General features: G+C 33.3%; 47 protein-coding genes, 2 tRNA genes and 3 pseudogenes (2 of these 52 only partly in view). 16 read left to right on the forward strand and 36 right to left on the reverse strand.

Annotation, left to right across the window (positions count from 1 at the left end; translation table 11 throughout):
* The 5 genes from IEV84_RS06055 to IEV84_RS06075 form a co-directional block, all read right to left on the reverse strand.
* Window positions 1–96, reverse strand: partial view of a DUF3800 domain-containing protein gene (locus IEV84_RS06055; RefSeq protein ID WP_188493399.1) — the 5' portion only. It extends 615 nt beyond the left edge of the window; 96 of the gene's 711 nt are visible here — the first part of the coding sequence; the start codon lies at window positions 94–96; the stop codon falls past the left edge of the window.
* 160 nt (window positions 97–256) lie between these two features.
* Window positions 257–886, reverse strand: coding sequence for a hypothetical protein (locus tag IEV84_RS06060; protein WP_188493400.1), 630 nt, complete (start codon window positions 884–886; stop codon window positions 257–259).
* Between the two features lie 65 nt (window positions 887–951).
* On the reverse strand, window positions 952–1,617 hold the full coding sequence (locus IEV84_RS06065; RefSeq protein ID WP_188493401.1) for an AAA family ATPase: 666 nt from the start codon (window positions 1,615–1,617) through the stop codon (window positions 952–954).
* Window positions 1,547–2,458, reverse strand: a complete 912-nt coding sequence (locus IEV84_RS06070; RefSeq protein WP_188493402.1) for a transcriptional regulator — start codon at window positions 2,456–2,458, stop codon at window positions 1,547–1,549. The genes IEV84_RS06065 and IEV84_RS06070 overlap by 71 nt, the downstream gene beginning before the upstream one ends.
* 147 nt (window positions 2,459–2,605) lie before the next feature.
* The gene (locus tag IEV84_RS06075; protein ID WP_188493403.1) at window positions 2,606–2,911 is read right to left on the reverse strand and encodes a helix-turn-helix domain-containing protein; all 306 of its coding nucleotides are present in this window, start codon (window positions 2,909–2,911) and stop codon (window positions 2,606–2,608) included.
* A gap of 424 nt (window positions 2,912–3,335) precedes the next feature.
* Here IEV84_RS06075 and IEV84_RS06080 point away from each other — a divergent pair, with 424 nt between their 5' ends.
* A complete protein-coding gene (locus IEV84_RS06080) occupies window positions 3,336–3,503 on the forward strand; it encodes a hypothetical protein (protein ID WP_188493404.1) in 168 nt (55 codons plus the stop codon).
* Here IEV84_RS06080 and IEV84_RS06085 read toward each other — a convergent pair.
* From IEV84_RS06085 to IEV84_RS06130, 11 genes and pseudogenes are all read right to left on the reverse strand, one after another.
* Window positions 3,480–4,967 carry a hypothetical protein gene (locus tag IEV84_RS06085; protein ID WP_188493405.1) on the reverse strand — a complete coding sequence of 496 codons (1,488 nt, stop codon included), beginning with the start codon at window positions 4,965–4,967 and terminating at the stop codon, window positions 3,480–3,482. The two genes, IEV84_RS06080 and IEV84_RS06085, sit on opposite strands and share 24 nt — an antisense overlap.
* A gap of 270 nt (window positions 4,968–5,237) precedes the next feature.
* Window positions 5,238–7,712 carry a TonB-dependent receptor domain-containing protein gene (locus IEV84_RS06090; protein WP_188493406.1) on the reverse strand — a complete coding sequence of 825 codons (2,475 nt, stop codon included), beginning with the start codon at window positions 7,710–7,712 and terminating at the stop codon, window positions 5,238–5,240.
* Window positions 7,713–7,818: 106 nt separating this feature from the next.
* Window positions 7,819–8,934: an imelysin family protein gene (locus tag IEV84_RS06095; RefSeq protein WP_188493407.1), complete on the reverse strand. Its 1,116-nt coding sequence runs from the start codon at window positions 8,932–8,934 to the stop codon at window positions 7,819–7,821.
* 160 nt (window positions 8,935–9,094) lie between these two features.
* Window positions 9,095–10,324, reverse strand: coding sequence for a DUF4856 domain-containing protein (locus IEV84_RS06100; protein ID WP_188493408.1), 1,230 nt, complete (start codon window positions 10,322–10,324; stop codon window positions 9,095–9,097).
* A gap of 162 nt (window positions 10,325–10,486) precedes the next feature.
* Window positions 10,487–11,449 carry a sterol desaturase family protein gene (locus IEV84_RS06105; RefSeq protein ID WP_188493409.1) on the reverse strand — a complete coding sequence of 321 codons (963 nt, stop codon included), beginning with the start codon at window positions 11,447–11,449 and terminating at the stop codon, window positions 10,487–10,489.
* A 433-nt stretch (window positions 11,450–11,882) separates the two neighbouring features.
* Window positions 11,883–13,904: a heavy metal translocating P-type ATPase gene (locus tag IEV84_RS06110; RefSeq protein ID WP_188493410.1), complete on the reverse strand. Its 2,022-nt coding sequence runs from the start codon at window positions 13,902–13,904 to the stop codon at window positions 11,883–11,885.
* A 12-nt stretch (window positions 13,905–13,916) separates the two neighbouring features.
* A pseudogene (locus tag IEV84_RS16485) lies at window positions 13,917–14,117 on the reverse strand (GDCCVxC domain-containing (seleno)protein); the annotation flags it as partial.
* 69 nt (window positions 14,118–14,186) lie between these two features.
* Window positions 14,187–14,525, reverse strand: a pseudogene (locus IEV84_RS16490) (MerC domain-containing protein); the annotation flags it as partial.
* Window positions 14,526–14,541: 16 nt separating this feature from the next.
* Complete coding sequence (locus IEV84_RS06120) at window positions 14,542–15,807, reverse strand: efflux RND transporter periplasmic adaptor subunit (protein ID WP_188493412.1); 1,266 nt, start codon at window positions 15,805–15,807, stop codon at window positions 14,542–14,544.
* 12 nt (window positions 15,808–15,819) lie between these two features.
* Entirely contained in the window at window positions 15,820–20,136 is a 4,317-nt protein-coding gene (locus IEV84_RS06125) for a CusA/CzcA family heavy metal efflux RND transporter (RefSeq protein ID WP_188493413.1), read from the reverse strand.
* 96 nt (window positions 20,137–20,232) lie between these two features.
* Complete coding sequence (locus tag IEV84_RS06130) at window positions 20,233–20,559, reverse strand: DUF6660 family protein (protein WP_306451714.1); 327 nt, start codon at window positions 20,557–20,559, stop codon at window positions 20,233–20,235.
* A 296-nt stretch (window positions 20,560–20,855) separates the two neighbouring features.
* On the opposite strand from IEV84_RS06130, the gene IEV84_RS06135 reads away from it, so the two are divergent.
* Genes IEV84_RS06135 through IEV84_RS06145 form a run of 3 tightly spaced genes read left to right on the forward strand, consistent with a single transcriptional unit; the run spans window position 20,856 to window position 23,718 of the window.
* Window positions 20,856–22,055, forward strand: a complete 1,200-nt coding sequence (locus tag IEV84_RS06135) for a di-heme oxidoredictase family protein (protein WP_188493415.1) — start codon at window positions 20,856–20,858, stop codon at window positions 22,053–22,055.
* A 2-nt stretch (window positions 22,056–22,057) separates the two neighbouring features.
* Window positions 22,058–22,498 (forward strand): QcrA and Rieske domain-containing protein, encoded by a 441-nt coding sequence (locus IEV84_RS06140; RefSeq protein WP_188493416.1) that lies wholly within the window; start codon window positions 22,058–22,060, stop codon window positions 22,496–22,498.
* Window positions 22,495–23,718 (forward strand): hypothetical protein, encoded by a 1,224-nt coding sequence (locus IEV84_RS06145; RefSeq protein WP_188493417.1) that lies wholly within the window; start codon window positions 22,495–22,497, stop codon window positions 23,716–23,718. Before IEV84_RS06140 ends, IEV84_RS06145 begins: the two co-directional genes overlap by 4 nt.
* 43 nt (window positions 23,719–23,761) lie before the next feature.
* Here IEV84_RS06145 and IEV84_RS06150 read toward each other — a convergent pair whose 3' ends face one another.
* Window positions 23,762–25,009 carry a site-specific integrase gene (locus tag IEV84_RS06150; protein WP_188493418.1) on the reverse strand — a complete coding sequence of 416 codons (1,248 nt, stop codon included), beginning with the start codon at window positions 25,007–25,009 and terminating at the stop codon, window positions 23,762–23,764.
* A 272-nt stretch (window positions 25,010–25,281) separates the two neighbouring features.
* Window positions 25,282–25,356: transfer RNA gene (locus IEV84_RS06155), tRNA-Val, on the reverse strand.
* Window positions 25,357–25,566: 210 nt separating this feature from the next.
* Here IEV84_RS06155 and IEV84_RS06160 point away from each other — a divergent pair.
* Window positions 25,567–27,354, forward strand: a complete 1,788-nt coding sequence (locus IEV84_RS06160; RefSeq protein WP_188493419.1) for an ABC transporter ATP-binding protein — start codon at window positions 25,567–25,569, stop codon at window positions 27,352–27,354.
* A gap of 69 nt (window positions 27,355–27,423) precedes the next feature.
* Here the strand turns inward: IEV84_RS06160 and ettA are convergent, their stop codons facing one another.
* From ettA to holA, 4 genes and pseudogenes are all read right to left on the reverse strand, one after another.
* Window positions 27,424–29,118 carry an energy-dependent translational throttle protein EttA gene (gene ettA, locus IEV84_RS06165; RefSeq protein WP_188493420.1) on the reverse strand — a complete coding sequence of 565 codons (1,695 nt, stop codon included), beginning with the start codon at window positions 29,116–29,118 and terminating at the stop codon, window positions 27,424–27,426.
* A gap of 67 nt (window positions 29,119–29,185) precedes the next feature.
* Window positions 29,186–29,578: pseudogene (locus tag IEV84_RS06170) on the reverse strand (four helix bundle protein).
* 34 nt (window positions 29,579–29,612) lie between these two features.
* Window positions 29,613–29,795 carry a CAL67264 family membrane protein gene (locus IEV84_RS06175; RefSeq protein WP_026713689.1) on the reverse strand — a complete coding sequence of 61 codons (183 nt, stop codon included), beginning with the start codon at window positions 29,793–29,795 and terminating at the stop codon, window positions 29,613–29,615.
* Between the two features lie 58 nt (window positions 29,796–29,853).
* Window positions 29,854–30,858 (reverse strand): DNA polymerase III subunit delta, encoded by a 1,005-nt coding sequence (gene holA, locus IEV84_RS06180; protein ID WP_188493421.1) that lies wholly within the window; start codon window positions 30,856–30,858, stop codon window positions 29,854–29,856.
* Window positions 30,859–30,938: 80 nt separating this feature from the next.
* Here holA and IEV84_RS06185 point away from each other — a divergent pair, with 80 nt between their 5' ends.
* The 3 genes from IEV84_RS06185 to IEV84_RS06195 all read left to right on the forward strand — a co-directional run bounded on the left by IEV84_RS06185 (window position 30,939) and on the right by IEV84_RS06195 (window position 33,295).
* Window positions 30,939–31,382: a type I restriction enzyme HsdR N-terminal domain-containing protein gene (locus IEV84_RS06185; RefSeq protein ID WP_188493422.1), complete on the forward strand. Its 444-nt coding sequence runs from the start codon at window positions 30,939–30,941 to the stop codon at window positions 31,380–31,382.
* Window positions 31,383–31,400: 18 nt separating this feature from the next.
* Window positions 31,401–32,390: a glycosyltransferase family 2 protein gene (locus IEV84_RS06190; RefSeq protein ID WP_188493423.1), complete on the forward strand. Its 990-nt coding sequence runs from the start codon at window positions 31,401–31,403 to the stop codon at window positions 32,388–32,390.
* 74 nt (window positions 32,391–32,464) lie between these two features.
* Entirely contained in the window at window positions 32,465–33,295 is an 831-nt protein-coding gene (locus IEV84_RS06195) for an OmpA/MotB family protein (protein ID WP_188493424.1), read from the forward strand.
* Window positions 33,296–33,406: 111 nt separating this feature from the next.
* Here the strand turns inward: IEV84_RS06195 and IEV84_RS06200 are convergent, their stop codons facing one another.
* Together IEV84_RS06200 and IEV84_RS06205 are read right to left on the reverse strand one after the other, a co-directional pair.
* On the reverse strand, window positions 33,407–34,027 hold the full coding sequence (locus IEV84_RS06200) for an L-threonylcarbamoyladenylate synthase (protein ID WP_188493425.1): 621 nt from the start codon (window positions 34,025–34,027) through the stop codon (window positions 33,407–33,409).
* Window positions 34,028–34,127: 100 nt separating this feature from the next.
* A complete protein-coding gene (locus IEV84_RS06205) occupies window positions 34,128–36,461 on the reverse strand; it encodes an ATP-dependent helicase (protein ID WP_188493426.1) in 2,334 nt (777 codons plus the stop codon).
* 198 nt (window positions 36,462–36,659) lie between these two features.
* Between IEV84_RS06205 and IEV84_RS06210 the strand changes: the two genes are divergently transcribed.
* Entirely contained in the window at window positions 36,660–37,181 is a 522-nt protein-coding gene (locus IEV84_RS06210; protein WP_188493427.1) for a DUF7935 family protein, read from the forward strand.
* A gap of 7 nt (window positions 37,182–37,188) precedes the next feature.
* On the opposite strand, the gene IEV84_RS06215 is transcribed toward IEV84_RS06210, so the two are convergent.
* Both IEV84_RS06215 and IEV84_RS06220 read right to left on the reverse strand, forming a co-directional pair.
* Window positions 37,189–38,115, reverse strand: a complete 927-nt coding sequence (locus IEV84_RS06215; RefSeq protein WP_188493428.1) for a patatin-like phospholipase family protein — start codon at window positions 38,113–38,115, stop codon at window positions 37,189–37,191.
* On the reverse strand, window positions 38,112–40,181 hold the full coding sequence (locus IEV84_RS06220) for a M1 family metallopeptidase (RefSeq protein ID WP_188493429.1): 2,070 nt from the start codon (window positions 40,179–40,181) through the stop codon (window positions 38,112–38,114). The genes IEV84_RS06215 and IEV84_RS06220 overlap by 4 nt, the downstream gene beginning before the upstream one ends.
* A 93-nt stretch (window positions 40,182–40,274) precedes the next feature.
* On the opposite strand from IEV84_RS06220, the gene IEV84_RS06225 reads away from it, so the two are divergent.
* Both IEV84_RS06225 and acs read left to right on the forward strand, forming a co-directional pair.
* A complete protein-coding gene (locus IEV84_RS06225; protein ID WP_444542650.1) occupies window positions 40,275–41,012 on the forward strand; it encodes a Dph6-related ATP pyrophosphatase in 738 nt (245 codons plus the stop codon).
* 355 nt (window positions 41,013–41,367) lie between these two features.
* Window positions 41,368–43,275, forward strand: coding sequence for an acetate--CoA ligase (gene acs / locus IEV84_RS06230; RefSeq protein WP_188493431.1), 1,908 nt, complete (start codon window positions 41,368–41,370; stop codon window positions 43,273–43,275).
* Window positions 43,276–43,476: 201 nt separating this feature from the next.
* Here the strand turns inward: acs and IEV84_RS06235 are convergent, their stop codons facing one another.
* The 8 genes from IEV84_RS06235 to IEV84_RS06270 form a co-directional block, all read right to left on the reverse strand.
* Entirely contained in the window at window positions 43,477–43,830 is a 354-nt protein-coding gene (locus tag IEV84_RS06235) for a lysozyme inhibitor LprI family protein (protein WP_188493432.1), read from the reverse strand.
* Between the two features lie 107 nt (window positions 43,831–43,937).
* Window positions 43,938–45,209: a hypothetical protein gene (locus IEV84_RS06240; protein WP_188493433.1), complete on the reverse strand. Its 1,272-nt coding sequence runs from the start codon at window positions 45,207–45,209 to the stop codon at window positions 43,938–43,940.
* A gap of 330 nt (window positions 45,210–45,539) precedes the next feature.
* Window positions 45,540–47,012 carry a ketol-acid reductoisomerase gene (gene ilvC, locus IEV84_RS06245; protein ID WP_188493434.1) on the reverse strand — a complete coding sequence of 491 codons (1,473 nt, stop codon included), beginning with the start codon at window positions 47,010–47,012 and terminating at the stop codon, window positions 45,540–45,542.
* Between the two features lie 15 nt (window positions 47,013–47,027).
* On the reverse strand, window positions 47,028–47,555 hold the full coding sequence (gene ilvN / locus IEV84_RS06250) for an acetolactate synthase small subunit (RefSeq protein WP_188493435.1): 528 nt from the start codon (window positions 47,553–47,555) through the stop codon (window positions 47,028–47,030).
* A gap of 4 nt (window positions 47,556–47,559) precedes the next feature.
* Window positions 47,560–49,248: a biosynthetic-type acetolactate synthase large subunit gene (gene ilvB / locus IEV84_RS06255; protein ID WP_188493436.1), complete on the reverse strand. Its 1,689-nt coding sequence runs from the start codon at window positions 49,246–49,248 to the stop codon at window positions 47,560–47,562.
* 82 nt (window positions 49,249–49,330) lie between these two features.
* Window positions 49,331–51,004: a dihydroxy-acid dehydratase gene (gene ilvD, locus IEV84_RS06260; protein ID WP_188493437.1), complete on the reverse strand. Its 1,674-nt coding sequence runs from the start codon at window positions 51,002–51,004 to the stop codon at window positions 49,331–49,333.
* Between the two features lie 274 nt (window positions 51,005–51,278).
* Complete coding sequence (leuB, locus tag IEV84_RS06265; RefSeq protein WP_188493438.1) at window positions 51,279–52,397, reverse strand: 3-isopropylmalate dehydrogenase; 1,119 nt, start codon at window positions 52,395–52,397, stop codon at window positions 51,279–51,281.
* A gap of 60 nt (window positions 52,398–52,457) precedes the next feature.
* Complete coding sequence (locus IEV84_RS06270) at window positions 52,458–53,633, reverse strand: 2-isopropylmalate synthase (RefSeq protein WP_188493439.1); 1,176 nt, start codon at window positions 53,631–53,633, stop codon at window positions 52,458–52,460.
* A 155-nt stretch (window positions 53,634–53,788) separates the two neighbouring features.
* On the opposite strand from IEV84_RS06270, the gene IEV84_RS06275 reads away from it, so the two are divergent.
* Window positions 53,789–55,333 carry a hypothetical protein gene (locus IEV84_RS06275; RefSeq protein WP_188493440.1) on the forward strand — a complete coding sequence of 515 codons (1,545 nt, stop codon included), beginning with the start codon at window positions 53,789–53,791 and terminating at the stop codon, window positions 55,331–55,333.
* A 39-nt stretch (window positions 55,334–55,372) separates the two neighbouring features.
* Here IEV84_RS06275 and IEV84_RS06280 read toward each other — a convergent pair whose 3' ends face one another.
* Complete coding sequence (locus tag IEV84_RS06280) at window positions 55,373–55,600, reverse strand: hypothetical protein (protein WP_188493441.1); 228 nt, start codon at window positions 55,598–55,600, stop codon at window positions 55,373–55,375.
* A 220-nt stretch (window positions 55,601–55,820) separates the two neighbouring features.
* Between IEV84_RS06280 and IEV84_RS06285 the strand changes: the two genes are divergently transcribed.
* Complete coding sequence (locus tag IEV84_RS06285) at window positions 55,821–56,588, forward strand: DUF4369 domain-containing protein (protein WP_188493442.1); 768 nt, start codon at window positions 55,821–55,823, stop codon at window positions 56,586–56,588.
* On the opposite strand, the gene IEV84_RS06290 is transcribed toward IEV84_RS06285, so the two are convergent.
* Window positions 56,513–56,725 (reverse strand): hypothetical protein, encoded by a 213-nt coding sequence (locus tag IEV84_RS06290; RefSeq protein WP_188493443.1) that lies wholly within the window; start codon window positions 56,723–56,725, stop codon window positions 56,513–56,515. The two genes, IEV84_RS06285 and IEV84_RS06290, sit on opposite strands and share 76 nt — an antisense overlap.
* Here IEV84_RS06290 and IEV84_RS06295 point away from each other — a divergent pair.
* The 3 genes from IEV84_RS06295 to IEV84_RS06305 all read left to right on the forward strand — a co-directional run.
* Entirely contained in the window at window positions 56,628–56,993 is a 366-nt protein-coding gene (locus tag IEV84_RS06295; RefSeq protein ID WP_188493584.1) for a TlpA family protein disulfide reductase, read from the forward strand. The genes IEV84_RS06290 and IEV84_RS06295 overlap by 98 nt on opposite strands.
* A gap of 188 nt (window positions 56,994–57,181) precedes the next feature.
* A tRNA-Tyr gene (locus tag IEV84_RS06300) sits at window positions 57,182–57,265 on the forward strand.
* A gap of 139 nt (window positions 57,266–57,404) precedes the next feature.
* Window positions 57,405–57,671, forward strand: partial view of an isopenicillin N synthase family dioxygenase gene (locus IEV84_RS06305; protein WP_188493444.1) — the 5' end (the start) only. The gene runs 684 nt beyond the window's last position; 267 of the gene's 951 nt are visible here — the first part of the coding sequence; its start codon is at window positions 57,405–57,407; its stop codon lies beyond the right edge, outside the window.

The raw sequence follows: 57,671 nt of genomic DNA on the forward strand, positions 1-57,671 counted from the left end.
CATTGGTACTTTGATGTAGCCAATGCACATAACCGGAATTTTATCATTTTCTAAATGACAACTTTCGTCGATATAAAAATCATATTTATTATTCATAGATTGTGAAAATTAATAGCAAATTCAACAAATTAACACTTTCAAAAGGTTGAATTATATAAAGCGGAAATTTACAGAATAAATTATTAATGAAGATATTGTTTTCAATTAACTTATTCTTCAAATCAAGAATGTCTATTATCAATTTTTAGCAATCAAATTATTTTTGTTCTTTGAAAATATTTATATAATCAGCTAAATTATACAAGTTTAATAATTCAATATCATTCATCTTGCAAGTTAATTGTCCAATCTCAATAAAAGTAATGTCATTGGCAAATGATTTTTCTCCAATTAAATGTTCAATATGCATATAAACTACTTCTCGAAGTTTTGGATTGTCTTTATGGATTATGTAGTTTTTGAGATATACTTTAATGCCTAAATCGGTTGGTTTTTCTATATTTTGGATTGGTTGAAAATACATCTCGCTCATTTTTAAGTTGATACCATTGTATTCAAATGGTTTATCTGTACCGTTTTGGTATTTAATAATGTTTTGTTCTGGCTGGAGGAAAGCAGTTATTCTCCAACGCTCTACAACTGGAGCGTGATGAACCAGCAGTTCTACATCTTTGAAAAGATAAGGATTTCCATTGGCCGTAATGATTAGTTCAGCTACATCGTTTTTATTTTTTATGATTAGATTGAGATCTTTATTGTAAAGATGTAGCACTGAAATTAATTTATCGAAATGTATTTTTAGCTCGTCTTTTGGAATTTCGTTTAGTAGTAGAAAAACGAAATTATTTTGTTTGAAGTGGTTCCAGAAATTATTTATTTGATTCATTTTTTTTATTTTTCCTTTGCTTAATTTCTGACTAGATAAGAGAATTTAAGCACGTTTTCGGTTAGTTAGCGTTTATCAAGGATCGTTTTATCAAATGCAATAAGATTAATCATTTCACGTAATCGTGAACGTACTCTATTCCCATAAACATTCTCTATTTCACTTGCAGAAAGATTAGTCGTGATATGCGTTTGGATTTTTTTAGCAGTAAAAATATCATACCGGCTTAATAGAATTTCTGCCATTACGTTGCATTCGTTTCCGTAATATTTCAAATTGTTTTCTGTTCCTAAATCGTCGAAACATATAGTTTTTGGTTCTGATTCATATAGTTTTCCCTTACTGTATTTGTGAATGATTTGGTAGCCGTCCTGGATAAATTCAAAACTGATGTCCCGACACGGTTTAACAAAGAATTTATGCTCTGTTGCCGTTAAGTGTTTCATTAAATTCATTAATGAGGTTTTACCACAGCCGACTGGGCCAGAAAGTAAAATTCCTTTGTTGAGGTTGATATTGTATTGAAAACAAGTTGCTTCATCTTTGAGGAAATAAGCAATGAGTTTATAAATTATGGGATAATCGCTTTCAAGGATTTTGAAATGATTTCCGTATAATTCAACTCCTTTTTTCTCTAACCAAACGATTATTTCAGTGTAGCTATAATGGCTCTGAATAGTCTTTGTCTGTTCCTGTGTTGAGGTGTTTTGCTCTGTTGGATTGTGGTTCATTTGAAATGAATTTAGGTGCGTTTAATATCCAATTTTGTGCTGCGGCTTGCCAATCGACCATCGGAGTTTTTCCACCGACTAACCATCCATTACTGGAGAAGTAATTGAAAAATTTAATAGCTTCAAGTTCCGGGAAGTTCTGATTGAGAAAATAAGCTTTGACATTTTCAATTTTTGGATTGAGTTCCCTCGTCTCTCGACTAAGCTCGAGATGACGCGCTCGGGATGACAAATTGGAATTTTCAATTTCATCTTTTTCTTTTTTGGCGGAACTTTTTTCTTTTTTTTCAGTACTAACAATTTTTAAAAAGCCATCATCATTTTCATTTTTTTTTGCTTGCTCGTCCAAGTTTACAATCTTTAAATCGTTTGAAATGTTTGGTATGTTTGTATTGTTTATATAAGATACTAGAGCTTGTTCATTACTAGTCTTATCACTTGTACCGCTACTAGTATAAAGCTTGTTTAATACTTGTTCATTAACTAGTTCAAAAACAGGTTCGTTTTTTGGTATAGTTATTTTTTCATTTTTAGGAATTGGTTTTAAATCATCAGAAAAATTGAATAGGTAAACATGGCTCCCTTTGAATGGATTATAAGATGGCTCATAATTTATATAACCTAGAGAATGTAAATTTTTAAGGCATTTATGATAGGTCGCTTTAGAACTGATTTTGCTTATCCGCATTACCTCATCACGCGATATACTTATTGGATTTTTGAATCGATTGCAATTCCAGAACTGGAATAAGGACATATACAAACTGACGTGTGTTGGATTGAGCGCTTTGTCGGTTGCCACTTTCTCGAAGAAACCAGTGAGATGCTTTATATAATTCATAGTTTTTATTTTGTGCGTTTCACTTGCAAAATATTAGCACACGGATGACGCTGATTAAACAGATTAGCACGGATTTTTAAATTAACTGACAGCACTGACGGTCCTTCTCTTGCTATCAAATACCTGAAAAAAGAATGATTTTTTAATTTATCTCACTAACCATTTTGGATTGAATAAAGTTACTGATGCTTCGACTTTATTTGATTCTAATAGTTTTTCTAAATCGGCACTTGAATAATATAGGATGCCGCCAATTTTAGTGTAAGTAATAGTTCCGTTTATTCTAAGGTTTTGTAAAGTTCCCGGAGAAATGTTTAACAGCTCTCTGACTTCATTAGATTTAAGCCATTGTTTTGCTTGTTGAGGTTGGGACTGAAAAATTTCTTTTAAATCAGAAAGAAGAAGTGTACGGAATTCGTTTAAATCTTCGCGAGTAATTACTTCGATAGCCATAATGTTGTGGTTTTAAATATTTAGGACAAAGAGAAATAATAAAGTAATACCAAAACAGTTACAGGGGTTACGTAACCGCTAACAAACTCCAACAAAATAGGGCAATCACATTAAAAAAGTTTTTATTTATGTGTTTCAGGTTACTATTTTAATACAATTATTACTAAATTTGCCCATTGAATACAAAATAGCATTTTTACCGCTATAAAATATATTTGCGAAAGTTATTTCGAGCCAAAGAAAACGACCAAAATTTCAAAATCAGCTCTACAAATAAACTGTTCGCCCTCGCTATGCGTGGGCTCGGTTTATCGGAGCTGTAGGTGCTTGGTCGTACCTCTTTGGCTGGTGATCGATGTCCCACGCTGTTGTTTGTACCAATACCAAAATGGGCTTTTTTCGTATGTCTTAAAAAGATAGTATTATGAAAAATGAAACTGTAATTAGCCCCGAATTGCAATTATTTATGGAATTCCATAAAATTTCAAATCTCAAATCGTTACTACTAATTGAAGATGAAATATTACTAGGAATGGTTGGTTTCGGCTGGCGAATGATGCGTGAAGTTTTAGAACTTCGTGAGCCCAAGTAACTCGATTATTTTTTCTCGAATTGCATTTTTAGTAGTATTTTCTACATTATAATATTTCACTTTTATACTATCAACAGAAATTTTTTCGGTGTTACTTGTTTTGAAATTTTCAGAAATAAATCTAAAAACATCTGTTTGATTTTTGTGTTTTATGATTCCTGTTTCCATCAATAATCCAAAAAAACAACTTAATTGCGCAACCGATAAACCTGTTAAAAGTTTTATCTTCTCTTCATTATTTGAGATATTTGTAATTTGATTGGCTTCGAGTTTAATTTTCTTGGTTAAATAATCAATTTCCTCTTCAATCCAACTGGTAATTTGTTCTTTTAATGAAGGTAAGTTAGTTTTATATTTTATGTAGTTTCTACTTTGCTTTTGATTGTAATTTTTGAGAAACTGGTATAGAACATCTATTTTTTGGATATTGTTTTCTTGCATTTCTAATTCTTGCAAAATTTCAAAAGTTAAGTATTTAAAAAACTGTAATGAATTGAAGTTTAAATCGAAAAGGAACTCTTTAATTGTTTCTTCAGACATATCTGCAAAATTAATTTGTTTGTAAAATGCCATTATAAATTCGGAACAATAATTGAATTCATAATAAGTCAATTTTTCCTGAATATTTATTGTAGCAATTTTTAATAACGGTTCGTTTACTAATTTCAATAATTGGTCGTTGATGTTACTTCTTAATAATTGAGATTTGACTTTTTTGAGTTTCTTCGTGATTTCAAATTCTTTTATAAAAGTTGATCTATATGGGATTTTAATATTTACATTGAGATAATTACGGTATTCTTTTTCAATAAAGCGAAGTAATTTTTCAAGATAGATATAGGTGATTTTAAGACAATCAATTTTATCATAGTTCTTGGAAAATTGATAAAGATCTGATGAATTTACGGGATTTATTTCCTTTACTAATCGATGGGCTAAATTCTCAAGCGCATATTGCTTTCGATGAATGTATTGTTCAATCCGTTCTCTTGATTTTAATTTAAAAACACGTTCTTTATTTATTTTCTTGATTTTCTGGTTTTCATTTTTGAGTGAATGATAACAATACAGAAAGAAGCGTTTTTCTTGTGATAAATCTTCGATTTCGCATTCTTGCAAAATATATAAAGTATTCTCATTTTTGGAACAGCAACGTAAACAGATTTGATTTTCCGGAATGTTTAACTTATCTAGTATTTTTGGAATAAATGGTTTAAATTCTTTAGCAACATCAACCTCATTGAAATTTAGCTTTGAAGCTTTTGGATGTAGATTGTGTATTGGTTTTTTGATAATGTATTTTGTATTGCTATCCTCTTTGATAAAATCTACCTGGTAAATAAAGAAGCTTTTAGAAGCAAAATTTTCTAGAAAAGGTATTAAATCGTTACTGAAAATAATCTTTGGATTTTTGATTTCTTTAAGTATTCTATCGTAATTTTCTAAAATGTATTTTGGCTTCATAAAAATTAAATTATTTAGTCACTTTATGTTTTTTTTATATTCATTATCAAATTTTTATAGTGATATTTAGTGCTTTTAATATTTAGTATTCCCCCAACATTTTGGTTACATTTTCAATGGAAACGTCATTATTTATAAGTATTATAGTAATTGTAAAAGTACGTAGAGTTAGGAAGTGAAACTATATAATCCATGAATTATTAAGAGGATTATAAATTTTCGTAAAAAAATGTGAGTTACTTAAATTTAACAACTATTTAAGCCGAGAACCTAGAAAACAAACTCAAGTGTAGTATAAAAAGTTCTAGTATCAGACGGGATGATTCCTGGTCCCGGATATCCAGTGGCTCTTCTTGTAAAATAACTATTGTTTGTGAAATTAGTAATTCCAGCTTCAAGCTTCCAGTTTTTCCATTTATAAGAAGTAGAAAAGTCAGCTACATAATAGGCTGGAATTTGGCCAAAAATCCCATAGGTGTTATCATTTGCATCAGTTTTACTATTGTTTGCCTCTGTAAATTGAGAAGAAACATAAGTAAATTGCAAACTCGAAATAAAATTTTTATATCCAATTCCTGTTCCTGTTTTTATGTTGTAAAGCGGAACAAACTCCACTTTGTTACCTTCAATATTTGGTGCATCCGACTTTAAATATTCAGAATCTGTAATGGCAATATTGGAGAATACATTCCAAACAAAGTTGTCATTTTGTTTGAAAAATGTTTTATTTAAACTCCAATCGAACATCGTTTCAAAACCATATGTTACCGCTGTTCCTATATTATCCCGGAATCTTACAATTGCTGCCGAGCCATTAGGATTTCTAGTTTCATATTCACCAATTTTATCATCATAATACAATCCGTAAATACTAGCATCAAAAGTTACGTTGTCGTCTATTTGCCCACGAATTCCAATATCTGATGTGTAGCCTTTTTCGTCCGTAATGTTTTCATCTATAACCTGACTTGGGCTTACGGTTCGGATATCATTAAAAGTTACCGAGCGATAATTTTGTGAAACATTCCCATAAAATTCAATTCTGTTTTGTGGCTTATAACTTAATCCAATTCCTAGTAAAACAAAGTTTCTGTCTTTTATATTATTCTCAAATTTAGTTTCGTCTAAAATCACATTTCCGGCTAAATCCAGATTTATTTTTCGATAAGAACCTTCTGCCTGTGTTTTAATTTTTTCAAATCTGAACCCCGGGGTTATCGAAAAATTAGATGTTATTTTAAATATATTTTCTCCAAAAACAGCTACATTTAGGTTTGGATATGTATAATTAGATTGATTTTGATAAAAAGGGAATTCGGCATCAGCAATATTAAAATTAGCATCACTACCCGAACTTCCCGGACCTTGGATTCCTGAATTTTTAGATTGATAATATTTGGCTCCAATTAAAAAAGCACTAGTATGGTCTTTTATTTTGTATCGTTTTAAAAATCGTGCTTCAGAACCCCAATTGACAAATTTGCCTATTAGTAAATCTCTTTCCGTTCCTAATATATCAGGATTTGAAACTCTATTTGAGCGATATCCAACTGCTTTTCTGCTCGCGTCTAACCCAAATAATTGCAATGAAAAATCGGTATTAGTATCAAATTTATGTTTTAATCGCAAAGCAAATAGATTCCAATTTACTGCAAACCAATTTCGGGTTCTATTGCTTTGTGTTGGGTTTTGGTTAAACATGACATCAGTCAATCCGCCAGCTTGCTGAGCTAAATAATTAAAATAAGTATAGTCAAAATGCAATGAAGTTTTATCGTTAAACTGATAATTTAGATTCCCAAAATAGTTTTTGCTTTCAAATTCAGAATTCGGTCTAAAACCATTTCCTTGTTTGTGATTATAAAAAGTGTAATAACTGAATTTGTCTTTTGTTCCACTTAATGAAGTGAAATTGGTAAATAAACCATAAGACCCAATGGTATTTCTTGTTGCAAACTCAAATGGTTTTTTGCTAGGTGTTTTTAATTTAAAATTGACCAATCCTCCAAATTGGGTTCCGTATTGCAATGATGCTGCACCGCGAACTACCTGAATTTCTTCAAGTGCTTCTGTAGGTGTTGCATAATAGCTTTCGGGATAACCTAAAACATCGGCACTTATGTCATAACTGTTTTGACGGGTATTAAAATTTGAGGTTCTATTTGGATCCAGTCCACGTCCGCCAATGCTTAATTGCAAACCACCATCGGAACTTTCGTTGATGGTTAATCCTGTCACTTGAGCAAATATCTGACGAGTATTATTAGTTGCCTTGTTTGCCGTTAGTTTGTTTAATGTAATTACTTCAGTTTTCTTTCCGGCATAAATAGCAGTCTCTTCAATGTCTTTCAACTTATTGAGCGCAGATATCTTTTCTTTTTGTTTACGGATAACCACTTCCGAAAGGTTTGTGATTTTATTTAAAATAATAACAATGTTTTCGTCAGATGTAGAAACCGTTTTTTCTAAAGCAGCGTAACTTTCTTTGTGAAAAACAAGTTCATGATTGCCCGGTTTCTCTAATCTTATTGAAAACTCCCCTTTAGCATTAGAAAGATATTTAAGCCCGGAAATCTTATCGTATATTTCAACGAAAGCTACATTTTTTCCGTTTTGAGATATGATTATTCCTGAAATTTTTGTTTGAGCAGTGGTTGTCAATCCCAACAGTAATGAGAAATAAATAAATAGTATATATGATAAATTCGAAAATTGATTCTTTTGTTTACTTTTTGAGATCTTCATTTTGCACTCTATTTGGAAAAGGATTTTTTAAAATACTAAATATCCCAACTCTGAATATAGGTTCAAATGTTGGGATATTTATGTTTTTTATAGAAATAAATTGGTATTAATCGCCATCGCTATCTACATAATCAATTGTGATATTTAATGCTTGCATCATATCTAGTTTAGTGTAGATTACATTTTGCTGTATAGCATCATAAACGGCAATCATTTTTGAATTATCAGTGTTTATTTGTTGTGAAAAACTGTTGTTAAGTCCATTGTTTACAGTATAAATAGCAGCAAACTGATTGTTTATTATTTCACTTAAATTTTGATTGTTTTTTGTTGCATTCAAAAAGTTTAAATAAGATTTTAGTCCCGCAGCAGTTGTTGAGCTATTGAAATGTTTTCCGTTAAAAAAATCTTGCGATGCTTTAATTGATATATTCAACAACTCTTTAGAAATGTCATTTTTATAATATCCTTCTACTTTTTCCGGATATTTAACGCCACCGGAAAAAATCCCTGCAGGAATTCCTATTTTACCCGTACGAATGTCTTTTTCCAGATTTTTGACAAACAGATTTGTTGTTTTGTTTACAGAACTGCTTACCGAAGTACCGTTGTTGGCTACATAACTATTTCTGAAACCTGAATTCCAATCTGACACAACGGCATCAATATTTGTTTTTAGTTTGACTGCAACATCTGTTAAATACTGCTTGTAATTGGTAGCGTTTGCATTTGTAGTATAAAAACCAACAATTGATGCATCATTTGTACTCAAACCATTTAGCAAATAATCCAATGCTGGAAAACCTTGTTTATCAAGTTGAGACAACAATGCCAGATTGTAACTCCCAGATGAAATATTTGATTCAATACCGACTGTATTTGTTGGATAGGTATTGGTAGCCACATTGAGGTTGATTTCCTCTGCTTTACCCATATTATATATTGCAACATATTGGTAAGCCTTGTAGGCTTCAAGCCAAGAAGTTCTAACGGTTTGAAGATTTGCTTCAGTTGGAGTAGCAACAAAAGTAGCTGTATTAGTTACCAATGTCTGTACCTTTGCTTGATAATTTACATAACTTGGAATAATGATATTATCAGCCCAGTTGGTCAAAAGTGCTTTTCTATCATATTTATCGCCTCCCGTATCATCACTTCCACCATTAGATGAACAAGCAAAAATTAAAGCAATAAAACTTAAAATCAATAGGGTCTTTTTCATACGTAGATAATATTTGTTTTTTTTTAATAATATGTAATTCGCAATCTTGGTTGGTGATTGCATAGCAATCCAGTTATGCTCATTTCATTTCTTAAAAATTTTCGCAAAAATACAAAAAGCAAGAGAAGTTAATTTCTCTTGCTTTGTTTTTTTTATTGAATTAATTTACTGTTGCTGCTTGGACAACGGTAAAACCAAATTTTGTTGCAATTTGTGTTGATATGGTATCTAGTTTTGCTCCCAAAGAATCTATAGCCCACAAACCATTTGTTCCACTCACCATAGAAGCCAACATGGTATCTACTTCTGCTTTTGTAAAATAAGGACTATTTGTACCAGGTTTATTTGTATATCTTAACGACATAATAAAACCGTATGCTTCGGATAAAGCGTGAAATGCTTTTGCACCATTGTCAGTTGCTAATTTTCCTTTTCCTTCTTGAAGATAAAACACCGCTCTTACTGCTGGTACCAATGCCAATTTTGCTTTTATAACATCAATTTGTACATCACGAACTTTATAGTCATTGGCAACAATTGCTGCTCTACCTTTACGGAAAGCCAAATCAATATCAACTTTAAGTGTATTAAAATCAGTATCGGCATTAACTTGATTGATATAACTGCTCCAAAATTTGAAAACATTTGGTGTAACAGTTAAATTATCACCACCATAAATATAGCCATAAGCTTCGTCCCATGTATGCTCCATTGCTGTATAGGATTTACCGGCTACTAAAATTTTAGCAGTATTGTCAGCTCTATTGGTGCTTTCATCCAGTTTATTCAAACTTAAATAATTATTTACAACTTGATCTAAAAAACAAGCTCCCATCATTCCTTTTAACAATACTTGTTGAGGCTCTAATCCGTTAGCGGCAAATAACCGTTTACTTGTACCATCCAAATAAACACCTGCTACACCCGCAGCAGCTGTTGCTCCTTGACTGGCAGCTTCACCATTGTCAAATTGGGTTTCAAATAATTCACGAACACTTACTTGTTCAGCAGTGGTTCCACCTCCAAAATATAAGGAAAAATAATCTTTTGAAGCCGCCGTTTTATCTTTTAATTGTTTTCCAGAACTATTTAAACCTGCCCCAGTAAAACGGTTGTTCGTGTTGGCATACATTTCAGATAAAACTACATCATCAGCAACTGTTCCGTTTGTTGCAGCTGTCTTATAGTAGTTTCCCATTTCTTCAAGCATTAATAAACGGCTGGATTGTCCTGAATAATCTACAGAAGTTACCGCGTTTCTTTCGAATGTATAAGTTGTCGGAACGGTATAATTGAAAGTTTCTTCAGCTGGAGTGTCGTCATTTGAACAAGAAGCAAGACCTAATAATAAAATTGATAATGTGGAAAGAGATAATTTTTTAAACTCCATATTTGATTAATTTAGATTGAATTAAAATATTTTTTCGCAAATATAAGAACGTATTTTAAATTTTCAATAATTATTTAGAATAAATAAATATAAATTTTTAACAAATTAATATTCAGTATTTTATATATATATACTTTCCTTGTAAAACATAAAAACAACATTTTAGTGTAAAAATTTATTTGTAATTATCTTGTAAATACTTACAAAAGGCAGCAACAAATTATTGGAAAATGATTCGTATTTTTTTTGTTGATCAATTTCTTTACTAATTCCGAAGGTTATTTTGTCCACTTGTTTCGAGCGTAGTAAGGTACCAAACATCCAATCCCAAATGGACAGTTTTGATCCCATATTACGATCAAAATGCTCCGGATGATTACTGTGATGAATCTGATGTTGGTAAGGGCTCATGAATATATACTCAATAAAATTAAAATATTTGAGTTTTACGCTTGAATGACGCAAATTGGCTCCCAAAAACATAAATAAAAAGGACAGAATATTGATGCCCAAATAAGTAATCGCATGAACCTGATGTGCCGACAAATAATCAAAGAGTCCCATAACCAATCCAAAAACGAGAGTTTCCTTGATATTTACCAGAATCAGTTCTACGGGATGAATGCGATATTGGGTTACAGGATTGAGCGTGGTCGCCGCATGGTGAATCTTGTGAAATTCCCACAGAAATTCAAAACGGTGCATGAGATAATGGATAACATAAGTCGTGAAATCTCCCAATAATGTTATGGTAAGAGTATAAAAAAATAAGGTTTGTGTTATGCTTAAAGTTATCGTTTCGTAACCAAAAGTTCTAGCTAAAAAATCATCGGTATAAAAAGCTAAATAAAATCCAAAAGCCAGATAAGGGCCAATTAGTACCACTTTAATGATACTGTTAAAAAACAACATTAAATAATCAACTTTAGCTGATTTACTTAACCAGGTTTTTTTGTTGAAAATATAATTGAGGAAAGAGCCCTTTTGGTTGGTTTTGAAATATACAAAATAGGCAATCACTCCAGATGAAACCAGATAGAAAAAATAAAGGCGGTTATCCGCTTCTGAAAAATTACTCAAGGTAACTTTGATTACTTCTTTCAATGTTTGAAAAACCTCTATCATTATTGTTCTTATTTTCAATTTAATTCAATGAAAAGAATGAAATCTATTCGTTTGATTTATTGGGCTAATTTACTATAATCAAATAACACCTTCTTTTTATCACATACATAAAATGAGTTAAGCAAAATGAATTTAATTTTTTACAAATGTACAAATCAGTAATTAAAAACACATGTCAATTTAAAGTTATTCTAAATAAAGAAGAATGAAAAATATTTTTCAAAGTACCATTACCAGAAAGACATTCTGTTATTTTTTCAATTTTATGGTCAATATAAAATTGCCTTATCGTTTTGCTTTCTGTTTCAGAAAATACATTACTTAAATAATTATATTCTTTATTAATTGATTAGTAATATTTTTTTGACTCTGATTTGACTATCCTCCTACATCGACTATATACCATGTTTTAATATAGAATTTATTTTAAATATTAAAACTTCATTCGCTGTATTCTAATTGCATTCAAAATAGCTAACATTGCAACACCTACATCTGCAAAAACAGCTTCCCACATTGTGGCTAAACCTCCCGCGCCAAGACTAAGTACAATTGCTTTTACAGCAAATGCCAAACCAATGTTTTGATAAACAATTTTCTTAGTCTGTTTTCCAATGTTAATAGCTGTAAATATTTTATGAGGTTGATCGTTTTGAATAACAATGTCAGCAGTTTCAATTGTTGCATCACTTCCTAAACCGCCCATTGCTATACCGGCATCGGCCAGAGCAACTACTGGAGCATCGTTTACACCATCGCCCACAAACGCAATTTTCAGGTTTTGTAATTTCAATTCCTCTACTTTTTCGACTTTGTTTTCAGGTAATAAATCACCATAGGCCTGATCGATATTTAACTCTTTGGCAACAGCATCGACAACGGCTTGTTTATCGCCCGAAAGCATTACTGTTTTTACATTTATTCTATGCAAACTTTCAATAGTTTGTTTAGCATCTTCTTTGATTTCGTCTGCAATTAGAAAATATCCTGCATATTTTTGATTGATAGCAATAACAATAATCGTGAAAGGTGTATTATCGATTTCGACATCATAACTGATATTGAATTTCTTCATCAATTTTATATTTCCAGCTAAGATTTCGTTTCCGTCCACTTTCCCTTTTAATCCATGTCCTGCTATTTCTTCAACATCGGTTACAACCACATTTTTTTCTGAACCTTTGGCATATTCTATAATAGCTGCCCCTACAGGGTGTGTTGATTTGGTTTCTAATGCTGCTGTGAATTTCACTAAATCGGCTTCGGTAATATCTACTACTTCAACTTTTTGAACTTTGAAAACGCCTTTGGTTAGTGTTCCCGTTTTATCCATAACAACGACTTGAATAGCTGCCATTATATCGAGAAAACTAGAACCTTTAAATAATATTCCGTTATTACTCGCTGCTCCAATTCCTCCAAAATATCCCAACGGAATGGAAATTACTAATGCACAAGGACAAGAAATAACCAAGAAAATTAAAGCTCTGTATAACCAATCGCTGAAAACGTAGTTTTCGATAAATAGCATTGGAATTAAACAAATAGCGATTGCTAAAAACACAACTATAGGTGTGTATATTTTAGCAAATTTTCGAATAAACAGTTCCGTTGGTGCTTTTTTAGCGGTAGCTTCCTGTACCATTTCGAGAATTTTAGATAATTTACTATCGGTATAGGCAGTTGTTACTTCGACTAAAACAACTTTATTCAGATTTATCATTCCGGCAAGAACGATGTCATCATTTTGTTTTGTATCTGGCTTGCTTTCTCCTGTAAGGGCTGCGGTGTTGAACGAAGCTGTATCAGAGAGTAACTTTCCGTCTAATGCCAGTTTTTCTCCTGGTTTTAATTGAATAATTTCTCCAATGGTTATTTCGGAAGCTTTTTTAGAAATAGTATTTCCTTTTCCAATTACTGTTGCTGTATCTGGTCTTTGATCCAATAATAATTTGATATTCTTTTTTGCTCTTTGAACTGCGAGTGTTTGAAATATTTCGCCAATAGCATAAAACAGCATAACAGCAACACCTTCAGGATATTCGCCAATAGCAAATGCTCCAATAGTTGCAATAGTCATCAATAAAAACTCTGAAAAAAATTCATCGTTACGAATGCTTTCAAAAGCTTCTTTAATTACAGGAAAACCTACGGGTAGGTATGCCACAATATACCAACTAATTCGCACCCAGGCTGTAAACCAAGTTTGTGGAAAATAATTGTCAAAACCAATGGCAACAACTAATAAAACAAAACTTATGATTGCCGGCAAGAAAATTTGGAAATAAGATTGATTTGTTTCTGAATGATTGTGACCATCACCGTCAGCATGATTTTCCGGCTCATTATGAGAAGAACAACATCCTGTTTGTTTATTTGTGTTGTTATTTATTTTTTCTTCCAAGTTGCAACAAAGCTGTTTACCGTTTGCATCGTATTTGTGTTGATGTTTCATTTTATATATATGTTAACAACAATTATCTCCCGCTTGTATTGGCGGACATTTTACGGAACCATAGCTACAATAAACACAGCAATCACCCTCTAATGGTTTGAGTATTGTTTTACATTTTTCGCATTCGTAAAAGAATTGACAAGCATCGGTTGGCATTAATTCCTCTTTTTTGTGTCCGCAGTTGGGACAAGTTAAAGTTGATTTTAATTCAACCGTTTTTCCTTCATAGGTTGTACAAGTTTTGCAGTTTCCATGAAGTTTATTATGGTAATAATTTACGATTGTAGCAATAAGAAGTCCAAACATTCCGGTATAGATTAAATAAGTTGAATTTTCTATTTTGCTAAAATAATAAGCAAAGAATATTACTATTCCACTCGGAATAGCAATTAGCAAAGGATACAAACAAAGATGTTTTCGGAAAGAAATGAAAAGTCCTCCGATTGAAATTAAAACCATCGCTTGAAAAATCCACATTGTCCAACCTCCTAATAGTTCGATACTTCCAAGTCCTAGTGCTGATGCCACAAAAGCAAATAATGGAAAACAACAAGGGGAAAATAGTGCCATAATGAAAAGGCCTATTGTTCCCAATTTGTCGATGTTTGATTTTAGTTTCATATTTTTTGACTCGTTATTAATGATCGTGCTCTCCGCCACCTTTCATAGCTGCCAATAAATAAAAAGCACCTTTGATTACAATTTTTGCATTAGCAGGTAATTCATTAACCAATTTGACTTCGGTATATCCTAAATCTGTAGTTCCTGGGACAACCTCGATGGCTTTGAAGTGAACTTCATTATGACCTTCTTCTTCACCTTCAACGTGTTCAGAATGAGCTTCATCTTTTTTGGGATTATGTGCTTCTTCTTTTGCTTTTGGTGCTTCTTCTTGATGTTCTTCTTGAATATAAATGTAATATTTATCTCCATTTCTAACGATAGCATCTTTTGGCAACGCTTGAACCGTTTGATTTGTGATATTGATATTGGCAGAAACATACATCCCTGAAATTAAATCCTTGGAATCAGCCGGATTTATTTTGGCGTGAACTGCGACAGTTTTACTTTCGTTTGAAAATGATTTATTGATACCAAATATTTTTCCTTTGATGGATTTATTACCTTGGTTTGTTAAGATAAAATCTATAGTTTGTCCCACAGAAATAGAACCTAAATCTTTTTCATACACATTCAAATCCAAATGCATTTGGCTATTATCAACCACTTCAAAAAGGGTTGTTCCTGTTTCAGCATATGCTCCTTTGGCAATACTTATTTTTCCAACATAGCCCGATATTGGTGAAACTATTGGCACTAAACTTGATCCAGATGTGTTCATATTCAAGGCTTGCAATTTGTTTTTTGCTGCTTTTGCTCTTGCTCTTTCTACAGCTAATTTTGCCTTTACTTCCTGAAGCACTTTTCTAGGATTTACATTTTCATCACTCAATGTTTTCTGACGATTGTATTCTAATTGCAAGTATTCGATATTAGCAATAGCCGAATTATAATCTTCCTGCATTTCAACTACTTCCAAATTCTGAATAGTAGCCAGTACTTTTCCTTTGTTGACAAATGTACCTTCCAGAACCAAAATATCTTTAACCGTTCCGCCAATTAAGGTAGATATATTTGCCATATTTTGTGGTGGAACTGTAGTGTAGCCATTGGCTTTTATCACTAAATTAAGATTCCTGTTTTCTAAAGAACCTGTTTGAATACCAACTGTTTTAAATTGTGCAGCAGTTAATACCACTTCGGTTTCGGATTTCTCCTCTTCGTGAGCTTCTTCCGTTTTCTTTTCTCCACAAGAATTTAGAGTTAAGAGAATAGAAAACAGAAAAAAGAGATTGAATAAATAGCCTAGTTTGTTATTTTGTTTTAAAAATATATTTTTCATTATTGAGAAATTTTAGTTGTTAGAAATGGATGGAAATTGCAATTGAATAGCACTTTGATTGTAAGCATTAGTAGCTTCGGCATTTTGCTTTTTGATGTCAATAGCCTGATTGAGGAAACTGATGTATGACCAATAACTCATATCACCATTAGCATAACTCTTTTGAGCTGTAGCAATGATTTGTTCTGCATATTGCAAACCTTCCTTTTGATAATAGTCTAATGCCTTTTGTTGCTTATCAAAATCATTTTTCAATTCCTGCATTTTCAATTTCAAAGCCAGTTTGTTTTTATCTAATTCTAATTGTGATTGTGAAATACTTATGGCGGATGCTTTAGCTTTAGCCGAATTTACACCACCAAATAAAGGAATTTGTAAACCAGCGGTAAATCCTTGAAAATAAGATTTGGTATCAATCGTTTGCCCAAAATAGCCCAATCCTAACTTTGGTGTTCGCAATGTTTTAAATGTATTTGCTTCTTTCTGATACACCGAAATTTGTTGTGTGTAATAATCACTCACTAAATTTTCTGCTTTTGACTGGCTTTCATTCGATTGCATTGAAAACTGCATTGGTGTTGTATTATCGGGAACAATATTTTCTTCGGTTTGAATAAAAAACTGCAATTGCTTTTGATAAATAGCTAAATCAAATTCGAGTTGGGCTTGTTGTGTTTCAATTTCTTTCGATTTTGCTTTGGCACTAATTACTTCAATTTTTCCGCTTTCTCCAGTTTCAAAACGAAGCTCCGCATTTTTGAGGAATTTTGAATAAACGGCTAACAAGTCTGTATTTAGTTTTTGAATAGAAACTCCGTATAAATATTGATAGTAGGCAATTGTTACTGCTTTTTCAATTTCATATTCGGATAATGCTTTTCTCTTTTCTGCTAGTTTTACCAATTCTTCCTGTAATTGTCGGTTGGCTTTTGTAATTCTTCCAATCGGAAAATATTGTTGTATGGAAACATTATGGTCGTAATCGACACTATTGAATTGTCCTCCTTGGTATTGCACTTGCAAAGGATCTACTTGCAAAGCTGTTTTTTTAAGAACAGTCTGTTTTTCAATTTCCTTGTCGGCAATTTTCAAATCGATGTTATTTATTTTTGCCATTTCGATTGCTTTTTGTAGTGAAATAGGTTGACTATTTTGAGCAAAAGAAAAGCTGCTTATCAACAAAATAATTAGGGTAATTATTGGTGTTTTCATTTTTTTTCTTCCTTTAATTCCTTTTTCAAATAACAAATAAAGTATTGGTAGAACAATCAGGGTTAATAATGTGGCTGATAATAATCCGCCAATTACAACGGTTGCTAATGGTTTTTGAACTTCAGCTCCGCCGCTTGTGGATAGTGCCATCGGCATAAAGCCTAAAGAAGCTACAGCAGCTGTCATTAAAACTGGGCGTAAACGTGTTTTTGTACCAATTAAAACTCTTTGTAAAGGATCAGTTATTCCTTCTGTTTTAAGCTGATTGAAATAGGAAATTAATACAATTCCGTTCAATACTGCAATTCCAAATAGGGCTATAAATCCAATTCCTGCCGAAATACTAAAAGGCATTCCCCGCATCCACAGTGCAAAAACACCACCAATGGCAGATAGTGGAATAGCTGTAAATATTAATCCCGCTTGTTTGAAACTATTGAAAGTAAAAAATAACAAAACCATTATTAATCCTAATGCAATAGGCAAAGCCACAGAAAGTCTTTTAGTGGCTTCAATCAGGTTTTCAAATTGTCCGCCATAAGTAACATAATACCCAGCAGGAAGTTTGAAATCCTTGTCTAATTTTTGTTGAATTTCCTCGACAACGCTTTTTATGTCTCGACCACGAACGTTTAACCCAACGGTAATTCTACGTTTACCATCCTCACGGCTAACTTGTACAGGTCCTTGTTCATAAGCAACTGTTGCTACTTGTGAGAGCGGCACTTGTTGACCGTTTGGTAATGGAATAAATAAATTACTCACATCAGCAATATCACTACGATTAGCTACATCCATTCTAACCACAACATCAAATCGTTTGCTTTCTTCATAGATTTTACCTGCACTTTCTCCTGCAAAAGAAGAACGCAATATTTGATTGATATCTGAAATATTTAATCCATACAATGCAATTTTGTTGTAATCGTATTTTACCGTTATTTGAGGTAAACCTGTTACTTTATCTGCTTTTAAATCTCCAATTCCTTCAATTTTATTGACTTTGGAAATCAATTCCTTGGCTTTAGCATCCAATATTTCTAAATCATCCCCAAAGATTTTAATAGCAATATCACTTCTGCTTCCAGTCATTAATTCGTTGAAACGCATTTGAATAGGTTGCGAAATTTCTATGGTTGCACCAGGGATGGCTTCCATTTCTTCTTTCATCATATTGGCTAAATCTTCCCAATTATCAGCAGAAGTCCATTCGGATTTGTCTTTTAAAACAATAATCAAATCGCCACTTTCTATTGGCATCGGGTCGGTTGGTATTTCACCACTACCAATTTTGGTTACAATGGTTTTTATTTCAGGGAATTTTGCTTTTAGATTTTTTTCATATTCTGTGGTCGTTTTTACCATTTGCGTAAGCGAACTTCCAGTCATAATGGTAGCGTTTATAGCTAAATCTCCTTCTTCAATAGTAGGAATAAATTCGCCACCCATATTTTTGAAAATTATAATTGCCAGAACAAATAAACCTAATGAAATTGCCAAAACAGCTTTTTTGAAACGCAAAGCTTTATCTAAAAGGGGGGCATATTTTTTTTCAAACCAAACCATCATTCTATCGCTAAAGTTGGGTTTGTGTTCGGTGTTTTTTGATAGAAACATTGCGCTCATCATAGGCACATAAGTCAAAGAAAGAATAAATGCTCCGATTACTGCAAATCCTACTGTCATTGCCATTGGCTTAAACATTTTACCTTCAGTTCCTACTAATGCTAATATTGGCAGGTACACAATTAAAATAATGATTTCTCCGAATGCTGCACTGTTACGGATTTTTGAAGCTGATTTATACACCTCACTATCCATTTCTGCCTGGCTTAAATCTTTTTGTCTTTTAAGTTTTTGCAAATGATGCATTGTAGCTTCGACAATTATAACAGCACCATCGACAATAATTCCAAAATCGATTGCTCCCAAACTCATTAGGTTTCCACTTACTCCAAAATAATTCATTAGTATCACAGCGAAAAGCATCGCTAACGGGATTACAGAAGCTACAATTAATCCAGCTCGTAAATTTCCAAGAAACAGTATCAAAACAAAAATTACAATCAAGGCACCTTCCAGTAAATTTTTTGCAACCGTACCTATCACATTATCTACTAATTTTCCTCTATCTATAAAGGCTTCGGCAACTACACCTTCGGGTAGGCTTTTGTTGATTTGAATCATTTTTTCTTGGATTCTATCTACAACTGCACTTGAATTTGCTCCTTTTAGCATTAAGGCTAATCCAGAAACAATTTCTCCTTTACCGTCTTTAGTAGAAGCTCCATATCTCAGTGAAATTCCTTCTCTAACTTCGGCTACATTTCGTATTAAAATTGGTGAGCCATTTTTATTGTTAACTACAACATTTTCTAAATCTTTGATACCTGTTGCCATACCAACGCCACGGATGAAATAGGCATATTGGTCTTTTTCAATATAGGCTCCACCAGTATTTTGATTGTTTTTTTCAAGAGCTTCAAAAATATCTGTAATAGTTATATTTAAACTGTTGAGCTTATTAGGATTTACAGCGATTTCATATTGTTTTAATTTTCCACCCCAAGTACTTACTTCGGCAACACCTTCAATTCCTTGTAATTGCGGAATAATAATCCAATCTTGAATTGTTCTTAATTTTACCGCATCATATTTGTTTTCATATCCTTTTTTAGCATATACATCATATTGATATATTTCTCCAAGACCTGTAGAAATAGGAGCTAATTCTGGTGAACCTGCATAAGCCGGAATGTTTTCTTTGGCTTGATTCAACCGTTGAAAAATTTGTTCTCTTGCCCAATAAATATCTACATCGTCTTTAAAGACAACTGTAACAACCGATAAGCCGAAACGCGAAATACTGCGAAGTTCGATTACTTTTGGAACTGTTTTTACAGCTTGTTCCAAAGGGTAGGTAATTAATTGTTCTACTTCCTGACTGGCCAAAGTTGGCGCAGTAGTAATAATTTGTACCTGATTATTGGTAACATCCGGCAAGGCATCCAGCGGTAAATTTTTAAGAGAATAACTACCCCAAGCAATAAGCATTAAGGTAAGTAATAGTATAATGAACTTGTTCTTTATACTAAATTGTATGATTTTGTCTAACATTGAAAATATATAATGAATTAGAAATGAGCAAATAGAATATTTGCTAATATTTGTGATAAGGTCACAACTTTCTAACCCGAAATTACTCGGGCATCATTATACTATTTGTGGTGGCTGCCAAATACTTCCGTAGAAATTGGAAGACAAAATTGATTTGTATGTAGGCAATTGTGTTTTAATACCGATAGAAGGTATTGGAAAGTCAATAATTATAGATTGTGAGTAACTTGCCATTTGTGAACCACAGCAGCTGCAAATACAAAATGGCGAGCATAAATCGTGTTCTTTATCGTGAGAATGTTCGTCGTGGTTGGAAGCTAATTCTGTTTTAGTATGCGCAGCACTATTTACTTCTATATCTGCACACGGCAAACACGAAAGTATTAGAAAAATAATTGATAATATGGTGTTTGTAAATTTCACTGCTGTAAAAGTAGCAATTTTTATTTTTATTGTAAATAATTATTTGGAATGGATATAAAAAATAATGCGTAATCCTTCCATCTGTTTTCAACTAATACAATTAGCATATAAAAACTATTATTATAACGCTGTATGCAGTAATTGCTTTTTGCTTATCCTTCATTATTTTGTGATTTAAAAGGGAATTATTTAAGTACTATAAAAATATAACTAATGCACTAGAAAAAAATACTTTAGCAAATACTTTATTATTCTAAATATTTATTTAGTTTTGTCTAAAAATAAAATTTAGAGTAATGAAAATTAAAATTTCACACTTCCCTTTAGTTGCTTTGTTTCTTTTGATTGGTTTAACATCCTGTGAACCTACCTATACTGATATCCCTGCTGATGAGGAAGTTTTAGATGGAACAGTAGAAGGACTAACACACGAAGAATTAGCCCGTTTCTTAAAAGGTGACGTGGCATTCAATGAGGTATTCACACGCGAAACGGGACTTGGACCTACATTTGTTGCGACAAGTTGCATCAGTTGTCATGCCGGTGATGGTAAAGGACATCCTTCTACCACACTTACCCGTTTTGGACAAATTGACGAAACAGGAAATTTATTCCTACACCAAGGAGCACCACAATTACAAAACAGAGGATTACCCGGATTCATGCCTGAACAAATTCCTGCCGGAGCTACTTTTGCTAAGTTTACCCCACCAGCAAATACAGGTTTAGGGTTTATACAATTTGTTACCGATGCTGATATTTTAGCAATGGCAGATCCAAACGACAGTGATGGCGATGGAATATCTGGAGTTCCAAACTGGATAGACATACCTGATTTTGTAATTCCTTCATCAACTGCAATTTCTCAAAATGGGAAATACATAGGTCGTTATGGTAAAAAAGCAGCTGCCCATAGTTTATTACATCAAACTGCAAACGCCTACAACCAAGATATGGGGATAACATCCGTATTCAGACCGATTGATGTATATACGAATCTGGAAATTGACCCTGAAGTAGCCACCAGCACTGTAAATGACGTTGTTTTTTACCTGCAAACATTAAAAGCCCCTATACAACGCAATCAAAATGATGCTATTGTAAAACAGGGAGCAACTGTTTTTAATCAAATCAATTGTACAGGTTGCCATAAATCTGAATTAAAGACAGGTCATTCACCTATTAAAGCTCTTTCCTATAAAACATTTGCTCCTTATACCGATTTATTACTACATGATATGGGAAGCGGTTTAGACGATGGCTATACCGAAGGAAATGCAAAAACGCATGAATGGAGAACCCCTCCTTTATGGGGAATAGGACTTTCTGAAGGTTCTCAGGGCGGAAACCATTTCCTGATGCATGACGGAAGGGCAAGAAGTATTGAAGAAGCCATTTTGATGCATGGTGGTGAAGCAACTAACAGTAAAACAAACTATCTGAAACTTTCTCAATCGGAAAAAGAGGCTTTACTTAAATTTATTAAATCATTGTAATTATGGACAGAAAAGAATTTTTAAAAACCTGTGGTTTTGGTTGTTTAGCCGGAATTACTGCTGCTACTTTTTTACAAAGTTGTAGTTCTTCCCGGGTTTTGGAAAAAGAGATAGTTGATTCTGATATTTTGGTTCCGTTAACTGATTTTGAAATCAAAAACAGCAAAACAACAAAATATAAAAAATACGTAATCATCCAAAACGAAAAACTTCAATATCCTATTTGTGTATATCGTTTTGATACGAATAATTACAGTGCATTATTAATGCAATGTACTCACCAAGGAACCGAATTACAGGTTTTTGGCGATAAATTACAATGTGCGGCACATGGGAGTGAATTTAGTAACAGAGGAAATGTTGAAAATGGTCCCGCTGACAGAAATTTAAGAAACTTTCCAATTACAATAGACAACAACACCCTTAAAATATCATTAAAATGAGATTAAAATTCCTCTACATAACCCTTTTATTTTCCCTAAATTTTTATTCCCAAGTTGATCCTGTTTTGTTAAAAAAAGAACCTGTAAACAGCACAAGGCAATCTTTAAACATGGATGCGGTTTACAACCGTCCTTTTTTAAATATTGGGAAAACCCCCATAGCCGTTGGAGGTTATCTGGAAGCCAATTGGCAACATCTTTATACGGATGGAGTTTCTGAGGGACATCAATTTCAAGCCAGACGATTAACTGTATTTATGTCATCCGCAATCAGTAAACGCGTGAAGTTTTTAAGTGAAATCGAATTTGAAGAAGGTGGAAAGGAAATTGCCATAGAATTTGCCTCTGTCGATGTTGAATTTCATCCCTTGGTTAATTTTAGAGGAGGTATAATCATGAATCCTATTGGGGCTTTCAATCAGAATCATGATGGTCCAAAATGGGAATTTACAGACAGACCCCTTTCAGCAACACAAATGTTACCGAGTACTTTTAGCAATGCAGGTGCTGGTTTTTTTGGAAAAAAATACAAAGACGATTGGATGCTTGGATATGAGGCTTATTTTTCAGGAAGTTTCGATAATTCGATAATTGAAAATACTGAGAATAAAACGTTTCTTCCAGCTGCCAAAAATAATCCGGAACGTTTTGAGGAGATAAATAGCGGAGTACCCTTGTTTACAGGAAAAATAGCTATTCGAAACCTAAAATTGGGAGAGTTGGGACTTTCCTATATGGGAGGGGTTTACAATAAATATCAAGATGACGGTATGATTATAGACAAAAAAAGACGTGTTAGAATTTTTGCTTTAGACTACAATACCACTCTTCCTAAAATTAAAACTTTTATAACATCAGAACTGGCATGGATCAAAGTGGATGTTCCGAGCACCTATGGGCAACAATTTGGCTCTAAACAATTTGGAGGATTTATGGATATTGTTCAGCCATTATTGAAAAAAAATATTTTAGGCTGGGAAAATGCAGTATTAAATCTTGCTTGTCGATTGGAATATGTTGATTGGAATGTTGGACGTTTTAATGAAACTGGTGAAAATATAGGAGACGAAATTTGGAGTGTAATGCCAGCAATAAGTTTCCGCCCGACAGCACAAACCGTTTTTAGATTAAATTACCGTTTTCAAAAACAACGTGATATTTTAGGTAACCCACCGGCAACTACCGATGGATTTAGCCTTGGAGTTTCCACTTATTTTTAGAAATTTCATACTTTTTAGTTTTAACAATTTAACCTTAAAGGTTTTAATTGAATTGTTTTTGCTGCTGAGTAGTTGCATTATTTGAAAATTTATCACGAAGATTTTTCATATCCTCACTTACTTTTTTATCAAGGATTTTAGCATAATGTTGGGTCGTTTGAATATTTTTATGTCCCAACATTTTGCTTACAGTTTCAATAGGAACGCCATTTGTAAGTGTTACAGATGTTGCAAATGTATGTCTTGCCATATGGAAAGTGATTTCTTTTGAAATATCGCATAGATCTCCAATTTCTTTGAGATAAGCATTCATTTTTTGATTGGTCAAAATCGGTAAAATACTATCCTCATTTAAACACTTTGGATGACTGGCATATTTTTGAATTAATTCTTCTGCGATTGGCAGTATAGGGATTTTGGACTTGGTATCGGTTTTCTGGCGGTTTTTGAATATCCATTTCTGTCCATCAATTCCAATTCCAATATGATCTTTCTTCAAACCTTTTACATCAACATAAGCTAAACCGGTGTAACACGAGAATATAAAAATATCCTTAACTAGTGTTAATCGCTCAGATGAAAACCGTTTGTTGTAAATTTTATTAAGCTCTCCTTCAGTAAGAAAATCACGTTCTACTTCTTTCATTTTTCCTTCGTAACGACTGCAAGGATTTTTATCTAACCAATCGTTATCCAAACAGATCTTGATTATTTTTCTGAAATTCCTAACATATTTTACGGCTGTATTGTTATTACATTTTTTAACGCTTCGTAAGTAGAATTCAAATTCGGTTACAAAGGCATAATCAATTTTATTAATGCTTATATCAGCAATATTATATTTCCACAAAATAAATTCTTGCAAGTGTTTCAAAGATATTTTGAAGCGTTCTAATGTACCATAAGCATATCCATTCCCGATAAGTTCTTCAATTTTATCATTGTGATTTTGATAAATTGGAATTATCATTCGCTCACGTTGATGGGTTCCTAGTATTCTTGATTTGAAATTCTCCAGGGATAATTCTTCATTTTTATGGATTAGTTCCATTTGAATATCAAAAACTTTAGATCTCATCAAATCAAGATAGTTATTTATTGTTCTAGCTTCTTCCGAACTACCTTTCATTTTGGATAGTTCTGGAGACCATTTGGATTTTTCAATAAATTTCTTGGAACTAAATTCGAAACGTTGGCCATCAACAGTTAATCGAATATAAATTGGTAATTGTCCAGCTGCATTAGCTTTTGTGGTTTTCGCATAAATGTGTAAAGTGATTTTTGCTTTCATGGTGGTGACCTTTTAATTAGTATTCAATTTAATTTTCTAAAGGATAACAAACAAGATGTACATATTCTGAACAAGTATTGAACTGGTTGTTAGTACGACTGTTTGTAAGGATTGAGAAGATTTAGCGAGACCCTAAATTGTAAATTTTTTAGGGTCTCGATTTTGTCCCTTTCCAATTAAGATTGAATGAATAATTTGGTATATGCACCAAAGAAAAAACCCTATAAATCATAAGATTTATAGGGTTTTGAAACCATTTGTTATTAAACTTGTGGGCGATGAGGGGTTCGAACCCCCGACCCCCTCGGTGTAAACGAGGTGCTCTGAACCAGCTGAGCTAATCGCCCTATTTTGTTGTGCTATCATTGCTGATTGCGAGTGCAAATATACAGCTAGATTTTATATTTGCAAGCATAATTTGAAAATAAATCAATAAAAAATTAAGCTTATTTTCTTTTAAGTTCAAATACAGACTTTTAGCCAAACCAAGGCATAGTATATTTTTTTGCTATCACTGGCTTATAGTAGTACATTTGTATTCTAAAATAAAATTACGGATGGCTAGATACAAAGAAAACAATTTACCCAAATCAAAAATAACCGCTACTTCGCTAACTAAAGCAAAAATTATTTTTAAATACGCCGGTAACAACAGTTGGAAATTCTATGTTGGACTACTTTTTTTATTATTAACTAGTGTCACCGCCCTAGCCTTTCCTAAATTCATGGGAATGCTTGTAGATTGTGTCAATAAAAAAGACGCTTCTTTAGCCAATCAAATTGCTCTGGGACTAGGATTAGTTTTAATATTACAATCAGTGTTTTCATTTTTCAGATTGTACTTATTTGTCAATTTTACAGAAAATACCTTAGCTAATGTTCGATTGGCATTATATACTAATTTGGTTAAACTGCCGATGACTTTCTTCTCTCAAAAAAGAGTTGGCGAACTAAATAGCCGTATCAGTAATGACATCACACAAATTCAGGATACTTTAACGACAACAATTGCTGAATTTCTCCGTCAATTTATATTGATCATCGGAAGTTTTGTAATGTTGGCCAGTATTAATATCAAATTGACCATTATGATGGTTTCTATTGTTCCGTTAGTGGGAGTTGCTGCGGTTCTATTTGGTCGTTATATTCGAAAATATTCCAAAAAAGTTCAGGATCAGGTTGCCGAAAGTCAGGTAGTAGTAGAAGAAACCATGCAGGGAATTAGCATTGTTAAGGCTTTTGCTAACGAATGGTACGAAATTGCCCGCTATAGAACAAAAATCAAAGAAGTTGTCAAAGTTGCCATCAAAGGCGGACAATTAAGAGGATACTTTGCTTCTTTTATCATCATTTGTTTGTTTGGAACAATTGTAGCAGTTGTTTGGTACGGAGTACAATTAAGTATTGCTGGCGAAATTACCGTTGGAGAACTTTTTACCTTTATTTTATACTCCAGTTATGTGGGAGCTTCATCGGGTGGAATTGCCGAATTATACGCTCAGGTTCAAAAAGCGATTGGTGCTACCGAACGCGTTTTCGAATTATTGGACGAAACTCCTGAAAAAATTAGTGCAGTTTCAAATTCAGCTTCAATTGAGAAGATTCAAGGAAATGTAACCTTTAAAAATGTTGCTTTTAGTTATCCATCCAGAAAAGAAATTCAGGTGTTAAAAGATGTGAATTTCACGGCTGCTTTTGGACAAAAAATAGCCATTGTAGGACCTAGTGGTGTTGGAAAATCTACTATTGCTTCTCTCCTATTGCGCTTTTATGATATTGATAGTGGAACGATTCTTATTGACAATAAAAACATTTATGATTACGATTTAGAAAATCTTCGTGGTAATATGAGTATTGTGCCTCAGGATGTAATTTTATTTGGCGGAACTATAAAAGAGAATATCGCTTACGGAAAACCAAATGCAACCGATGAAGAAATTTTATTAGCTGCCAAACAGGCTAATGCTTTGAATTTTATTGAAAGTTTCCCGGAAAAATTCGAAACTATTGTAGGCGAAAGAGGAATCAAGCTTTCCGGCGGTCAAAGGCAACGTATTGCGATTGCACGTGCTTTACTTAAAAATCCAAGTATTTTAATTTTGGACGAAGCTACTTCATCATTAGATAGTGAAAGTGAAAAACTGGTTCAGGAAGCCTTAGAAATTTTGATGGAAGGAAGAACGAGTATTATTATTGCACATCGTCTGTCAACTATTCGTTCAGCCGATCAGATTTTAGTAATTGACAATGGAGTGATTAGCGAACAAGGTACACACTCTGAATTGATTGCCTTAGAAAACGGAATTTATAAAAACCTGAGTAATCTTCAGTTTAGTCATTCGTAAAAAAAATAACTAATACAAAAAAAGGGATGACTAAGAATCATCCCTTTTTTATTGGCTTTATCAGAAGAATTACCCTCTGATTAATTTTCTGTATTTCAAACGTTTTGGAGTCAAATCGCCACCAAGACGTTTCTTTTTATTCTCTTCATATTCAGTAAAACTTCCTTCGAAGAAATATACTTCAGAATTCCCTTCAAAAGCTAAGATATGCGTACAAATACGGTCTAAGAACCATCTGTCGTGCGAAATTACCACAGCACATCCTGCAAAATTTTCCAAACCTTCTTCTAATGCACGAAGCGTATTTACGTCCAAATCATTTGTTGGCTCATCCAGTAACAATACGTTTCCTTCTTCTTTCAAAGTCATTGCCAGGTGTAAACGGTTACGCTCTCCACCAGAAAGCATAGACACTTTCTTATTTTGTTCACCTCCACCAAAGTTAAAACGACTTAAATAAGCACGGGAATTCACCTGACGACCACCCATCATGATCAATTCCTGACCATCGGCAAAGTTTTCCCAAATAGATTTGTTAGGATCAATATTCGAATGCGACTGATCTACATAAGCAATTTTTACAGTTTCCCCTACTGAGAATTCTCCACTGTCCGTTTCTTGTTCTCCCATAATCATTCTGAAAATAGTCGATTTACCGGCTCCATTCGGACCAATAACCCCAACAATTCCGGCCTGTGGAAGTGTGAAATTCAAATTATCGTACAATAATTTTTCACCAAAAGCTTTGGCTACGTTTTTAGCTTCGATAACATTGGTTCCTAAACGAGGTCCATTTGGAATATAAATTTCTAATTTTTCATCCAATTGTTTTTGGTCTTCGTTCAACAACTTATCATAGTTCTGCAAACGTGCTTTTTGTTTTGTCTGACGGCCTTTAGCTCCCTGACGTACCCAATCCAGCTCACGCTCTAAAGTTTTTCTTCTTTTAGAAGCTGTTTTTTCTTCTTGCTCTAAACGTTTTGATTTTTGATCTAACCATGAAGAGTAATTTCCTTTCCACGGAATACCTTCTCCTCTATCCAATTCTAAAATCCAACCTGCAACATTATCTAAGAAATAACGGTCGTGCGTAACGGCAATTACAGTTCCTGAATATTGTGCCAAATGTTGTTCCAACCAAAGTACAGATTCCGCATCCAAGTGGTTGGTAGGCTCATCCAATAACAATACATCAGGTTGCTTCAACAACAAACGACATAAAGCTACACGACGACGCTCTCCTCCCGAAAGGTTCTTGATAGGCGTATCTCCATCCGGTGTACGCAAAGCATCCATGGCGATTTCTAATTTAGTATCGATTTCCCAGGCTCCCAAAGCATCAATTTTATCCTGTAAAACTGACTGACGCTCCATCAACTTATCCATTTTATCCGGATCTGAATAGTTTTCTTCAAGACCAAATAAATCATTGATTTTATTGTATTCTTCCAATACTGCCATTGTTTCGGCAACACCTTCCTGAACTACTTCTAAAACGGTTTTAGAATCGTCCAAAATAGGTTCCTGCTCTAAATATCCAACTGTATAACCCGGTTGAAAAACAACATCTCCCTGATAGTTTTTATCAACTCCTGCAATAATTTTTAAAAGAGAAGATTTACCCGAACCATTAAGACCCAAAATACCAATTTTAGCTCCGTAAAAGAAACTCAAATAGATGTTTTTAAGAACAGGTTTATCTGCTCCCTGATAGGTTTTACTCAATTTTTGCATTGAGAATATTACTTTCTTATCGTCTGACATAATATAAAGTTTGTTGTTTATTGTTCGTTGTTTATAGTTTGTTTATCTGCTACAAACTTATTCTTTATTATTGTTTAAATTTTAATCCTTTGATTTCACAATTATTCAAATAGTTCATCATTGAACCTATTTTGTTTTTTTCAATTTCAACCATTTCATTTAATTTCAAATGTTGCTCTTCTGAAATTAGTTTTTTATCAAAAGCTCTGTAAGATTGGGATTTTACTTCTCCAGCTGAACCTTTTGCAATACTCAAAAATTGTATAAATTCTCTATTTCCGTTTCTTTCAAATCCTTCTGCAATATTATCCATTATTGAACCTGAACTTCTGTCTATTTGATCTTTTAATGAATAGTTTGTTTTTAAAGTTGTTGTTTGAATTAATAATTCGACATATTAACATATCTCTCTGGCTTTTTGCCAAATTTCTAAATCTTCAAATTTTGATATCGTTGCCATAACTACAAACTATTAACTACAAACCAAAAACACTTTACACCCTTCCTTTTAAAGAACTAAAAACCCAGGCAATGGCAAAAAAACCAATTCCTACGGCTGCAAATCCAATTCCCGAAACATCGCGATATTTAAAGATACCAAGAGCAATTAATATCAATCCCATTACAATCATTATAAATGTAGCCCATCCTAAGATGGTATTCTTATTCATTCCCATTGTTGTTGTGGTATTTTAGTTTAGTTTTTAGAACTGCAAATATCGTTAATTTATAATGCTAATTAAAAATATGATACAGCATTTCTTTTAATAAATCGGCATTAGACAACGCATTAGCACCTACTCCCTTGCTTTTAACATCAATTTCTCTCAAAGCAGCCACAATTTGACTTACTTTTCGCATAGGATAATTTTTCAAAGCTAAATCATACTCTTTTAAGAAAAAAGGATTCACACCTAAAACCGCAGCTACATTCTTAGGATTTTTATCTTTTAATCCATGGTATTTTAATAATTGTACAAAGAAACCAAAAACTAAACTTGTGGTTACCACCATGGGATTTTCTTTTGGATTACTGGCAAAATTTTCGGCTATAGTATAAGCTTTCAGTTGATTGCGTTCTCCAATGGCTTTTCGCAATTCAAATACATTGAAATCCTTAGAAAAACCAATATTTTCTTCAATGTCTTTTGGCGAAATAGTACTTCCTTTGGGTAAAATAATCTGTAGTTTTTCCAATTCATTATTGATTTTACTCAAATCGGTTCCTAAAAACTCCACCAGCATTGCAGCAGCTTTGGGCTCAATGGCATATTTTTTTCCTGATAAAACCCTTTTTATCCAATCGCCAACCTGGTTTTCATACAGTTTTTTACTTTCATAAACGACTCCGTTCTTTGCTATTGCTTTAGTAACTTTTTTTCGTTTATCTAATGTTTTGTATTTGTAACAAAAAACCAAAACAGTCGAAAGCATCGGATTTTCTACATATGCTTCTAATTTATCGATAGTCTTAGTCAAATCCTGCGCTTCTTTTACAATCACTACCTGACGCTCCGCCATCATTGGGTAACGTTTTGCTGTGGAAACAATATCTTCTACAGAAACATCTCTACCGTACATCACCGTTTGATTGAATCCTTTTTCGTCTTCCGATAAAACATTTTCTTCGATATAATCCGATAATTTATCAATATAATAAGGTTCTTCCCCCATCAGGAAATAAATAGGTTTGATATTCCCCGCTTTTATATCATTTACAATTTTTATGACTTCGTCCATTTTTTAGAATGCAGATTTTAGATTTCAGATTTCAAATTTGAAAAACTGCAATCTTTAAACTTATTTAATATTTTTGCATCATGCAAAATCTCAATTTCCCTTCTTATTCTTTTCGTTTCAAAAATAGCGAAAATAAAGTGTCTATTTTTGATGAAATCAGGAAAAAATTCATCATTCTCACACCTGAAGAATGGGTTCGTCAACATGTAGTTCGCTTTTTATTAGAAGAAAAACAATATCCTAAATCCTTAATCAACGTCGAAAAAGTGTTATTGGTCAACGGATTAAGAAAAAGATACGATGTTGTGGTATTTAACACTGACGGTTCTATTAATATTTTAGTAGAATGTAAAGCTCCGGAAGTCAAAATTACACAAGGAACTTTTGACCAAATTGCACGTTATAATATGACAATGAAATCCAATTTTTTGATGGTAAGCAATGGATTGAATCATTATTTTTGCCAAATGGATTATGAGAATGAAAAATACCAATTTCTAGCTGCACTTCCCGATTATAATTAAGTAAACAAAAAACAGACTTTGAAAAAAATAGCCGTTGTTATCCTCAATTGGAATGGAGTTCAATTACTGGAACAATTTTTACCTTCTGTCGTTCAATATTCTCCTGAAGCTGAGATTTATGTTGCCGATAATGCTTCCACTGACGATTCTATTTCCTTTATAGAGACACATTTTCCAACTGTAAAAATTGTAAAAAATTCAGGTAATTTTGGCTTTGCCAAAGGTTACAACGAAGCTCTACAACATATTGATGCAGAAATTTATGCCTTAGTAAATTCAGATATTGAAGTGACTGAAAATTGGTTGAAACCTATTTTAGAAAATTTCGAAAACGAAGCTGACACAGCAATCATCCAACCTAAATTATTAGATTTTAAAAACAAAGAATATTTCGAATACGCTGGTGCTGCCGGTGGTTTTATTGATAAATATGGTTATCCGTATTGTCGTGGGCGCATTTTTGAAACTATTGAAAAAGATAACGGACAATACAATGATGCCTGTGAAATAAGCTGGGCTTCGGGAGCCTGTTTTTTTATCCGAAGCCAAGTGTACCATGAATTAAAAGGTTTTGATGCCGATTTTTTTGCGCATCAGGAAGAAATTGATTTGTGTTGGAGAGCTAAAAACAAAGGCTACACCATTAAATACAATTCCAATTCGGTGGTTTATCATGTAGGTGGTGCGACTTTGCAACAGGGAAATCCGAAGAAAACCTTTTTAAACTTCCGAAATTCATTATTAATGTTGGTAAAAAATCTACCTAAAGAGCAATTATATTCTGTTTTATTTATTCGAATGTTACTGGATGGAATAGCCGGAATTCATTTTATTTTTCAAGGAAAATTCACTCATTTTTTAGCTATTTTAAAAGCTCATGCTTCTTTTTATTCCTTATTTTCAAAAACTTATAAAAAAAGAGGGGATTTTCAATCGAGATCATACTATACCCTTAAAAGCGTCGTTATTAGTTACTATGTAAATAATGGCAAGGTCTTTGCGAAATAATTTAACAATAATTTATATTTACATTCTAAACATTAAAAACTAAATTTGTAAAAACTCAAAAACTAATAAAATTTATGAAAAAAGTTGTAATTGCCCTTTCGGTACTCGCTCTTTTAACTTCTTGTGTATCTAAAAAGAAATACGCAGCTTTAGAAGCCAAAAACAAAGAAACTCAGGATTTATTAAACACTGCTACAGTAAAATTAAATTCTTGCCTTGAAGAAAAAGCAGGGCTTACAGCGAGAGTTGAAGGTTTAAAAGAGCAAAATCAAGGTTTAATCAGTACATCAAAAGATTTGACTATGTTAACAGCTAAAGGTGCTGAAAACTTAGAAAAATCATTAGAAAGCTTAAAAGAAAAAGATCTTAAAATATCAAGACTTCAGGATGCTTTAACCAGAAAAGACAGTGTTACACTTGCTGTTGTAACCAGCTTAAAAAGCGTAGTAGGATTGAACGATGAAGATATCGAAATCAATGTTGAAAAAGGAGTAGTATTTATCTCTATTTCTGATAAAATGTTGTTTAAAACAGGTAGTTATAATGTAACTGACAGAGCAAAAAGCGTTTTAGCTAAAGTTGCTAAGGTAGTTAACGACAAACCAGATTTTGAATGTATGGTTGAAGGTCATACTGATAATGTTCCTTACATTGGAAACGGAGTTCTATTGGACAACTGGGATTTAAGTGTGAAACGTTCTACTTCTATCATCCGTGTGTTGACAAACGAATTAGGAGTGAAACCAGAACAATTAGTTGCTGCAGGTAGAAGTTCTTATGTTCCTTTAGTACCAAACACTTCTGCTGAAAACAGAGCTAAAAACAGAAGAACACGTATTCTTGTTTTACCTAAAATTGACCAATTCTACGATATGGTTGAAAAAGAAATGAAAAAACAAAAATAATCTGTTTTAGATTTCATTATAAAAAAAACGTCCCAAATATTGGGACGTTTTTTTTATGCTTTTTAATTTCTATTATTTTTTAAATAAGTAGCCTTCTTCCAACTTCTAACTTTATAAAATATCCAAACTTCCTTTTCCTTCACGAACTACCTCCGGTTCATGACCTGATAAGTCAATAATGGTTGAAGCTACATTATCTCCATAACCGCCATCAATAACCATATCAACTAAATTTTGCCATTTTTCAAAAATCAATTCCGGGTCAGTGGTGTATTCCACCACATCATCTTCGTCACGAATAGACATAGTTACAATAGGATTCCCAAGTTGTCTTACAATTTCCAGCGTTATATTATTTTCAGGCACACGAATACCTACAGTAGTTTTCTTTTTAAATTCTTTTGGTAAATTATTATTTCCCGGTAAAATAAAAGTATAAGGTCCCGGCAAAGCTCTTTTTAAAATTTTAAAAGTAGCCGTATCTATTTGCTTGACATAATCCGAAAGATTACTCAAATCATGGCAAATAAAAGAAAACTTCGCTTTTTCCAGTTTTACTCCTTTAATTTTTGCAATACGTTCCAAGGCTCTGGAATTAGTAATATCACAACCTAAACCATAAACAGTATCTGTTGGATAAATTACCAAACCACCATCTTTTAAAACCTTAACCACCTTAGCAATCGCTGCTTCAGAAGGTTTGTCTTCGTATATTTTTATAAATTCTGCCATTTTGTGTTTTTATTTCTTAGAGCATTACTAAAGTTATGAAAATCTAGTAAAAGATTAGGTGTTTTCTGTCTTCTAAATTCTGCTGACTGCAGTCTCAAGTTTACCCAATAACATCCAACTTCGCAAATCGAAGTAAAAGCTTTTTGATACCTCCTACTTCAAATTTAATCTCCGCCTTTTTATCAGCACCTACACCTTCTAAATTGATTACCTGTCCACGACCAAAACGTTCGTGCATGACAATATTTCCAGCAGTTAATTGATTATCAAATAAGTTAGCAGCCCCTGAAGGCGCATTAGACGAAACCGGTTTTAATTTTCGAATGAGTGCATCCGGTTTAGGTTGGTTATCGGTAATGTATTTTGGAGGTGTTGAACTCACCGGTTTTGCCAAACGTAATTTAGACTTATCCACATCTCCAAAAACATCCTTATCAATCATCGGTTTGAAACGATAATTACTTTCGGCTGGTGTTAGGTATTCCAAATACTGACCGTCGATTTCTTCAATAAAACGCGATGGTTCACTATCGGTTAGTTTTCCCCAGCGGTAACGGGATTGTGCATAAGTCAAATAGGCCTGATGTTCTGCCCTTGTCAAAGCCACATAAAACAATCGACGCTCTTCCTCTAATTCCGAACGCGTACTCATACTCATTGCCGACGGAAACAAATCTTCTTCCATTCCTACTACAAAAACATGAGGGAATTCCAGTCCTTTTGCCAGGTGAATGGTCATCAAAGCCACACGGTCTTCATCACCGGTATCTTTGTCTAAATCAGTTGCCAAAGCCACATCTTCTAAAAATTCAGCCAATGAACCTCTGGCTCCATCCACTTCCTTTTGACCTTCGGTAAAATCTTTAATACCGTTTAATAATTCTTCAATATTTTGAATTCTGGCCATTCCTTCCGGCGTAGCATCTTTCTTTAATTCCTGAACCAATCCAGTTTTTTTAGAAACATGATCGGTAAGATAAAAAGCATCCTGATTTTCGTTAATCACCTGAAAACTCTGAATCATTGTCACAAAATCATTTAGTTTTTGTTTCGTTCCTGAGTTCAGTTTCAAATCAATACGATCAATGTTCTGCATTACTTCAAATATCGATCTTTTGTAATGATTAGCCGCAACAGTCAATTTTTCAATTGTAGTATCCCCTATTCCACGAGCCGGATAATTAATTACACGTACCAGAGCCTCTTCGTCTTTTGGATTAATCACTAATCGCAAATAACATAAAACATCTTTGATTTCTTTTCTTTGGTAAAAAGATAATCCTCCATAAATGCGATACGGAATATCCCGCTTGCGCAAAGCATCCTCCATGGCTCTCGATTGTGCATTGGTTCGATACAAAATTGCAAAATGCCCATTGTTCATTTGGTTTTGCATTTTTTGTTCGAAAATAGTACTGGCAACAAAGCGACCTTCTTCGGCATCTGTCAAACTGCGATGCACTTTTATTTTTGGACCAAACTCATTAGCAGTCCAAACCACTTTCTCCAGTTTGGTTTTATTGTGTTCCATCACCGTATTGGCAGCTTCCACAATATTTCGGGACGAACGGTAATTTTGTTCCAATCTATAAGTTTGAACTCCCTGATAATCTTTTTGGAAATTCAAAATATTATTGATGTTGGCACCTCGGAAAGCATAAATACTTTGCGCATCATCACCTACCACGCAGATATTCTGAAATTTATCCGATAAAGCACGAACAATTAAATATTGCGAATGATTCGTATCCTGGTACTCATCCACCAAAATATAACGAAAACGATTTTGATATTTGGCTAAAACGTCAGGGAAACGGGTCAGTAATTCGTTAGTTTTCAAAAGTAAATCATCAAAATCCATCGCTCCCGATTTGAAACAACGATCTACATAAGCCTGATAAATTTCACCCATTCTCGGCTTCTTAGCCATAGCATCGGCTTCCTGTAAATCGGGATCATTAAAATAGGCTTTTACCGTAATCAAACTATTTTTAAAAGTCGAAATTCGGCTTAAAACCTGTTTTGGTTTATAAATATCTCTGTCTAGTTGCATTTCTTTGATAATTCCCGAAATTGCCCTCAATGAATCCTGAGAATCATAAATAGTAAAATTAGAAGGATAACCTAATTTATCCGCTTCCGAACGTAAAATCTTAGCAAAAATAGAGTGAAAAGTCCCCATCCAAAGGTTTTTTGCCTCGCTGGCACCAACAATATCAGCAATACGATTTTTCATCTCACGAGCCGCCTTATTGGTAAATGTAAGCGACAAAATATTAAAAGCATCGATTCCCTGATGCATCAAATAAGCAATTCTGATGGTTAACACACGGGTTTTTCCGGAACCGGCACCGGCAATAATAATCATTGGGCCGTCTTTTTGCAATACTGGTGCGCGTTGTGCTTCGTTGAGTTGTGAAATATATTGTTGCATTACTTTTTTCTATTTATGCAAAAATAAGTATTTACGGGGATTTATTAGACAAAGATTCTCAAAGTAACACAGAGAAACGCAAAGTTTTTTTTAACCTAAAACTAATACTTTCCTTTACGAAATTTTATGTCATTTCTTAGCGAATATTTGCGGAATAATTCTAAAAGTATATTTTTGCTTTCAAAATTTTATACCCAAATGAACGCAACAAACATCATCGAAATAGTAGCTTATACAATTCCTTCAATAATCACAGGCGGAGTTGCTTATTTTTTATTCAATTCGCATTTTAAAGACCAGCAAAACACCCGACGCTGGTTATTGCAAAAAGACAATCAAAAAACAGCTTTACCCTTGCGTTTACAGGCTTATGAAAGAATGACTCTGTTGATGGAACGTATTAATCCCTCACAATTAATGGTGCGTATTAATCCGGTTTCAACTGATAAAAGCGATTATGCTAATTATGTAATTGCTCATATCGAACAGGAATTTGAACACAATATTGCGCAGCAAATTTATGTTTCAGACAAATGCTGGACAGTTATTTTAACGGCTAAAAACGCCTCGATACAAATGATTCGCTTAGCGGCTAAAAACGAAAAAATAAGCAATGCTGATGAATTGAGAACATTTGTAATCAGCGAATTATTAGAAAAAACATCACCAAGTAATACAGCTTTAGCATTCCTGAAAAATGAAGTAGCCGAATTGTGGTAAATAGCAATTAAGCAGATTGTTCGTCGGATAAAAAAGGTTTTGAGATTTCCATCGTCTCACTTTTTTTCAAGGCATACTGAAAGCCTTCTTCCCACCATTGCGTCATTTTGGCTTTGTTAAAAATCAATGCGTTATTAGTCAAATCAATCGGTGTGTAATAGAGATTGAGTTTTACATTATTATAAGAAGCCGACAAAGTTCCTAACAAAATATTGTGTTTTCCTATTTGATCCAATTCAATTTGGAACAAATCAATCAACAAAGAAAAAGGATTTCGCCCAATAGCTACTCTGGGAACCGTTTTTTCGGTTTCTAAAATAACAACATCTATTTCGGTAGCACCACGATTGATAGCTTCCTGAATGGGAACCAAACTGGAAAATCCGCCATCGGCATAATCATAGCCTTTAATGTTTACAATACTCATAAAAGGAATGTAATTACTGGAAATCCAAATCCAATCGCAAAATTCATCATACGTACAATCTTTTATCGATTTGTATTCGGATTCATTGGTAGAAAGATTCGTTACCGTCACAATTACATCTGTACGCTGTGATTTTAATTGGTTGAATTCAGCTATCGGGAAATTCTTTTTTATGTAAGAGCGTAATTTTTTGCTTTCGCCAAAGGTTCTTTTTCCTCTGAAAAATTGTAACAAAACATTGAAATGATTGATACTTACAACATCGATTCCGTTCTTTTTTCTGACGATAAAAGGATTGATATTAAAAATTTTCCGCATATTCACATTAGTGTAAATACGGCGAATTTTATCGATATTTCCTAAAGCCAAATGCGGAATTAATAAACTTCCGGTAGAGGTTCCTAAAAACATATCGTATTTTATCTTCTTACTTTCCAATAAAAATTGGGCAACACCGCCCGCAAATGCGCCTTTGCTCCCACCTCCGGAAATTACTAATGCTCTCATATAATCTCGTTTAACAATCGATTCAACTGAAACTGTTCTTTCTCGTTCAAACCGGGTAAAATTCGAACAAACATCTCTTTATACATTTGATTTTTTAATAAGGTTCGAATTGTATCCCGTCCAAATTTAGAAAATTGCCACATATGATGTGTGGTTGCTTTCACTAAATTTGCTAAAACGACATCATTAATAATTTTAAATCCTATTAGTTTTTCCAAAGCGTTTTGTCGGGTTGTAGCCTCATATTTTTCAGATGAATAACCAATCAATTCATCAATTAACTGCTGTTGATTACCCGGAAATTCCGGAGTACTCAGTGCTAAAGATAACCATAAAGTTCTTAAATTATAATCATTAAAACCTATCCAGTTTTTGGATTTTTCCAAATAAGCTAATCGCTGTTTTGGAAAATTTCTCCATAAGTACAACAAAGCGATTTCCTGAGTTTGATAAGAAGCATCGTCTAAAAGACTTTCGTAATCAACTCGAAATTCTTCCGGAATTTTAGGTAATGAATAAGCTAAAGCCTGGCGTAATTGCAGGCTATTAGTTCCTATAGCCAATTCTAAAAAGGCTTTTTTTGCTTCAAAAGTTTCGGTTTTAAGTTGGTCAAGGACCATTTCCTTTGCCGAATAATGAGCATCTGACATTAAAATCAATTTAAAGAAACCTTCTTTTTCAGCTAACGATTTCGTCTTCATTTTATCCAGTTCCAGCATTATCTTAGTGATTTTATTTTTAGCTAATAAAGCATTGACTTTTTGAGTATTAATAACAGTTGATTCCAGCCATTCTTTAGAAAAAGAATCAGTATTAAAATGGCTCACTTTTTTTACTTCCGCAAAGAAATCTTCAGTTGTTACGGTTTTGAAAGCGTATTTTTTTAAATAATTTTTAATGATTCTCCTGAATTTCTTATCTCCAATTTCCTGATGTAATACAAATAAAGCCCAGGCACCTTTTTGATAATAACTCAGAGAACTGGCTTTTTCATGCAAAACAGGAATTGTATCCGTTCTTGACGCATATTTTATTTGCTGAATAGATTCATACATTTTGGAATAAAAATAATCCTCTCCATAAATTTCTTTTTCGGCCAGTAAGGCATAATAAGTGGCAAAACCTTCCTGTAACCAGTGGTGTTTTCCACTGCCAGCAGTAATTATATTTCCAAACCATTGATGCGCTAACTCATGCGCATCAACATTAGTATAATTGCGATCTGTAAAACCGATGGAATCCACCACATAGCGTGTTGCAAATAATGTAGCCGATGTATTTTCCATGCCTGCATATAAAAAATCCCGAACTGGCACTTGTTTGTATACTTTCCAAGGATATTTCACTCCTATTGCTTTCTCTAAAAAATCAAATATTCGTTTAGAATAACGATACGTAGGCTCAAATTTCGAAGCATCGTTATTTTCTATATACAAATCCAAAGGGATTTTACTTTTAGAATACAGAGTTTGTTTTTTGAATTTACCAATGGCGAGCATCAGCAAGTAGGAACTCATTGGTTTCTCCATTTGATAAGTCCATATAGTAGTATTGTTTTGATTCTTTTTTTGCTTTAAAACACCATTGGAAATTACTTGAAAATCAGTGTTAAATGCAATATCCAGATTAAAAATTACTTTTTCATTGACATCATCAAAACTCGGAAACCAATTACTGGTGTATCTCCCCTGTCCCTGAGTCCAGATTTGCATCTCTTCTGAATTTGCCGAACCTACAAAATACAAGGTCTGTTTGGGTGTGGCGTTATAATTAAAAGTAAGCACATTTTTTCCTTTCTGAAACGAATGAACAATCAATAATTGTTTGCCGGAATTTAAATATTGAATTTCCGTATGATTTAATTTCACCTTTGAAAACTGCATATTTTGAGCATCAATTTTTAAAGTATCAGTAGGTTTCAATATTTCGAAAGAATAATTTACAGAACCGGAAATGGATTTCTCATTAGCATTTAAACTCAATTGTGCTGAAACAGAAGTAAAATCAACCACTTTTGTTTGTTGGGCAAAAAGATAAGTGGAGATAAAAAGGAAAAAGTATTTCATTTAAAGTGTATTAAAACAGGAATTTCAAAGTTACAAAGCTTTAATAAACTATTGAAAGTATTTTGTAAGTTTACCTCTTAAACTTTTAATAAAATTAAGTTGAAGAAAGCCCTTTTTAACTGGAGTAGCGGAAAAGATTCTGCTTTAGCCTTATGCAAAATACTGCAAAATCCTGAATTTGAAATCAATTGTTTATTAACCAGCGTCAACCAGCAATACCAACGTATTTCGATGCACGGCGTTAGAGTTGAATTATTGGAACAACAAGCCCAAAGTATTGGAATTCCTTTAGAAATCATGCAAATTCCCGAAATGCCTACAATGGAAGCGTATGAAAACGTAATGCAGCAAACATTGGAAAAACTAAAACAACGAGGAATTACCCATTCGGTTTTTGGAGATATTTTTCTGGAAGATTTACGCAAATACCGCGAAGACAAATTAGCATCAATGGGATTTGAAGGCATTTTTCCTATTTGGAAAATACCAACAAAAGAATTGATTCAGGAATTTATTGCTTTGGGATTTAAAACAATTGTTGTTTGTGTAAACGAACGCTATTTAGACAAAAGTTTTGTAGGGCGTGTAATCGATCAGCAATTTATTGATGATTTACCGGACAATGTGGATGTATGTGGAGAAAATGGCGAATTCCATACTTTCAGTTTTGACGGACCAATTTTTAAAAAGCCAATCGATTTTGAAATTGGTGAAGTTGTGTACCGAAAATATGAAAAACCAAAACAGGATTCTTCCAACACAGCTTGTGACACGAATGACTCCACGGCTTATGATTACGGATTTTGGTATTGCGATTTGATTCCGAAATAAATATTGATGAATTTCAATTTTCGTTTAGTTTTTTATAAAATTAAAACAAAGCTTAAGTAAAATTGTTTATACTCGAAATCTAAAATAATGTTACAAACTAATTTATTCTGATACTTTATACAAATATCAATTTTACAATAAACAGGAAGAATTAGGTTGCAAAAAAAATGTGAAAGACAAAAATCTAAAGATTTGTGTTTGAGCAAAAAAAGGCATTATTCTGTTCTTTTTTCAATAATTTGCATTTTTGTTAAGATAGAATTTCATTTTTTTGATTAAATTGCGTTGATTAATGATTTATTTTTTTCATAGAATAGATGGAGATTTAATATATTTATCAAAAATATAAAAAGGGATGAGCTACTACAAAATTGATAATTTAGAACAATATTTTAAGCATTACAATAAGTCCATCAGGGAACCCAGAAAATTTTGGGGAAAAATAGCCGAAGAAAATTTTACCTGGTACCAGCCATGGGACAAAGTAGTCGAATTTAATATGGCAGAAGCAGATGTTCAATGGTTTTCGGGAGCTAAAGTTAACATTGCCAAAAACTGTATTGACAGACATCTTAACAAAAGAGGAGAAAAAACAGCTATTATTTTCGAACCTAATAATCCGGAAGAAGAAGCTGTACATATTACCTATAATGAATTACACCAAAGAGTGTGCAAGATGGCCAATGTATTGCGTGAGCAAGGCATTAAAAAAGGTGATCGTGTATGTATCTATTTGCCAATGATTCCTGAATTGGCGGTAGCTATTTTGGCTTGTGCCCGAATTGGAGCAATACACTCAGTTGTATTTGCAGGTTTCTCAGCTAAAGCTTTAGCAACAAGAATTATTGATAGCGAAAGTAAACTGCTCATTACTTCCGATGGAGGCTACAGAGGCAATAAAACCATTGAATTAAAAGATATTGCTGACGAAGCATTACAAAGTTGTCCTTCGGTTAGCACCGTTTTAGTAGTAAAAAGAACTAATACTGCTGTTAACATGAAAGACGGTAGAGATATTTGGTTGCAACCACTCTTAGACGAAGCTTCGGATAATAGTGTAGCTGAAATTATGGATGCCGAAGATCCTTTGTTCATTCTTTATACTTCGGGTTCAACCGGAAAACCAAAAGGAATGGTGCATACTACTGCAGGTTATATGGTTTACACAGCCTACACTTTTAAGAATGTTTTCAATTACGAGGAAAATGATGTGTTCTGGTGTACTGCCGATATTGGCTGGATAACAGGTCATTCTTATATTTTATATGGTCCGCTGCTAAATGGAGCTACAACTGTGATTTTTGAAGGAGTTCCATCTTATCCTAATTTCAGTCGTTTTTGGGAAGTGATTGAAAAACATAAAGTAAGTCAGTTTTATACCGCACCAACAGCCATTCGAGCATTAGCAAAAGAAAAATTAGAGTACGTACAAAAATATCTTTTTAAAAGTTTAAAAGTAATTGGATCAGTAGGTGAACCAATCAACGAAGAAGCTTGGCACTGGTTTAATGACCATGTGGGAGGAAAAAGATGTCCTATTGTGGATACCTGGTGGCAAACCGAAACGGGAGGAATCATGATTTCGCCAATTGCTTTTATCACACCTACAAAACCTACTTATGCTACTTTTCCATTACCTGGAATCCAAGCTGTTTTAATGGATGATAAACGCAATGAAATTGAAGGCAACCAAGTAGTAGGAAGTTTGTGCATCAAATTCCCATGGCCGGGAATGGCAAGAACTATCTGGAATGATCATCAACGTTATATTGATACTTATTTTTCACAATACCCTGGGAAATACTTCACCGGAGACGGTGCTTTACGTGACGAAGTAGGTTATTACAGAATCACAGGTCGTGTTGACGATGTAATTATTGTTTCGGGACACAATTTAGGAACTGCTCCTATCGAGGATGCTATTAATGAACATCCGGCAGTTGCCGAAAGTGCAGTTGTAGGTTTCCCTCATGATATTAAAGGAAATGCGCTGTATGGTTTTGTGATTCTTAAAGAAACCGGTGAGATTAGAAACAAAGAAAATCTTTTTATCGAAATCAATCAGCACATAACTGATCACGTAGGTCCGATTGCTAAATTAGATAAAATTCAATTTGTTTCCGGTTTACCCAAAACACGTTCCGGAAAAATTATGCGTCGTATTTTAAGAAAAATTGCTGCGGGTGATTTCTCTGATTATGGTGATACCAGTACTTTACTGAATCCTGAAATTATTGAAGAAATTCAAAGCGAGAAAAAATAAAACTAAAAAAGTTGTTTCAATCTGCACTGCCCCCAAAAAGTTAAACACTATTTGGGGGCATTTTTATGGAAAGAAAAGTCAAGTATGATTTTGAGTTTAAAAACTCCGCTGCGTAAATGAAGTTTAAAAAAAACATCAAGTAGTAACTGTATTCTATTTTAAAATTCATTGTAAACGACAAACGAGAACCAAAATTGGGAACTACAAATTTCTCTCTTTTATGCTGGCTTTAATTTCTACAATTCTTTTCCTTGTTAGTTCCTCTAAACAAGTTGAATATCTTAAAGGTTGCATACTTCCGCCTTCATATTGTGAAGCTTCAAACTTACAATGAGAATCCCGGTATTTAATCCAATCTTTTTCAGCTTGAATTAGCAATGGCTTTTCATTTTGATCAAGAATTGCCATCAATTGCTTATAAACTTTATTCAATTCTGCATCCGCTTTTTTATATTTTGCATTTGCTGTTGCGTTCATTTCTGATTGAGTTTGTGCAAATGAAATATTGCTGAAATATAAAATGAGTACAGCGATAAAATAATACCTTTTTTTCATTTAGATAAATTTGGTTAAAGTTTTTCTCAATAAGTCGCGTTATAAACGCTATGTTTTGTTTTCAAAAGTAAGTAGGTCGCCGTTGCCAACGAGAACCAGATTGGGATTTAAATGCTGGGTTTTATTAATTTTTCCATTTTTGTATGTGTTATCCATTTATTCTCACTGGTAATAACTAATCCATCATATTCTAATTCTTTCAAAAGAATCACTTGCAATGCTAGTTTGTGATTATAAATTAAATCGATTATAAAATCTGTCGTATATTCTTTCCTAAAAAGACCGGAATGAGCAATATCGTTTCTTACTTTTACTAAAGATTTAAAGTCTAATTTAAGTTTTTCTGGGTTTAAAAGATATTGATTTGAGAAATTAGTCAAAGAGTCACTTGTTTTTTCCCAATCTAAAGAATTTGAAATTCTAGTTTTAATGAAGTCTTTATCAATGTTTGTAGGCAGATTACTTCCTTCAACAGTTTCCAATAACAATTTCTTTAATGGATCTAATTCTGAGTTTGAACTCTTCTTGTCTTTTGACCAACTTACGACTCCTTCCCAAGCAATGCAAATTCTTAAAATTCTGTCCTCTAAAAAACCGCTGCTTGAAGAATTAATTCCAGTAACAGTTGAATAAAAAATCTTTCTTTTTTTTGCATTCCATTTTTCATAGATGGGTAATGCTTTTTTTAAAAAACTATCTAAGTTAAAATCTGGAACAGATTCTCCGGTTCCAAAGTTATAGTCAACCATTCTTCTCCAATCTTCTTGCACTAGTTCATTTTCTTGATAATAAAGTTGCCTGTTAAATACTATATCATTTCCCAAAGCAAGAGAAAGCAAAGAAGTTATATCTTTAGCTTTTGAAAGGAATTTGTCTTTTGTAGAGTTAGGATTTACTAATTTTAAATGAAGTCCTTCTAGTTGAATATTCCAATTCTTACTTTGTTGTTGAATTTTTTCAATTTTTTCTTTATTTTCTAATATACTAATTTCCCAATTTTCAATTTTTGTATTGAAATTTCCTTTGTAAAGTCCGACGAGTGGAAATTCAGCAGATGTGAAACTATCTAATTTGGATTTGTTAATAGAGAAATCTTTAAAAGAGTACAATGTTAGTTTATTGTCAGTTAAGTTTGTGAAAAGTAAATCTTGCGCGTAAATATTAGATTTTTCTTCGGTTACCCCCTTTAAACTCCAATATCCCCCCATATTTTTAAAGTCAAAAAGGTTGCTTTTATTATCCTTTATTTCAGTTGTAATGATTGTATTCTGAGGAAAATGAATTACTTCAAAATGTGATTCGAATTCCAAAGCTTTCAATGAAAAGATTCCAACTCCTTTTAAAATTCTAATTTGCGGATATAAACTTAAATTATTCATCTCTTTAAAATTTATCTATAACTTTTTTATAGAAGCCATAATACTAGCTTTTATTCATAATACTAATATATTGTTTTTTTCTTACAAATCATAAGGTTGTATATTTCTATAAATCTTTTTGTGAAAGTTTTATGGAAATAAAAAGTTCTTTCCTAACCCCGATTGCAGTGGAAATCCTTTTCTTTTTTTCTTAAAAAAGAAAAGATTGCAACGGAAAGCGGGAGCATTCGCTGTTATAAACGAAAAAGTTCTGCTCCTAAAAATGTGGCACAAAAAAAAAGGCGAAGTAAAATTACTCCGCCTTTCTGAATTAACTATAATTGTAACTAATTATACAATTTTTTTCATTGCAGTCATTGACTCTCTTAACCAAGCTCCTACTTCTTCAACCGGGTGGTTTCTGATGATTGAATTAACGTCGATTAATTCTTTGTTATCAACACCGTTATCACCGCTGTTAAATGGACGACCAATTAAGTTAGATGGTGCATTTTTAACATAGTCAGCAATTAATGGCTTACAAGCGTGATCGAATAAATAACATCCGTACTCAGCTGTGTCAGAGATTACACGGTTCATTTCGAACAATTTCTTTCTTGCAATAGTGTTAGCAATAAGTGGCGTTTCGTGTAATGACTCGTAGTAAGCAGATTCTTCGATAATTCCAGAATCAGTCATAGCTTCGAAAGCCAATTCAACTCCGGCTTTAACCATAGCAACCATTAATACTCCGTTATCGTAGTATTCTTGCTCAGAAATTTCAACGTCTCCAGCCGGAGTTTTCTCGAAATTAGTTTCAGCTGTAGCAGCTCTCCAAGTCAATAAGTTTTTATCGTCATTAGCCCAGTCTTCCATCATTGTTTTAGAGAAATGACCTGAGATAATATCATCCATGTGTTTTTGGAACAAAGGACGCATGATGTCTTTTAATTCTTCAGCAGCATTGAAAGCAGCAATTTTAGCAGGATTAGACAATCTGTCCATCATGTTTGTAATTCCACCATGTTTCAATCCTTCAGTGATCGTTTCCCATCCGTATTGGATTAATTTAGAAGCATATCCTGGTTCAACACCTTCAGCAATCATTTTGTCAAAACATAAAATAGAACCTGTTTGTAACAAACCACAAAGGATAGTTTGCTCTCCCATTAAATCTGATTTTACTTCCGCTACGAAAGAAGAACGTAAAACTCCGGCTCTGTTACCTCCTGTTGCAACAGCATAAGCTTTTGCCTGATCTAAACCTACTCCGTTTGGATCGTTCTCTGGGTGAACAGCAATTAATGTTGGTACACCAAATCCTCTTTTGTATTCTTCACGTACCTCAGATCCCGGACATTTAGGAGCACACATAATAACAGTTAAGTCTTTACGAATTTGCATTCCTTCTTCTACAATATTAAAACCATGAGAGTAAGCTAAAGTAGCTCCTTGTTTCATTAATGGCATAATTGCAGTAACTACAGCCGTGTGTTGTTTATCCGGAGTAAGATTACATACTAAATCAGCAGTTGGAATTAATTCTTCATAAGTTCCCACATTGAAACCATTATCAGCAGCGTTCATGAATGAAGCTCTTTTTTGAGCGATAGCTTCAGCACGTAAAGCGTAAGAAATATCTAAACCTGAATCTCTCATGTTCAAACCTTGGTTCAAACCTTGAGCACCACAACCAACGATAACTACTTTTTTACCTTTTAAAGCTTCGATTCCATTAGCAAATTCTGATTGATCCATGAATTCGCAAACGCCTAATTGTTCTAATTGTAATCTAAGTGGTAATGAATTGAAATAATTTGCCATTTTCTAATATTTAATTTATGATTTTAATTCTTCTAATAATAAACTTGTAACTTCCATTTTTTCTTTAGAAACGGATATTCTTCCTGAACGTACAAACTGCATGATTCCGAAAGGTTTTAAGTTGGAATACAATTCTTCAATTTCCGAACGTCTTCCTACTTTTGATATTACAAAAAAGTCTCTTGATACGGTAACAATTTCCGAATGACTTTCTTTTATGATGTTTTGAATTTGTCTTTCGTCAAACAACAAGTTAGATGCTATTTTAAATAAAGCACTTTCCAGAAAGATGGTTTCTTCATCTACATGGTAGAAAGCCTTAATGACTTCAACTTGTTTTTCGATTTGACCAACAATGTTTTGTACCCATTTTTCGGTAGTATCTACCACAATTACAAATCGGGAAACGTTTTCAATTTCCGATTCGGATACATTTAAACTCAATATATTGATGTGGCGCTTTAAGAATATTCCTGATATTCTGTTTAATAAGCCAACGTTGTTTTCTGAATATACAGAAATGGTGAATGTTTTATTTTCCATAATATTAACTTAATCGGATGTCAGAAACCGAAGCTCCTGTTGGAATCATTGGAAATACGTTGTTTTCTTTCTCTACCATAACTTCAAGGAAATAAGAGTCTTTAGAAGCTAACATTTCAGCAATTGCTTCATCTAATTCTTCTCTTTTAGTTACTTTTCTGGATTTGATATAATAACCTTCTGCAATAGCACAAAAGTTAGGATTTGTCATCACTGTAGATGCGTATCTGTAATCAAAAAACAACTCCTGCCATTGACGAACCATTCCTAAAAATTCATTATTCAGAACTACAATTTTTACAGGAACCTGAGTTTGATGAATGGTTCCTAATTCCTGAATATTCATCTGGAAACCTCCGTCACCAATAATAGCAACCACTTCCCTATCCGGTCTTCCCATTTTAGCTCCAATAGCTGCCGGTAAAGCAAATCCCATAGTTCCTAAACCACCGGAAGTTACATTACTTTTTGTAGTGTTGAATTTAGCATAACGACAGGTAAACATTTGGTGTTGACCAACATCAGAAACCATTATAGCATCACCTTTAGAATGCTTGTTAATCATTTCGATAGTTTCACCCATAGAAATTCCTTTTCCATTAGTTGGCGCTAATTCCTCATTAATTACCGCATCCAATTCAATTTGATATTTCTTCTTGAATTCATTATGCCATTCCTCATGAGAGTTCTTTTCAATAAGTGGTAACAAAGCAGTTAAGGCTTCTTTTAAATCAGCTAATACAGCAACTTCTGTTTTAACGTTTTTATCAATTTCAGCAGGATCAATTTCAAAATGAACAACCTTAGCCTGTTTTGCATAAGTTGCTAAATTTCCAGTTACACGGTCGTCAAAACGCATTCCCAATGCAATTAATACATCACATTCGTTGGTTAAGATATTTGGACCGTAATTTCCGTGCATTCCTACCATTCCTACATTCAATTCGTGCTCAGTAGGTAAAGCCGAAAGACCTAAAATTGTCCAGGCTGCCGGAACTCCTGATTTTTCAATCAGGGCTTTTAATTCTTCTTCCGCCTTACTTAAAATAACTCCCTGACCAAAAACAATCATTGGTTTTTTAGCCTGGTTAATTAATTCAGCCGCTTCTTTAACTTTTTCTAATTTTAAAACCGGTTTTGGATGATAACTTCTGATATCGTTACACTTTTTATAACTAAAATCCAAAGTATCAAACTGAGCGTTTTTAGTAATATCTACTAATACCGGCCCCGGACGACCTGATCTGGCAATGTAAAATGCTTTTGCCATAATTTCAGGAATTTCATCTGCTTCGGTAATTTGGTAATTCCATTTGGTTACCGGAGTCGAAATTCCGATGATATCTGTTTCCTGAAAAGCATCAGATCCTAACAAATGTTTCCCTACCTGACCTGTAATACATACCATTGGAGTAGAATCTATTTGAGCATCGGCAATACCTGTAACCAGGTTTGTTGCTCCTGGTCCTGAAGTTGCGATAGCAACTCCTACTTTTCCTGTAGCTCTGGCAAAACCTTGCGCCGCATGAGCTGCACCTTGTTCGTGACGTACTAATACGTGGTGTAATTGATCTTGGAATTTGTATAATTCATCGTAAACCGGCATGATGGCTCCTCCCGGATATCCATAAACCAAATCTACTCCTTCGGCTAATAAGCATCTGATAACTGCTTCTGCTCCTGATATTTTCATTGTTTGTCTTTTTTATTTTGGCAATTAATTCTCTCAAAATCAAATTGATATTGCAATTGATTTTTGAAATTGTAATTGACTATTATTTGTCAGTAACACATCCTTCAGATGCACTGGATACTGAACGCATATACTTTAGTAAAACTCCTTGTGTGATTCCATTTTCGGGTCTCTTCCAATTGGCTTTACGTTTTGCCAATTCATCGTCAGAGACTTTCATGTTAATGGTGTTTTTCACAGCATCAATTGTAATAACGTCACCGTTTTCTATTAATGCAATTCCGCCGCCTTCATAAGCTTCCGGAGTAACATGTCCTACAACAAAACCGTGAGAACCTCCTGAGAAACGGCCATCAGTAATTAAGGCTACTGTACTCCCTAAACCAGCTCCCATAATAGCAGATGTTGGTTTCAACATTTCTGACATCCCAGGACCTCCTTTTGGACCACAGTACCTGATGACGACGACATTTCCGGGTTTAACCTCCCCTGCCTGGATTCCTCTGATTACATCTTTTTCACCTTCAAAAACGACTGCTGTACCTTCAAAAAATTCTCCTTCTTTTCCACTAATCTTTGCCACACAACCTTCTGAAGCAACATTTCCGTATAAAATTTGAATATTTCCAGTTGGTTTTAATGCTTTTTGGATTTCAAAAATTACTTCCTGCCCATCATGTAAATCAGGAACTGAAGCTAAATTTTCTGCGATTGTTTTTCCTGTTACTGTCAAACAATCTCCATGTAAGAAGCCTTCTTTTAGTAAATATTTCATTACTGCAGGAACACCACCTACATTATGTAAATCTTCCATTAAATATTTCCCACTTGGTTTCAAGTCGGCTAACAATGGTGTTTTATCACTGATATCCTGGAAATCTTTTAATGTTAATTCGATACCTACAGAATGAGCCATTGCAATTAAGTGCATCACTGCATTAGTAGAACCTCCTAAAACTGCTACCATTGTAATAGCATTTTCGAAAGCTTTACGGGTCATAATGTCTCTAGGTTTGATATCTTTTTCTAATAATATTCTGATTGCTTTTCCTGCATCAACACATTCTTGTTTTTTTTCAGGACTTAAAGCAGGGTTAGAAGAACTGTAAGGCAAACTCATTCCTAATGCTTCAATTGCTGATGACATCGTGTTTGCAGTGTACATTCCACCACAAGCTCCGGCGCCCGGACAAGCATTTTGAATTACACCTTTAAAATCTTCCGGTGTGATGGTGTTGCTGATTTTTTTTCCTAAAGCTTCAAAAGCAGATACAATATTCAAATCCTGACCTTTCCATTTTCCCGGATGAATAGAACCTCCATAAACCATAATAGAAGGACGGTTTACTCTTCCCATAGCCATTAAGGCTCCAGGCATATTTTTATCACAACCCGGAACGGCAATCATTGCATCGTACCATTGTGCACCCATAACGGTTTCGATAGAATCGGCAATTACATCTCGGGAAACTAAAGAAAAACGCATTCCGTCATTTCCATTTGAAATACCATCACTAACACCAATGGTATTAAAAATCAATCCTACTAAATCTTCTTTCCATACTCCGGTCTTAATATCTTTAGCCAGGTCATTTAAGTGCATGTTACACGGATTTCCGTCGTAACCCATACTCACAATTCCTACCTGTGCTTTTTTAAGATCTTCTTCTGTCAATCCAATTCCGTAAAACATCGCCTGAGAAGCAGGTTGTGTTTCGTCTTGAGTAATCGTCTTGCTGTATTTATTTAATTCCATCTGTTTTTATATTTTTTGCACTGATATAATTCCAAAAAAAAAACTCCCATTTTATTGGGAGTTATATAATATTATTTTTCAATTATATTAATAGCTTCCCTTATGCACTTGTTGAAACAACAATGACATTAACGACAGAAACTAATACAATTGAATTTTTCATTTTCTTTTTTTGATGAAACAAAAGTATAAAAACCTTTATATCTAAAAAAATAAAAAATAAAATTTTATGAATTTCTTATCATTAATCTTAATTATTCATTAAAATAGCACATTATACTATTGTTGACTGTCCTAAATGTACATTATCATTATTAAAATACATTAAGTCATCTTTGTTTAAAATAAAATTAGAAACAAATTCTCCAACTTCATTGGTTCCAAATTTTGAATCCGGATTCAAATCTATTGTGACTACATTGTATTCAATTGCTTTTTCTACTCCCTGATATACTTTTTTTGCTTCTTCGTCAAGACCAAAATATTCTAACAACATTGCTGCCGAAAGTATAGCTGCAAAAGGATTGGCAATATTTCTCCCTTTAGCATGAGGATAAGAACCGTGAACCGGCTCAAATAACACATTTTTTTCTCCTAATGAAGCCGATGGCAAAACTCCTATTGAACCTGTAATAACACTCGCTTCATCGGATAAAATATCTCCAAATAGATTCTCGGTTAATATGACATCAAACTGCTTTGGATTTGATATCATTTGTTTTGCTGCGTTATCTGCATATAGAAAATCCAAAGTTACATCAGGATAACCAGCTGCTATATTCTTAACCACATTCCTCCATAAACGAGAAGTTTCAAGAACATTAGCCATATCAACTAAAGTTAACTTCTTTCTTCTGTTTTGAGCTGATTTGAATGCCAAATGAGTTATTCGAAAAATCTCATCTTCTGAATATTCACACAAATCAGAAGCAATTGTTCCGGATTCATTTAGCTTTTTTTCTCCAAAATAAATTCCTGCTGTTAATTCTCTGTAAATAACAAAATCAACTCCTTCAACAATTTCTTTTTTTAAAGGAGAAACATCAAGCAAACCTTTAAAAGGTTTAAGAGGTCTGATATTTGCATAAAGATTTAACTCTTTTCTCAATCGCAATAATCCCTGTTCAGGACGAACTTTAGCATTTGAATCCGAATCATATTTCGGATCACCAATTGCACCAAGTAAAACAGCATCGGTATTAAGACATAGATTTAATGTTTGCTCCGGAAGTGGCGAACCTGCTTTGTCTATTGCAATGGCTCCCACAAGCGCATCTTCAAAAACAAAATCATGTTCGTAAACGACTCCTATAGCACACAAGGCTTTTTTTGCCTGTGCAATTACTTCAGGACCTACGCCATCACCCGATAATACAGCAATTTTTAAGTTCATGAGATTGTTTTTTTAATTAAAAGCTGCAAATTTAATCATTATAACACTCCTAACCTCTAACTATTTTCTAATTAAATCACCTTCAATTTTAGAAGCTGCAATAATCAAATGAATATCGTCATCTAAAACTTCTTTCTTAACATCGGCAAATTTCAAGAACTCAACATAAACGACATCTAACTGCGTTTTAGTTAATTCATAACCTACTTTCTTAGCTCTGTATGCCAATGCTGCTCTACCACTTCTGGCTGTAAGCACAATTGATGATTCATTAACTCCTACATCTAAAGGATCAATAATCTCATAAGTAGCTCTGTTTTTAATCACACCATCCTGATGAATTCCTGAGCTGTGTGCAAAAGCATTTGCTCCTACAATAGCTTTATTAGGCTGAACCATCATCCCCATACTTTCAGAAACCAAACGACTCATTTCGTTCAATTGTTTGGTATCGATATCAGTATATAAATTCAAATCCGGGTGTTGTTTAAAAATCATTACCACTTCTTCCAAAGCAGTATTTCCGGCTCTTTCCCCAATACCATTAATAGTACATTCTATTTGTCTGGCACCGTTGATAGCACCCGAAATAGAGTTGGCAGTAGCCATTCCTAAATCGTTATGACAGTGACAAGAGATAGTTACATTATCAATACCTTTTACATTTTCTTTAAGGTATTTAATTTTTGCTCCATACTCATCAGGCAAACAATATCCTGTTGTATCCGGAATATTAAGCACTGTAGCTCCTGATTTAATCACTTCTTCACAAACCTGAGCCAAGAAAGCATTATCAGTTCTTCCGGCATCTTCTGCGTAAAATTCTACATCTTCCACATAAGATTTAGCATGTGCTACAGCGGCTTTTGCTCTGGCAATGATATCTTCTCTTGTGGTTTGTAATTTATGTAATATATGAGATTCTGACGTTCCAATACCCGTATGAATACGTGGTCTTTTAGCATGTTTTAGGGCTGCAGCTGCTACGTCGATATCGTTTTTTACAGCTCTGGTAAGACCACAAACTGTTGCATTTTTAACGATTTTACTAATTTCAGTAACAGACAAAAAATCACCGGGACTAGAAACCGGAAAACCGGCTTCGATAATATCAACCCCCATGTTATCTAAACGTTCTGCTATAACAAGTTTTTGATTGGTATCTAATTTACATCCTGGAACTTGTTCTCCGTCTCGTAAAGTGGTATCAAAAATTTGGACTTTGTCTCTATTCATTATTCATTTATTTAATGTAATTTCACATCTTGATAACAAAAATATATTCTTTAATCTGAACAGAAAATTCACTTTATTTGAATATACTGTTTATAAGTGAGGTATTACCACTTTAAAACACTGTAAATCAATAAGTTAAATCTATTTATTTTACAATGGCTAACCATCAAAAAGATTTTTTATTCGTTCTAATTAAGTCCTTATCCAAATCTGAAAAACGACAATTTAAGATTTTTGCCAGTCGTTTAGAGACCAGTTCGAATACAAAATTCATTGAACTCTTTAATATTTTAGACAAATCTGAAAACTATGACGAGAAACTTATTTTAAAAAGTGGTGTCATTAAAAAAGTACAATTATCGAATTTAAAATCCTATCTGTACAAACAGATATTAGTCAGTATTCGTCTTAATATTCCCAGTCAAAATATTCGTTACCAACTAAGAGAACAGATTGATTTTGCTACCATTCTGTATAACAAAGGTTTATATAAACAAAGCTTAAAAATTCTTGACAAAACCAAAAGTCAGGCCATAGAAAACGATGAAAAATTAATGGCTTATGAAATTGTAGAATTTGAAAAATTAATCGAATCGCAATACATCACCCGAAGCATTCAGGGGCGTGCCGACGAATTAGTAATTCAGGCCAAAGAATTAAATTACCAAAATACCATTTCCAGCAAACTGTCTAATTTGTCTTTACAGCTGTATGGAATCATGCTTAAAACGGGCTATGTAAAAAGCGATGAGGAATACAAATACATTGATGATTATTTCAATAAACACATCTCTAAATTAGATGAAAACAAATTTGGATTTCGTGAAAAATATTGGTTTTACAATGCAAATTTATGGCGTAGTTTCCTGGTTCAGGACTTTTTAGGTAGCTATAAATTTGCATCCAAATGGGTAACTCTGTTTTATGATAATGAAAACATGATTTTTCTAAATCCGGTATTTTTCCTAAAAGGGAATAATTATCTTTTGGAATCTTTATACATGTTAAAATACCAAACGAAATTTAAAAATTACCTGACATTATTAGAACAGACCATAAAAGATGATCGTTTTCCTATTAACGATAATATTGCTTCGTTGGCATTTTTATATGTTTACAATAACAAATTGAATTACCATATCATGGAAGGCACTTTCGCCGAAAGCGAATATTTAATTCCTGAAATTCTAAGCAAATTAAAAATCCACAACGAACATCTGGATGAACATCATGAAATGTTGTTTTTCTATAAAATAGCCAGTATTTATTTTGGTGTTGAAAAATACAATGAGTCTATTTTTTATCTGGAAAAAATTATCAATAACAAGAATTTAAGCATGCGCGAAGATTTAATGTGTTTTGCGCGTATTTTATGTTTGATTGCACATTACGAATTAGGAAAAGACTATTATCTAGAAAGTCAGCTGAAAAACACCTATAAGTTTTTGCTAAAAATGAATGATTTGCACGAAGTACAGAAAGAGATTATTCGATTTTTGAAAAACTTAAATTCTATTTATCCAAGTGACATCAAAAAAGAATTTAAAAAAATGAAAGAACGCTTTATAGAATTAGAACAAAGCACTTATGAAAAAAGAGCGTTTTTATATCTAGACATTATTTCGTGGTTGGAAAGTAAAATTGAAAACCGAAAAATAAGCGATATTATCAAAGAAAAAGCAAAACTAAGTAATCGATAAAACAATAAAGAGAGTGGTTTGAAAACTGCTCTCTTTATTTTATTCTTTAAATTCCTTTCTTCCTCTTATTATATCTTCAAAAGAACTGCATTTTACAATTTCAGTTTCACCATCAATCAGCATAGGTAAATAAACAAACTCTACTTCTGATAAATCTTCTTTTAGAAAAAAAGCCATATCATCTAATTTAAAAAACCATTCCGTATCAAATTGTACCTTATTAATAGTAGCATCTTTAATGAGTAATTTTTCTTTTAATGGTTTCATGCAATAATAATCCTTTCTTAAAAAAACAAAAATAAGCAGACCTCCTGGTAAAAACAAATCAACTAACTTAAGTATTCTAAAATTTCTTAACTGATTTCATCAAACATTAGCAACAAAACCCCGAAAGCAATCAATTATAACAAAAATTTAGCGAATTAAATTATTGCTATTTTATAAATTTAAATACTTTTGCACACTTAACTAATTTAACTAATTAATAATGAAAAAATTATTTTTATTACTTACTACCTCTGCTGTGTTATTTTCTTGCAGTAAAGTTGGTAAAGACGAGTACATCATCACTGGTACAGCAAATGGAATTGAAAACGGAAAAACCATTATTCTTCAGGCACAGGATCCTAGCGGAATGGGAGGTTTAATCAATATTGATACTGTAAAAGTTGAAAACGGAAAATTTGAAATTAAAGGAAAAGTTACTGAGCCTTCATTCCACGTACTTCAATTGGAAGCAGCTAACCAACCTATTCCATTCATCTTGGAATCCGGAGAAATCAATATCGAAGTAAATAAAGATAGTATTCAAAATACAAAAATTTCTGGTACTTACAACAATGATGAGTATGTGAAATTTAACGAAGAAATGAAAGTGGTTCAAAAGAAATTAATGGATTTCCAAAAAGCAAACATGCTTAAAATGAACCAGGCGCAACAAACTAAAGATACTGCTGTAATCAATAGCTTAATGCAACAATACCAAAAAATCCAGGAAGAAGTTGGTACTAATTCTAAAGCTAAATATATTGCTTACGCAGAATCACACCCAAAATCTTTTATTAGTGCTTTAATTCTTCAAAGTATGTTGGCTGATCCTTCTGCAGACATCAAAAAAGCAGAAAGTATCTATAACGGATTTGAAGATGAATTAAAAAACACTAAACCTGGTAAAGCTATTCAGGAAAGAATTAAAGCAATTACTTCAGGTCCAACTGCAGGAGCAACTCCTGGTGCGGCACCAGCTGCTAAATGAAGAACAGATTTTTCAGCTCCTAATCCGGAAGGGAAAGTAATTTCTCTAAAGGAAAGTTTAGGAAAAGTTACAATTGTTGACTTTTGGGCTTCCTGGTGTGGTCCATGCAGAAAAGAAAATCCAAATGTGGTAGCCATTTACAAAGAGTTCCACTCAAAAGGACTTAATATTATAGGAGTATCTTTAGATGAAGATGCAACTAAATGGAAAGAGGCTATTGCAAAAGATAAATTGACCTGGCCACAGGTTTCCAATCTAAAAGGTTGGCAAGAACCAATAGCCGCTCAATACAAAGTTGACGCTATTCCTGCCACTTTTATTTTGGATGCTTCAGGAAAAGTGGTCGCAAGAGACTTAAGAGGCGCTGAATTGAAAGCAAAAATCATAGAACTTTTAGCTAAATAAGGCATTTTGAAAGTATAAAAATAAAAAATCTCCCTAGTGGAGATTTTTTATTTTATTCAAGACCAACAGGTTAAAACAAAGCTCGAAAAATAATGCAAAATTAGTCCGGAATTAGTTTGCAGAAACGAAAAGTGTTCCTATATTTGCACCGCTAACAACAACAAACAACTGTTGTACTCAAAGGCTTCGGGGAGATACTCAAGCGGCCAACGAGGGCAGACTGTAAATCTGCTGTGAAAACTTCGCAGGTTCGAATCCTGCTCTCCCCACCAAAAACGCTTCAAGAAATTGAAGCGTTTTTTTTATCTCTAATTTCCACCCAACTGTTTTGTTTTAAAATTGGATTAAATACATTTGCAAGGATAACTTAGAATTCCTTACTACTTATTACATCACATAAAATAGTACAATATGCAAAACATCCCCAGTGTTGATTTACGTGACTTCCTTTCAAATAATCCTGACCGCAAACAAAAGTTTGTGAACGAAATTGGAAATGCTTTTGAAGATATAGGTTTCGTAGCCTTAAAAGGACATTTTTTAGATCAGCAATTGGTTGAAGAATTGTATAGCGAAATCAGACAATTTTTCAGTTTACCACTAGAAATTAAAAAAAGCTATGAAAATCCTGAACTGGGAGGTCAAAGAGGCTATGTTTCTTTTGGTAAAGAACATGCT

Origin of the sequence: Flavobacterium palustre, assembly GCF_014639535.1 — a bacterium.
Lineage (GTDB): Bacteria > Bacteroidota > Bacteroidia > Flavobacteriales > Flavobacteriaceae > Flavobacterium > Flavobacterium palustre.

What these genes read in the sequence shown, in the direction of transcription:
- IEV84_RS06060 (WP_188493400.1), bottom strand. Translation starts at nt 886, where the DNA reads ATGAATCAAATAAATAATTTCTGGAACCACTTCAAACAAAATAATTTC.
- IEV84_RS06065 (WP_188493401.1), bottom strand. Translation starts at nt 1,617, where the DNA reads ATGAACCACAATCCAACAGAGCAAAACACCTCAACACAGGAACAGACA.
- IEV84_RS06070 (WP_188493402.1), bottom strand. Translation starts at nt 2,458, where the DNA reads ATGAATTATATAAAGCATCTCACTGGTTTCTTCGAGAAAGTGGCAACC.
- IEV84_RS06075 (WP_188493403.1), bottom strand. Translation starts at nt 2,911, where the DNA reads ATGGCTATCGAAGTAATTACTCGCGAAGATTTAAACGAATTCCGTACA.
- IEV84_RS06080 (WP_188493404.1), top strand. Translation starts at nt 3,336, where the DNA reads ATGAAAAATGAAACTGTAATTAGCCCCGAATTGCAATTATTTATGGAA.
- IEV84_RS06085 (WP_188493405.1), bottom strand. Translation starts at nt 4,967, where the DNA reads ATGAAGCCAAAATACATTTTAGAAAATTACGATAGAATACTTAAAGAA.
- IEV84_RS06090 (WP_188493406.1), bottom strand. Translation starts at nt 7,712, where the DNA reads ATGAAGATCTCAAAAAGTAAACAAAAGAATCAATTTTCGAATTTATCA.
- IEV84_RS06095 (WP_188493407.1), bottom strand. Translation starts at nt 8,934, where the DNA reads ATGAAAAAGACCCTATTGATTTTAAGTTTTATTGCTTTAATTTTTGCT.
- IEV84_RS06100 (WP_188493408.1), bottom strand. Translation starts at nt 10,324, where the DNA reads ATGGAGTTTAAAAAATTATCTCTTTCCACATTATCAATTTTATTATTA.
- IEV84_RS06105 (WP_188493409.1), bottom strand. Translation starts at nt 11,449, where the DNA reads ATGATAGAGGTTTTTCAAACATTGAAAGAAGTAATCAAAGTTACCTTG.
- IEV84_RS06110 (WP_188493410.1), bottom strand. Translation starts at nt 13,904, where the DNA reads ATGAAACATCAACACAAATACGATGCAAACGGTAAACAGCTTTGTTGC.
- IEV84_RS06120 (WP_188493412.1), bottom strand. Translation starts at nt 15,807, where the DNA reads ATGAAAAATATATTTTTAAAACAAAATAACAAACTAGGCTATTTATTC.
- IEV84_RS06125 (WP_188493413.1), bottom strand. Translation starts at nt 20,136, where the DNA reads ATGTTAGACAAAATCATACAATTTAGTATAAAGAACAAGTTCATTATA.
- IEV84_RS06135 (WP_188493415.1), top strand. Translation starts at nt 20,856, where the DNA reads ATGAAAATTAAAATTTCACACTTCCCTTTAGTTGCTTTGTTTCTTTTG.
- IEV84_RS06140 (WP_188493416.1), top strand. Translation starts at nt 22,058, where the DNA reads ATGGACAGAAAAGAATTTTTAAAAACCTGTGGTTTTGGTTGTTTAGCC.
- IEV84_RS06145 (WP_188493417.1), top strand. Translation starts at nt 22,495, where the DNA reads ATGAGATTAAAATTCCTCTACATAACCCTTTTATTTTCCCTAAATTTT.
- IEV84_RS06150 (WP_188493418.1), bottom strand. Translation starts at nt 25,009, where the DNA reads ATGAAAGCAAAAATCACTTTACACATTTATGCGAAAACCACAAAAGCT.
- IEV84_RS06160 (WP_188493419.1), top strand. Translation starts at nt 25,567, where the DNA reads ATGGCTAGATACAAAGAAAACAATTTACCCAAATCAAAAATAACCGCT.
- ettA (WP_188493420.1), bottom strand. Translation starts at nt 29,118, where the DNA reads ATGTCAGACGATAAGAAAGTAATATTCTCAATGCAAAAATTGAGTAAA.
- IEV84_RS06175 (WP_026713689.1), bottom strand. Translation starts at nt 29,795, where the DNA reads ATGGGAATGAATAAGAATACCATCTTAGGATGGGCTACATTTATAATG.
- holA (WP_188493421.1), bottom strand. Translation starts at nt 30,858, where the DNA reads ATGGACGAAGTCATAAAAATTGTAAATGATATAAAAGCGGGGAATATC.
- IEV84_RS06185 (WP_188493422.1), top strand. Translation starts at nt 30,939, where the DNA reads ATGCAAAATCTCAATTTCCCTTCTTATTCTTTTCGTTTCAAAAATAGC.
- IEV84_RS06195 (WP_188493424.1), top strand. Translation starts at nt 32,465, where the DNA reads ATGAAAAAAGTTGTAATTGCCCTTTCGGTACTCGCTCTTTTAACTTCT.
- IEV84_RS06200 (WP_188493425.1), bottom strand. Translation starts at nt 34,027, where the DNA reads ATGGCAGAATTTATAAAAATATACGAAGACAAACCTTCTGAAGCAGCG.
- IEV84_RS06205 (WP_188493426.1), bottom strand. Translation starts at nt 36,461, where the DNA reads ATGCAACAATATATTTCACAACTCAACGAAGCACAACGCGCACCAGTA.
- IEV84_RS06210 (WP_188493427.1), top strand. Translation starts at nt 36,660, where the DNA reads ATGAACGCAACAAACATCATCGAAATAGTAGCTTATACAATTCCTTCA.
- IEV84_RS06215 (WP_188493428.1), bottom strand. Translation starts at nt 38,115, where the DNA reads ATGAGAGCATTAGTAATTTCCGGAGGTGGGAGCAAAGGCGCATTTGCG.
- IEV84_RS06220 (WP_188493429.1), bottom strand. Translation starts at nt 40,181, where the DNA reads ATGAAATACTTTTTCCTTTTTATCTCCACTTATCTTTTTGCCCAACAA.
- acs (WP_188493431.1), top strand. Translation starts at nt 41,368, where the DNA reads ATGAGCTACTACAAAATTGATAATTTAGAACAATATTTTAAGCATTAC.
- IEV84_RS06235 (WP_188493432.1), bottom strand. Translation starts at nt 43,830, where the DNA reads ATGAAAAAAAGGTATTATTTTATCGCTGTACTCATTTTATATTTCAGC.
- IEV84_RS06240 (WP_188493433.1), bottom strand. Translation starts at nt 45,209, where the DNA reads ATGAATAATTTAAGTTTATATCCGCAAATTAGAATTTTAAAAGGAGTT.
- ilvC (WP_188493434.1), bottom strand. Translation starts at nt 47,012, where the DNA reads ATGGCAAATTATTTCAATTCATTACCACTTAGATTACAATTAGAACAA.
- ilvN (WP_188493435.1), bottom strand. Translation starts at nt 47,555, where the DNA reads ATGGAAAATAAAACATTCACCATTTCTGTATATTCAGAAAACAACGTT.
- ilvB (WP_188493436.1), bottom strand. Translation starts at nt 49,248, where the DNA reads ATGAAAATATCAGGAGCAGAAGCAGTTATCAGATGCTTATTAGCCGAA.
- ilvD (WP_188493437.1), bottom strand. Translation starts at nt 51,004, where the DNA reads ATGGAATTAAATAAATACAGCAAGACGATTACTCAAGACGAAACACAA.
- leuB (WP_188493438.1), bottom strand. Translation starts at nt 52,397, where the DNA reads ATGAACTTAAAAATTGCTGTATTATCGGGTGATGGCGTAGGTCCTGAA.
- IEV84_RS06270 (WP_188493439.1), bottom strand. Translation starts at nt 53,633, where the DNA reads ATGAATAGAGACAAAGTCCAAATTTTTGATACCACTTTACGAGACGGA.
- IEV84_RS06275 (WP_188493440.1), top strand. Translation starts at nt 53,789, where the DNA reads ATGGCTAACCATCAAAAAGATTTTTTATTCGTTCTAATTAAGTCCTTA.
- IEV84_RS06280 (WP_188493441.1), bottom strand. Translation starts at nt 55,600, where the DNA reads ATGAAACCATTAAAAGAAAAATTACTCATTAAAGATGCTACTATTAAT.
- IEV84_RS06285 (WP_188493442.1), top strand. Translation starts at nt 55,821, where the DNA reads ATGAAAAAATTATTTTTATTACTTACTACCTCTGCTGTGTTATTTTCT.
- IEV84_RS06290 (WP_188493443.1), bottom strand. Translation starts at nt 56,725, where the DNA reads ATGGCTACCACATTTGGATTTTCTTTTCTGCATGGACCACACCAGGAA.